A 55495-nucleotide genomic window follows, 5' to 3' on the forward strand; every position below is an offset into this window, starting at 1 on the left:
AGCTCCGCACCCTCGCCGAGCGGCTGCCCGGCCTGCGGATCCTCGTGCTCAACCCCGGCTACCGCCGCCTGCGCGCGCTGGCCGAGCTGATGGCCGAGGCGCCGGGCGTCTGGGTGGAGACCGGCACGGTGAACACCCAGGGCGGCGTGGAGTGGCTGGCCGAGCGGTTCGGCGCGGAGCGCCTGGTGTTCGGCACCGGCGCCCCCGTGGCCGACGACTGCGGCCCGCGCTTCCTCCTCGACCACCTCGGCCTGACCCCGCGCGAGACCGGCCTGATCGCGGCGGGCTCCCTGGAAAGGCTGCTCGGAGGCCGCCCATGATCCTCGACGCGCACGGCCACGTCGGCACCTGGCCCGACTTCCTCATCCCCGACCCCACCGCCGGCGGCCTGGTCGCCGCCATGGACCGGATCGGCGTCACCGCCATGGGCATCAGCCACCTGCTCGCCGTCGGCCCCGACGCCGGGCGCGGCAACCGGCTGGCCCGCGAGATCGCCGAACGGCACCCCGGCCGGTTCGGCGTCTGGCAGGTCTACAACCCGCACCACCGCACCCCGCTGTCGCTCGACGGCGTGTGGGGCGTCAAGCTGCACCCGGACGTCCACCAGTGCCGCCTCGACGACCCTCGGTACGACCCGGTCTGGGAGCTCGGCCTGCCGGTGCTCTCCCACGGGCAGACGGACTCTCCGTGGAGCGACCCTGAACAGTTCGCCACTGTCGCCGCCCGGCATCCGGACGTGCCGATCCTCATGGGCCACACCGGCCTGTGGCCGTCCGGGTTCGCCCGCGCCGCCCGCCTCGTGGCCGGCCATCCGAACGTGTTCCTGGAGGTGTGCGGCTCCAAGTCGACCGGCCGCTGGATCGCCCGCCTGGCCTCGCTGGCGGGGGCGGAACGGGTGGTCTTCGGCTCGGACGCCTGCTTCCTCGACCTCAGGATCGGCTACGGCCGCGTCGCCCTGGCTCCCCTCGCCCCCGCCGACCGCGCCCTCATCCAGGGCGGCAACCTGGCCCGCATCCTGGGCCCGCGCCTCCCCTGACCCCCGCCGCACCCCGAGAGCGCGGAGGACCGGCGGGAGACGCCAGGCCGCCCCGCGCTCGCCCACGCCGGAACCCCCGCCCGTACCGAAACCCGCGCCGAAGAAGGGACCTCCCGTGACGCTCGCGATCCACGGCGGCTCGCCGGTCCGCACCGACCCCTGGCCCGCGTGGCCGCCGCCGCTCGACCCCCGTCAGCGCGAGCTCGTCATGGACGTGCTGGAGAGCGGGCGGTGGGGCGCCACCCAGGGCGGCTCCGCGGTCACGGACCTGGTCGCCGCGTTCGCCCGCGCCGCCCGCGTCCCGTACGGGGTCGCCGCGGGCAACGCCACGCTGGGCCTGTTCGCCGCGCTCAAGGGCCTGGGCGTGGGCCGCGGCGACGAGGTGATCGTGCCCGCCTACACCTTCGTCGCCTCGGCCACGGCCGTGCTGCTCACGGGCGCGGTCCCGGTGATCGCGGACGTGGACCCGGCCCACCTCCACCTGTCACCGGATGCCGTACGAGAGGCGCTCACCCCCAGGACGGCCGCCGTCATGCCCGTCCACCTGGCCGGCAGCCCTGCCGACATGGACCCGATCACCGACCTCGCCGCCCGGCACGGCCTCACGGTGGTCGAGGACGCCGCCCAGGCACACGGCGCCGCCTACAAGGACCGGCCGGTGGGCGGGCTGGGCGACGCGGGCGTGTTCAGCTTCCAGTCCAGCAAGGCCATGACGGCGGGGGAGGGCGGGCTCGTCGTCTGCCGGGACGAGTCCGCGTACGAGGCGATCTGGTCGGTGTGCAACGTCGGCCGCCGCCCCGGCGGCCAGTGGTACGGCCACCCCTCGGTCGGCTGGAACCTGCGCCTCACGGAGATCCAGGCCGCGCTCCTGCTGCCGTGGCTGGACCGGCTGGACGACGAGCTCGCCCGCCGCGCCGCCTTCTGCGCCGCGCTCGAACGCGAGCTGGCCGGCCTGCCGGTGACGATGCTGGGGCCGCCGCCGGGCACGACGCGGGACTCGCGGCACCTGGCCATGCTGCGGATCGGCGTGCCCGTCGAGCGCGGTTTCCTGCTGTCCGCCATGGCCGCCGAAGGGGTGCCGCTGGACGCGGGATACCCGCCGCTCGGCACCATGGCCGCGCTCGTCGCGGAGGGCGCCAGGACCGGGCCGTGCCCCGCCGCCGACGAGGCGGCCGCCGGCGTGGTGTGGGTGCGGCAGGCGATGCTCATGGACGACCCGGCCCGCGCCGCCGACATCGCGGAGGCCCTGGCCAAGGTGCTGAAATCCTGAGCGCCGCGCCGCGTCCCGGGCGCGAATCTACTTTGTAAAGGCGTCGGCAGGCGATGCGTCGCCTATAGGACCGTCGTCAACCCGGCGCGTCACCCATGGGGCCACCGCCGGGAGGCGCCGTGGAGACGATCAGGTCGGCGCGGGCGCGCGTGCCGTCGGCGGCGAACCAGGCGCGTTCGGCCTCGAACCACACCCGCCACCGCTCTTCCAGCCCCGGCCCGTCGCGCTCCAGCACCCGCCGGAGCCGGATGTCGTCGGGCGCCTCCAGCCAGATGCCGTAGGCGAGCAGATCGGCGGCGGACTTCCTGGCCGTGCCCACGCCTTCGATGATCAGCACCGGCGCGACGGGAACTGCCACCGGCTCGGCGTAGGCGCCGCGAACCCAGTCATAGCGTCGGAAACCGCCGGGCCGTCCCTGCCGGAGCGGTTCGAGAACCTGGTCGAAGAGGGCGGCGAACCAGGTGGCGGGGCCTTCGTGCCAGGGTACGGGGAAGTCGTCGGCGTGCACGGCCTGGCAGCCGAGCGTGGCCGCGAGCGCGTTGGCGTACGTGGTCTTGCCGGACCCCGCGGGGCCGTCGACGGCGACCAGCCGAACCGTGCCGCATGACGGGGGGAGCGCCCGGATGCGGCGGGCCAGGGATTCCACGGGCCCAGGGTAGATGACTGGGGTGGTGGGGCTGAGACAATGTGCTCCCGCTCCGACCCGCACGCAGGAGGTTGACGTTGCCCGGACCCCTCGGTGACATCGTGGTGCTCGATCTGTCGCGGGCTCTGGCGGGCCCTCATGCCGCGCAGATGCTGGGTGATCTGGGCGCGCGGGTGATCAAGGTGGAGCATCCGGAGGGCGGGGACGAGTCGCGCGGCTGGGGCCCGCCCTTCGTAGGTCCGGGTCACGAAATATCGACATACTTCCTGGCGGCGAACCGCAACAAGCAGTCCATCGCCGTCGACCTGAAGACCCCGGAGGGCAAGGACCTGGTCGAGCGCCTGGTCCGGCAGTGCGACGTGCTGGTGGAGAACTTCCGCACCGGCGTGCTCGACCGCCTGGGCTTCACGGCCGACCGGCTGCACGAGCTGAACCCGCGCCTGGTGATCCTGTCGATCACCGGGTTCGGCCACGACGGGCCGGAGGGCGGCCGCCCCGGCTACGACCAGATCGCCCAGGGCGAGGCCGGGCTGATGTCGCTGACCGGCCCGTCGCCTGACGAGCCCTACCGCGTCGGCGCCTCGATCGCCGACCTGCTGGCGGGCATCCACGGCGCGTACGGGGTGGTGGCCGCGCTGTACGAGCGGGAGCGTACGGGCGAGGGGAGAGTGGTGCGCACGTCGCTGCTGGCGGCGGTCACCGGCGTGCACTCCTACCACGGCACGGCCTGGACCGTCGGCGGGAAGGTGCCGGGGGCCAACGGCAACCACCACGCCTCGATCGCCCCCTACGGCGCCTTCCGGTGCGCCGACGGGATGCTGCAGATCGCGGCGGCGAACGACGGCCAGTGGAGAAAGGTGGCCGAGCTACTCGACATCGATCCTGATATGGCGAAATATGCCAGCAATAGGGACAGATTCGCGCACCGGGATGAGCTGATCGCCGACATGGAGAAGGTCCTGGGCGCCCACGACCGCGCCCACTGGCTGGCCAGGCTGGGCGAGGCCGGGGTGCCGGCGGGGGCCATCCGCTCGATCGACGAGGTCTACGCGTGGGACCAGACCCGCTCCCAGGGCCTGCTGGTCGAGGTGGACCACCCGGTGCTGGGCAGGATCGAGCTGCCGGGGCCGCCGCTGCGCTTCGACGGGCTGACGGGGATGCGCCACACCGCGCCGCCGATGCTCGGCCAGGACGAGGAGGCCGTGCTGAACTGGCTCCAAGAGCGTGAGCGATGATCAGGTTCCGCCCGCGGGCCGACACGAAGGAGCGATGGTGAGCCGTCCGGACGCGCGCACGATGATCGAGACGGTCCTCGACAGAGGGTCGTGGCGGTCATGGGACGCGCCGCCCGCCGAGCCGGCCGAGCCGGGCTCCTCCTACGCCGAGGAACTGGCCGCGGCGCGGGCCAAGTCCGGCTACGACGAGGCTGTGGTGACGGGGGAGGGGCTGCTGGGCGGCCGCCGGGTGGCGGTGGTGGCGTGCGAGTTCTCGTTCATGGCCGGGTCGATCGGGGTGGCGGCGGCCGAGCGGCTGGTCACGGCGGTCGAGCGGGCCACCAGGGAGCGGCTGCCGCTGCTGGCCGCCCCGGCGTCGGGCGGCACCCGGATGCAGGAGGGCGCGCTGGCCTTCGCGCAGATGATCAAGATTACGGTGGCCGTGCAGGAGCACCGGGCGGCCTGCCTGCCGTTCGTGGTCTACCTGCGGCATCCGACGACCGGCGGGGTGTTCGCCTCGTGGGGCTCGCTCGGTCACGTCACGGCGGCGGAGCCGGGCGCGCTCATCGGGTTCCTCGGGCCGCGCGTGTTCGAGTCCCTGTACGGCTACTCGTTCCCGTCGGGCGTGCAGGTGGCGGAGAACCTGTACGAGAACGGCCTGATCGACGCGGTGGTGCCGGCCGAGGACGTGCGCGAGGTGGCGATCCGGGCGCTCGGCGTGCTGACGGCCGGCGGCGAGCGGGTCCCGGCCGGCGAGGAGCCGGAGGAGGACCTGCGGCCGGTCGAGGCGTGGGAGGCGATCACCCGGTCGCGCCGCGACGACCGGCCGGGCGTGCGCGAGCTGCTGAAGCTGGCCGCCACCGAGGTGACCCCGCTCAGCGGCAGCGGCGCGGGCGAGAACGAACCGGGGCTGGTGCTGGCGCTGGCGAGGTTCGGCGCGGCCCCGGCCGTGGTGCTGGGGCAGGACCGGCGGGGCCAGCGGGCCCGCTCGCCGCTCGGCCCCGGCGGGCTCCGGGTGGCCAGGCGCGGCATGCGGCTGGCCGAGGAGCTGCGGCTGCCGCTGGTGACGGTGATCGACACCGCCGGCGCGGCGCTGTCGAAGGCGGCCGAGGAGGGCGGCCTGTCCGGCGAGATCGCACGCTGTCTCGCCGAGCTGGTCATGCTGGACGCGCCGACGGTCTGCCTGCTGCTGGGCGAGGGCGCGGGCGGCGCGGCGCTGGCGCTGCTGCCGGCCGACCGGGTGCTGAGCGCCCAGCACGCGTGGCTGTCGCCGCTGCCGCCCGAGGGCGCCTCGACGATCCTCTACCGCAGCGTCGACTTCGCCCCCGAGATCGCCCAGGCCCAGCGCGTGCGCGCCACCGACCTGCGCCGCGACGGCATCGTGGACCGGGTGATCCCGGAACGCCCGGACGCCGCGTACGAGCACCACGCCTTCAGCGAGCGGGTGGGGCGGGCTCTGGAGTACGAGATCGCCATGCTGCTGCGGCGGAGCCCGGCGGACCGCAAGGCCGTCCGGCTGGAGCGCTACCGCAACCTGGGCGGCTAGTTGGCAGACATTGCCAGTGAAAGACCGTTTCCTGCGTCATTAGTGTGAACCCCGGGTATGCCGTTCGACGCGGTTGCACTGGTGAGAAGGGGCGCGGGATGCCGGATCCGATTGACGTGCGCAAGGTGCCGATCGAGAGCGTCACGGACGCCTCGGGGCTGGAGCGGCTCATCGACGACGGGGTGATCGAGGCGCGGCGGGTGCTCGCGGTGATCGGGAAGACCGAGGGCAACGGCGGCGTGAACGACTACACCCGCATCCTGGCCGATCGGGCGTTCCGCGACGTGCTGTCCGCCAAGGGTCATCCGGCGCCGGAGAGCGTGCCGCTGGTCTGGTCGGGCGGCACCGACGGGGTGCTCAGCCCGCACGCGACGATCTTCGCGAGCGTGGACCCGGCGTCGGCGCCGCCGTCGGACGAGCCGCGGCTGTCGGTCGGCGTGGCGATGAGCGAGGTGATCCTGCCGGAGGACATCGGCAGGCCGGCCATGGTGGAGAAGGTCGCGGCGGGCGTGCGCGAGGCCATGAAGATCGCCGGCATCGACGACCCGCGCGACGTCCACTACGTGCAGACCAAGACGCCGCTGCTGACGCTGGCCACGATCACCGACGCCAAGAGCCGCGGCGAGGACACCGCGATCGAGGAGACGGGCCCGTCGATGGACCTGTCGAACTCGACCACCGCGCTGGGCATCGCGGTCGCGCTCGGCGAGATCGACATGCCGCGCGCCGACCAGATCCACAAGGACCTCTCGCTGTATTCGTCGGTGGCGTCCTGCTCGTCCGGCGTCGAGCTGGACCGGGCGCAGATCGTGCTGGTGGGCAACGTGCGCGGCATCGGCGGCCGCTACCGCATCGGCCACAGCGTCATGCGCGACGCGCTCGACGCCGACGGCATCTGGGAGGCGATCCGCGACGCGGGCCTGCCGCTGCCGGACCGTCCCCACCACTCCGACCTCGGCGGGCGGCTGGTCAACGTGTTCATGAAGTGTGAGGCCGACCCGTCGGGCCGGGTGCGCGGGCGGCGCAACATCATGCTCGACGACTCCGACGTGCACTGGCACCGCCAGATCAAGGCGACGGTCGGCGGCGTGGCCGCGGCGGTCACCGGCGACCCGGCGGTGTTCGTGTCGGTGGCCGCCGTGCACCAGGGCCCGTCGGGCGGCGGCCCGGTCGCGGCCATCGCCGACCTGGGCGCCGACCTGGGCGCCGACCTGGGCGCCGACCTGGGCGCCGACCTGGGCGCCGACCTGGGCGCCGACTAGCCCGAGAGCCGCTTGAGCCGGGTCACCGCCTCGTCGATGACCTCGTCCTTCTTGCAGAAGGCGAACCTGACGAAGGGGCGGCCCCGCTCGGCGTGCTCGTAGAACACCTGGGTGGGGATGGCGACGACGCCGGCCAGCTCGGGCAGCCGGCGGGTGAGCGCGACCCCGTCGTCGAACCCGAGCGGCCGGATGTCGGTCTGCACGAAGTAGGTGCCGGCCGGGCGGAACACCTCGAACCCGGCCGCCGCCAGCCCCTCCATGAGGCGGTCGCGCTTGTCCTGCAGCGAGGCGCGCAGCGCCGCCACCCACTCGCGCTCGTGCCGCAGCCCGTAGGCCACCGCGGCCTGCCAGGGCGCGCTCGCGGTGAAGGTGAGGAACTGCTTGACCGTCTGCACGGCGCCCACGAGCGGGGCCGGGGCGCAGATCCAGCCGGTCTTCCAGCCGGTGACGGAGAACGTCTTGCCCGCCGAGGAGATCATCACGGTGCGCTCGCGCATGCCCGGCAGCGTGGCCAGCGGGACGTGCTCCACGCCGTCGAACGTCAGGTGCTCGTACACCTCGTCGGTGACGGCGATCAGGTCGTGCTCGCGGCACAGCTCCGCGACGAGCGTCAGCTCCTCGCGGGTGAAGACGGTGCCGGTCGGGTTGTGCGGCGAGTTGACCAGGATCACCCGGGTGCGCGGGGTGATCGCCGCGCGCAGCTCGCCGGGGTCGAACGCGAACCGCCCGCCGTCCGGGCGGAGCGTCACGCCGACCAGCCGCGCCTGGGCGAGCGCGATCGAGGCCGCGTACGAGTCGTAGTAGGGCTCGAAGGCGATCACCTCGTCGCCCGGCTCGCACAGCGCCAGGATCGCGGCCGCGATGGCCTCGGTGGCGCCGACGGTGACCAGGATCTCGCCGTCGGGGTCGTAGGAGAGGCCGTAGTGCTCCTCGCGGTGCTCGGAGACCGCCTGCCGGAGCTCCGTGACGCCGGGGCCCGGAGGATACTGGTTGGCGCCGGAGCGGATCGCGTGCACGGCGTGGTCGAGCATGGCGGCAGGGCCGTCGGTGTCGGGGAAGCCCTGGCCCAGGTTGATCGCTCCGGTCCGCACGGCTAGCGCGCTCATCTCGGCGAAGATGGTGGTGCCGAAGGAGCGCATCCTGGAGACAAGTGGTTCCGTCACATGTTCACAGTAAGGTGTCGGCCGGGCGGGCCGACGCGCGCGGGCCGGGTCACGGAGTTCCCTCAGTAGGGTGGTTCACCTGAGTTCCCCATCGCGTATTCGTGAGCTGGACGCTCTCCGCGGTTTCGCGGTGGGCGGCATCATGCTGGTCAACACGTGGCAGCACGCCGCCAAGGAGACCTACACCGGGATCGACTGGACGGTCGAGTCCTTCTTCCAGAGCCGGTTCTACCCGATCTTCTCGCTGCTGTTCGGCATCAGCTTCGTGCTCTACCTGCAGCGGGCCGGGCGGTGGTCGCTGCTGTCGCGCCTGCTCTGGCTGATGGTCTTCGGGCTGGTCCAGCACATCTGGTACCCGGGCGAGGTGCTCACCGACTACGCCTTCTACGGGCTGATCGTGCTGCTGCCCGCCTCGTTCCTGTGGCGCGGGGTGCCGGTGCTGCTGCTCGGGCTGGGCGTGACCGCGTGGGGGGTGATGGCGGGCGGCGGGGTGCTGCTCATCCCGGGGATGTTCCTCGTCGGCATGGCGCTGATGCAGCTGCGGCCGCCGCGGGAGCTGCTGCTGCCCGCCTTCGGGGTGAGCGCGGTGTGCGGCGTGCTGCTCTCCGCGGCGGCGTCGTTGTCCGGCGACTGGACGCTCTACACCCTCGGCGCGCTGGCCGGCGCGGCCGCCTACTCGACCGGGCTGGTCCTGGTGCTGCGGCCGTGGCTGTCGGCGGTGCTGGAACCGCTGGGCAGGATGGCGCTGACCAACTACGTGACGGGCACGCTCGTCATCTTCTTCGCCGGCGGGCTGGTGGACGCCGATCCCACCCGCTGGTCCGTGCTCGCCGTGGCGGGCGTCACCGTGGCCGTGCAGGCGGTGTTCAGCCGGTGGTGGCTGCGCCGGTTCCGTTACGGGCCGCTGGAATGGATCTGGCGCATGCTCACCCGGTTCCGCCGCGTGCCCAACCGGCTAGAGTCGGGCCGTGACGAGAATCGCCCTCTGCCAGGTCCCGGTGTCACCTGACCCTTCGGTCAACCTCACACGGGTGCGTGAGGCGCTCGCCCGGGCCGAGGGCGCCGACCTCGCGATCTTCCCGGAGGCGACGCTCACGCGTTACGGCAAACGCATCACCGACCTGGCCGAGCCGCTCGACGGGCCGTTCGTCACCGGCGTGGCCGAGGCCGCCAGGCGGCACGGCGTGGCGGTGATCGCGGGCGTCTTCGAGCCCGGCCAGGGCCTGGTCCACAACACCGCCGTCGCGCTGGACGCCTCCGGCGAGCTCAGGGGCGCCTACCGCAAGATCCACCTGTTCGACTCGTTCGGCGCCAAGGAGTCGGGGCTGGTCGCGCCCGGCGCCGAGCCGGTCGTGGTCGAGCTGGCGGGTCTGCGGGTGGGGCTGGTCACCTGCTACGACATCCGCTTCCCCGAGCTGACCAGGGCGCTGGTCGACCAGGGCGCCGACATGTTCGCGGTGATCGCCGCCTGGGGCTCGGGGCCGCTGAAGGAGGACCACTGGGTGACGCTGGTGCGCGCCCGCGCCCTGGAGAACACCATGTGGACCGCCGCCGTCGGCCAGGCGCCCAACCCGGCCGAGTCGTCCGACGGTTACGGGGTGGGGCGGAGCATGCTGGTCGACCCGCTGGGCGTGGTCAGGGCCGACCTCGGCTCCTCCGCCGGGGTGCAGGTGGTGGAGCTCGACCCGGAGGTCACCGTCCGGGCCAGGTCCGCCCTGCCCTGCCTCGAACATCGCGTTCTCGGGGTCAACAGATCGTAAAGTGGTCATCGTGAGCGGAACGCAGATGCAGAAGGTGGTCCCGCCGCGTCTGCTCGTCCCCTACCTGTCGGGCAAGCGCACGGTCATCTCCGGTTACGTCTACCGCGTGCAGGACTGCGCGCGACTGACCACCCCACGCGACTTCTACCATGGCCTCGACCTGTCGTTCGACGGTTCGGAGCTGACCTCCGACGTGCCGGAGCTCTACGTGTTGCGCTGGCACGCCCGCGACGTCGACACCTACTCCGTCCCGTACGGCCCGCACATGGGCGGCGACTGGAGCGACGCGCCGCCGTTCGCCGGCAACGGGTTCACCACCTCGCGCGAGCACGTGGTGCCGCAGTTCCACACCGTCCCGATGCCGATCCCGGCCGGCGCGCGGATCATGCATGTCACCGGCTCGGGCGAGCGGCCGTTCGCCGAGTACGACGGGCTGACGTGGCGGCCTTCGGCATGAGCGAGGAGATCACGCCGGTCGCGTCCGGCTTCGTCGCCCGGTTCGGAGAGCTGACGCTGCCCGCGGCGCTCGGGCCCGACGACCGGGTCGTGCTGCTGAGCGAGGAGGAGCTCGACGGGTTCGAGTCCGCCTCCGGCTACTGGCGGCGCACAGTCGCCCGTTCCGAGCTGGAGTGGCTGGTGCTCATCCGCACGGTCGGCACGTTCGGCGGGGAGCCCTGCATCGTGCTCGACGAGGACGACGACGGCCTCCACATCGCCTACACCGGCCACAGCGGGATGAAGGCCGAGGCGCTCGGCTACTGGATGGTCGATCATGGCGCCTACGAGGTCGTGGTGCCGCGCGAGGAGGTCTTCTCCATCCGCGTCGAGCGCATCCCGGTGCCGTAGGGTCCCTGATGTGATACGTGAAGCCCACGTCAACGGGATCCGGCTGGTCTACCGGGAAGAGGGCGATCCGGCGGCGCCCGCGCTGGTGCTGCTGCACGGCCGGACCGCCGACCACAACGACTGGAACGGCTTCACCCGCCACTTCGCCGGCCGCTACCACGTGCTCGTCCCCGACCTGCGCGGCCACGGCGCCAGCGACTTCCCCGGCACCTACCCCATCCCGGAGATGGCCGAGGACGTCGCCGCCCTGCTCGACCTGCACGACGCCGCGACCGCCACGGTGATCGGCCACTCGCTCGGCGGCATGGTCGCCTACCACCTGGCCATGCGCCACCCCGAGCGGGTGACGCGGCTGGTGGTGGAGGACTCGGCGCTGCCCGTGCCGATGCGCGACCGGCCGGTCCTGGTCGAGGACGACTCCACCGGCTTCGACTGGCGCATGATGCACGACACCGAGCGGCAGTTCCTGCACCCCGACCCGGCCTGGCTCGACGGGCTGGCCCGGATCACCGCGCCGACCCTGGTGATCTCGGGCGGGCAGGCCAGCCCGTTCCGCGCCGACCTGCTGGCGGCGCGCATCCCCGGCGCCCGCCTGGTCACCATCGAGGCCGGTCACCTGGTGCACACCACCGAGCGCGTGGCCTTCCGGCAGGTGGTCGACGACTTCCTGGACGGTTAGTCCAGGCACGCACGGAACACGGCGGTCAGCCGCGTCACCAGCTCGTCGCGCCGCACCGGCGTGACCGGGCCCATGAGCTGACGGAACTGCCCGATGCCCATGATGAGCGCGGTGGCGATGGCGGCGCGCAGCTCGGCCTGCCCGCCGTCCAGCCGGGCGGTCAGCGGCTCCAGCAGGGCGGTGCGCACCCGGTCGGCGGCGAGCGTGCCGATCTCGGCGCTGGAGGCCGATCGGGTCAGCGTCGCCAGCACCGGGTTGTCGGAGTCGGAGCCGAGCCGGTCGGCGACGTACTCGGCCAGCCGCACCGCCAGGTCGCCGCCGCCGTCGCCGAGGACGCCGGGGAAGCGCCCCTGCTCGGCCAGCACCTCCGCGAACAGCTTCCGCTTGGAGCCGAAGTAGCGGTTGATCAGCGCCACGTTCGCGTGTGCCTCGGCGGCGAGCATGCGCATCGTCACCTGGTCGTAGCCGTTCTCGGCGAACAGGTGGCGGGCCGCGTCGAGGATGCGCCGCCGGGTCCCCTCCCGGCTCCTCGGTCTCATGCTCACGACAATAGCCATGCGCATCCTGGGCCGATATCGGCCACTATGGCCGAGGTGACCGGAATGTCATTATGATCGGCAAGGATGACAAGGGTGGGAACGAAGCTCGGCGATCACATGCGGGGCCGGGTGGGGACGTTCGGGCTGATGGCCCCCGCCATCGCGCAGAGCTCCGTGGGCGCGGGCGTGGCGTGGCTCGTCGCCACCCAGTTGCTCGGCCACGTCCGGCCGTTCTTCGCGCCCATCGCGGTGCTCATCAGCGTCGGCATCGGGCTCGGCCAGCGGCTGCGCCGGGTGGCCGAGCTGGTGGTGGGCGTCAGCCTCGGCGTCGGCGTGGGGGACCTGCTGGTGGCCTGGATCGGGTCCGGGCCGTGGCAGATCGCGCTCGTGGTGGCGCTGGCCATGACGACCGCGGTGCTGCTCGACAGCGGGGCGCTGTTCGTGGCGCAGGTCGCCTCCTCCGCCGTGCTCGTCGCGGCCGTGCTGCCCGGCGACGACATGGGCGGCCTGGACCGGATGGTGGACGCGCTCGTCGGCGGCGCCGTGGGCCTGGCCGCGGTCGCGCTGATGCCGGCCAGCCCGCTCGCCCTCGCGGCCAAGCACGCCTCCGGGGTGCTGGACGCGCTGTCCACCGCGCTGGAGCAGGCGGCCGAGGCGATCGAGAAACGCGACGCCGACCTGGCCGCCGAGGCGCTGGAGGAAGCGCGCGGCACGCAGGCGGTGGTGGCGGAGTTCGAGCAGGCGCTGGAGACCAGCAAGGAGATCATCCTGATCTCGCCGATGCACTGGCACCGGCGGGCCATCCTGGCGCGGTACGAGACCGCCGCCGAGCCGGTCGACCACGCGCTCAGGAACGCCAGGGTGCTGGCCCGGCGCACGATCGCCGCCCTCGGCGAGCCGCAGCCGCCGCCGGCGTCGCTGGCCGAGTCCATGCGCGAGGTGTCGGAGGCGGCGCTGCTCCTCCAGCTGGAGCTGGGGGCGGGCCGCGAGCCCGTGCTCGCCCGGCAGGCCCTGCTGGCGGTGGCCACCCGGCAGCGGCCCGACGACGGCGTCGGCTTCTCCTCCGCGGTGATCGTGGCGCAGCTGCGGTCGATCGTCGTCGACCTGCTGCGGGCGACCGGATCCGACCAGGAGGAGAGCTCCGCGGCACTGCCGCCGGTGGCCGGCTGACGGCCGCGTGCGGGTTCCCTCGTCCCCCGACGGGTAGAAGAGCGCAGTCAACGGCTCTGACCAGGGAGGACGACCGATGAGCACGCCCGACGAGAACGCCCCGAAGACCGACGCCGAGCCGCTGCTGGAGCCGGCGGAGGACGACCGCGAGCCGGTGGAGGAGCCCGGCAGGGAGCCCAGGACCCAGGGCAGGGCGGCGATGGAGCGGGCCATGCGCGAGTCGGGCAAGGGCCTCGACGACCTGACATGAGCCTTGTGCCGCCGAGCGGCTGCTGGATCTCAAGGACGGGATGCGGGAGAAGGTGGCGGCGCACGACCCGCTCATCCCGTGGGCCGGGCGGCCGCCCGCGCGCTCCAGTCTTCCGGCGAGGAACGCCGCACGCTCCGGGGACGAGGGCGGGGCAGCGTCCGGATAGGGTCGGAGGCGTGCTGACCATTCCCGATCCCCTCGACGCCGGCGACGACGGCAGCACGCCGCCGCTGGTGAGCGCCGCGCTGGCCGCCTACCAGGCCGGCGCCGCGGGGCCCGAGCGGGTGCTCAACGCGCTCGGCGAGAGCCGGCTGCTGGTGCCCGTCGTCGCCCTGCTGACCTCGTCCGAGATCGGGGCGCACGGCGTGCGGCAGGAGAAGGAGAGCGAGATGGCGCTCCCCAAGCTGGTCGGCAAGGACGGGCGCGAGGCGGTGCTGGCCTTCACCGGCACCGAGCCGCTGCGCCTGTGGCGGCCCGACGCCCGGCCCATCCAGGCCACGACGCTTCAGGTCTGCCGCGCCGCCGCCGCCGAGGGCGCCGCCGCCGTGGTCGTCGACGTGGCCGGGCCGGTCCAGTTCGTGATCGAGGGCGAGGTGCTCCGCGCCCTGGCCGCGATCGAGTCCGGCACCCTCGACGGCCTCACCGTGGCCAGACCCGAGCCGGCCAGGAAGCGCGGCTGGTTCGCCAGAAAGGTCGCCCGCGGGCGCTAGCGACCAGCACGCGGTCCCAGGTTCCCGACCGGCGGTCCCGGCGCCTGGAAGGCGACAGCTGACAGCAGCCGGTCTCGACTGCACTGTGGCCGGTGGTGGTCAGGTGCCCGATCCCGGCCCCTGGAAAGCGAGAGCTGGCAGCGGGCGGTCTCGGCTTCGCCGCGGCCGGTGGTGGCCAGGTGTCCGGTCCCGGCTTTTCCGGCGGGGCGGGCCGTCGCGCATTAGAGTGCGGCGCGTGCTCGTACACCCGGTGGTGGAGGCCCTCTCGCCGGACGCCCTCGTGCTCGCCGGACCGTCCTGGCTCGCGCTCGCCGCCCTCGTACTGCTGGGGGTCGTGGCGGGGCGTTATGTGCGGACGCTCGCCGGGGCGTTCGAGCAGGAACCGGCCGACGCGCGCGCCGAGGGGCGCGGGGCGCTCCTGGCCACTCTGCGCACGGTGCCCGTCCCCGCCTGGCCGCCCACGTACGAGCTGATCACCGCCGTCGTGCTGACGCTGGTGGTGTGGCGGGCCGGATGGCCGTACGCGTACGCGGCCGTCGCCGGGACGGCGCTGGCCGCGGTCGACTGGCGCACCACCCGGCTGCCCGACGTGATCACGCTGCCCTCGTACCCGATCCTCGCGCTCACCCTGCTGCCCACCGGCGAGCCGGCCAGGGCGCTGCTCGGCGGGCTCGCGCTGGCCGCCTGCTACGGGCTGCTCTGGCTGATCAGGCCCGCCGACCTGGGCCTCGGCGACGTCAAGCTGGCCGGGCTGATCGGCATGGCGTGCGCCGCGGCCGGTTGGCAGGCGTGGGTCGTCGCCGCCGTCGGCGGGCAGCTGCTCGGCGCGCTCTACGCGATCCTGCTGCTGGTCACCCGGCGCGGCGACCGGCGCACCGAGTTCCCGTTCGGTCCTTTCATGCTGCTCGGGGCGTTCGCCGCGCTCTGTCTCCAGCCCTGAACGTCTCCGTCGATGAAAGTCTCGATCCCGGAACGTCTCGGCAGGTGAACGCGCGGACGTCGCACCCGGCCGCGCATGGAAGACTTGGACTCATGTTGCGCTGGTTGACCGCCGGAGAGTCCCACGGCCCTGAGCTCGTCGCCATCCTGGAGGGCCTGCCCGCAGGCGTCGAGGTGACCACGGCCGCCATCGACGAGGCCCTGCGCCGCCGCCGTCTCGGCTACGGCCGCGGCGCCCGGATGAAGTTCGAGCAGGACGAGGTGACGATCGTCGGCGGAGTCCGCCACGGCCGCACCATCGGCAGCCCCGTGGCCATCCGCATCGGCAACACCGAGTGGCCCAAGTGGGAGAAGGTCATGGCCGCCGACCCGGTCGATCCGGCCGAGCTGGAGGGCCTGGCCCGCAACGCGCCGCGCTCCCGGCCCCGCCCCGGCCACGCCGACCTGGCCGGCATGCAGAAGTACGGCTTCGACGACGCCCGCCCCGTCCTCGACCGGGCCAGCGCCCGCGAGACCGCCGCCCGCGTCGCGCTCGGCGAGGTCGCCAGGCGCTTCCTGAAGCAGGCGCTCGGCGTCGACCTCCTCAGCCACGTGACCTCCATCGGCGGCGTCCAGAGCCCCGCCACCACTCTGCCCGGCCCCGGCGAACTGGCCCGCATCGACGCCGACCCGGTCCGCTGCGCCGACCCGGACGGGAGCGCCGCCATCGTCGAGCGCATCGACCGGGCCCACAAGGACGGCGACACCCTCGGCGGCGTCGTCGAGGTCCTCGCCTACAACCTGCCGCCCGGCCTCGGCAGCTACACCCACTGGGACCGCCGGCTCGACTCCCGCCTCGCCGCCGCCCTCATGGGCATCCAGGCGATCAAGGGCGTGGCGGTCGGCGACGGCTTCGAGACCGCGCGCAGGCCCGGCTCCGAGGCCCACGACGAGATCGAATACACCTCCGAAGACGGCGTGCGGCGCCTCACCAACCGCGCCGGCGGCGTCGAGGGCGGCATGACCAACGGCGAGATCCTGCGCGTCAGCGCCGCCATGAAGCCCATCTCCACCGTCCCCAGGGCGCTGGCCACCATCGACGTCAAGACCGGCGAGGCGGCCAAGGCCCACCACGAGCGCTCCGACGTGTGCGCCGTGCCGGCCGCCGGCGTCGTGGCCGAGGCGATGGTCGCGCTGGTGCTGGCCGACGCGGCGGTGGAGAAGTTCGGCGGCGACTCCGTCGAGGAAGTCGCCCGCAACCTGTCCGGCTACCTCTCATCCATGGTGATCAAATGATCAAGGCCGTGCTGATCGGCCCGCCCGGGTCCGGCAAGACGACCGTGGGCCGCCTGCTCGCCGAGCGCCTCGGCGTCACCTTCCGCGACACCGACGCCGACGTGGAGGCCGTCGCGGGCAAGCCCGTCAGCGACATCTTCATCGAGGACGGCGAGGAACACTTCCGCGAGCTGGAGCTGGAGGCGGTGCGCAGGGCGCTGGCCGAGCACGACGGCGTCCTGTCCCTCGGCGGCGGCGCAGTGCTGCGCGAGGAGACCCAGGCCATGCTCGACGGCCGCCCCGTCGTCTACCTCCAGGTCGGCCTGGCCGACGCGGTCCAGCGCGTCGGCCTCGGCTCGGCCAGGCCGCTGCTCGTGCTCAACCCGCGCAGCCGGCTGAAGAAGCTCATGGAGGAGCGGCGGCCCGTCTACGAGCGGCTCGCCGTGCTCACCGTGGCGACCGACAAGCGCGAGCCCGCCGAGCTCGCCGACGAGATCGTGGAAGGGCTGGGCCGATGACCGCGGCTACCCGCATCACCGTGAAGGGCGAGAGCCCGTACGACGTCGTGGTCGGCACCGGGGTCCACGGCGAGCTGCCCGGCCTGCTCAGGCCCGGCGTCTCCACCGTCGCGGTGATCCACCCCGAGAGCCTGCCGGAGCTGGCCCGCCCCGTCACCGCCGTCCTGGCCGGCGCCGGTTACGACGTGGTGGCGCTGCCGGTGCCCGACGGCGAGGCGTGCAAGACCGCGGAGGTGGCCGCCGGCCTCTGGTCGGCGTTCGGCCGCCACGGCATGACCCGGTCCGACGCGGTCGTCGGCGTCGGCGGCGGGGCGACCACCGACCTGGCCGGGTTCGTGGCCGCCACCTGGCTGCGCGGCGTCCAGGTGGTGCTGGTGCCCACGACGCTGCTCGCCATGGTCGACGCCGCGGTCGGCGGCAAGAACGGCATCGACACCCCCGAGGGCAAGAACCTCGTCGGCACCTTCCTGCCGCCTGCCGGGGTGCTGTGCGAGCTGTCGGTGCTCGACGGCATGCCCCGCGCCGATTACGTGGCCGGCCTGGCCGAGATCATCAAGGGCGGGTTCATCGCCGACCCCGTCATCCTCGACCTGGTCGAGGCCGACCCCGAGGCCGCCGCCCGGTCCGGCGGGCCCCACACCCGCGAGCTGATCGAGCGCAAGATCCGGGTCAAGGCCGAGGTCGTCGGCGCCGACCTGCGTGAGTCGGGCCTGCGCGAGATCCTCAACTACGGCCACACGCTCGCCCACGCCATCGAGCGGGCCGAGCACTACCGGATGCGCCACGGCGAGGCCGTCGCCATCGGCATGATGTACGCGGCCGAGCTGTCCAGGCTCGACGGCCGCGCCGACCTCGTCGAGCGCACCCGGGCCATCCTCACCTCGGTCGGCCTGCCCACCGGCTACCACGCCGACGCCTGGCCCCGGCTGCGCGACCACATGCGCCTCGACAAGAAGAACCGCGGGGCCAAGCAGCGCTTCGTCGTCCTCGACGAGCTGGCCATGCCCGCCCGGCTGGAAGGCCCGCCCGAGGAGCTCCTGGAGGACGCGTACAAGGTCATCGGGCGGTCATGAAACGGGCGCGCGCCGGGGTGGCGGCGCGCGCGGGCGCGGCCGAGCCACTACAGTCGTGGGGCCCACGCCGCAGCACGAGAAACGCGGAGATGAACATCAGGTCATGAGGCATTACGGCTCCTTCGTCGCTCTCGGTGACAGCTTCACCGAAGGCCTGAACGACCCCGGCAGCAACGGCCACTTCCGCGGCTGGGCCGATCGCGTCGCCGAACGGCTCGCCCTGGACGATTCGTCCTTCCGCTACGCCAACCTGGCGGTGCGCGGCAGGCTGCTCGACCAGATCGTCGCCGACCAGGTGCCGCAGGCGGTCGAGATGTCGCCCGACCTGGTCAGCCTCTGCGCCGGCGGCAACGACCTCCTGCGTCCCGGCAGCGACCCGGACGTGATGGCCAAGAAGCTCTCCGGCGCGGTCCGCGCGCTGCGCGCCACCGGCGCGGACGTGCTGCTGTTCACCGGGGTCGACCCGCGTGACACGCCGCTGATGCGCCGCCTGCGCGGCCGCTTCGCCATCTTCTACCTGCACATCCGCTCGATCGCCGACCTCTACGGGTGCCGGCTGGTCGACCAGTGGTCGATGCAGGGGCTGCGCGACTGGCGGGCGTGGAGCCCGGACCGCCTCCACATGAACGCCGACGGTCACCGCCTGGTGGCGGCCCGCGTCCTCGACGTCCTCGGCGTGCCGTTCGACGAGTGGCACAAGGTGTGGCCGGAGCGCGTCGTCGACCCCCGCGCCCGCCGCCGCGAGGACGCCCAGTGGATCCGCGAGTATCTCGTCCCGTGGGTGTCGCGCCGCGTCCGCGGCGTCTCCTCCGGCGACGGGGTGTCTCCCAAGCGTCCGGAGCTGTCTCACTGGACGGTGTAGAACCCCGCTCACATCCCGGAGGATTTCTGCCCGGCGGCCCGCTCAGCTGTTGAGTCTGGCCGCCTGCATGGCGCTCAGCCGCCGCACGAACCGAGCGGTGACGATCGCCGTCGGCACGACCGCCATGTGCAGGGCCAGGCTGGCCCAGCCGGCCGGCGTGAACTCGTATATCCGGTAGAGGTCGTTGTCCTCCCTGCGTTCGTACTGGGTGGCGAGGAGTGTCGTCCAGTCGATCCAGAAGAGGGGCCAGGTCAGGAACGTGACCAGCCACATGGCCCACCACGTGTGCAGGAGACCGGCCGGGGCTGTCGTGCGGCCGCGTCCGGGCGGGCTGGAGGCGTGCCAGACGTCGTCGGCGATCTGCTTGGGAAGCCACAGGCCGGCGATGGGGATGAACCAGGCGTATACCGCCATGGAGGGGCGGTAGCGCAGCCGGCCAGGCGCGAACTGTTCGGCGACGACTCGTACCCGGAAGAACCAGAGCACCCAGCACGCCGTCAGCGCCAGGCCGGAGACGATCTGGGCCACCCACGTGATCGTGCTGATCAGCTCGTCGGACTCGTGAAGGTCGCCGTAGGTCTCCACCGAGCGCCACCGCCCCGCGTCGTCGGCGATGTCGAACTGGTGAACCACCGTGCTCACGGAGACCACGGCGAAGAGGGTAAGGAGCACATAGACGGCGATCTGGTAGGCGGCGGCATGGGACCCCGGGTCGCGGCCGCGCATGAGGCGGCGTTCGTGGACCAGCAAGGGCTGGGGTGCCCGCGGCTGATCCGCGTGCACGGGTGGTGGTGGCGCCGTCGTCCGGGGGTGGCCACCGCCGGTCCCGGTGGCCGGGTCATGGAGGGCGGTCAGTGCCAGGGTCCGCCGCTCGGCGATGACCTGGGTGAGCGCCTCAGGCAGCCACCGGCCCTGGCCGGGCGAGGCGAGCGCGGTGAGCCGGGCCAGCACGTGCTCCAGGCCGGGCCGGGCGGCGGGGTCCTTGGCCAGGCAGGCCGCCACCAGAGCGGCGAGCGGGGCGGGCACGCCGCGCAGGTCGGGGTCGCCGTGCACGACCCGGAAGACGACCGCGTGGACGGGCCCCGTCCCGAAAGGGCTGCGGCCGGTCGCGGCGAAGGCGAGCACGCAGCCGAGCGAGAACACGTCCGAGGGCGGCCCGACCTTCTGGGCCATGGCCTGTTCGGGGGACATGAACGCGGCGGTGCCCAGCACGGTGGAGGTCTGGGTGTGGCTCGTGGCGTCCAGGGCGCGGGCGATGCCGAAGTCGATCAGGCGGGGCCCGTCCTCGGCGAGGATGACGTTGGCGGGTTTGAGGTCGCGGTGCACCATCTCGCAGGCGTGCACGGCGGCGAGTCCTTCGGCCAGCCCGGCTCCCAGCACCGCGGCCGACTCCAGGGGGAGCGGCCCGTGCTCTTCGACGGCCTGGTGCAGGGAAGGACCCGGGATGTAGGCGGTGGCCAGCCACGGCCGGGCGGCCTCGGTGTCGGCGTCCACGACCTGGGCGGTGTAGAACCCGCCGACCTTGCGGGCGGCCTCCACCTCGGAAGCGAAGCGGCGCCGGAAGTCCGCGTTGTCGGCCAGTTCGGGGCGCACCACCTTGACGGCCACCAGGCGCCCGCCCGGGGAACGGCCTAGGAACACCTGCCCCATCCCGCCCCCGCCGAGCCGTGCGTGCAGCCGATACGGGCCGATCTGGGTCGGGTCGCCGTCGCGTAGGGGGTTGGCCATGGCACCGCTTTCCGCGTTGAGATCTTGACAGTCGGTGTTGATGATCCCAAAAAGGCGCGTGTCCTGGAGGGGACTTTGACCCCCGGCGTCCCCGAAGACCGCCTCTACACCGACCGCGGCCGGCTACGACGGGAGGTTCGACGCTCTTCGCCGGAGTGACGGCGGGGAAGGCGGGCCGAAGGCTCGCTATCGGCGCTCAGCCCGAGGGGGTTCCCGAAAAGATCTTGACTGTAAACCTGAGGTTCAGTCGCCGGACGAGAGCCGGCGCAGGGCGGCGCGGGGAACCCCCGGGTCGGTGGTGCGCCAGAACGGCGGCAGCGAGCCCAGCAGGAAGCCGCTGTAGCGCGCCGTGGCGAGGCGCGGGTCCAGCACGGCGATCACGCCCCTGTCGTCCTGGGAGCGCAGCAGGCGCCCCGTGCCCTGGGCGAGGAGGAGCGCCGCGTGGGTGGCCGCGACCGTCATGAAGCCGTTGCCGCCCTTGGCGGCGACGTGTCGCTGCCTGGCCGAGGTGAGCGGGTCGTCGGGGCGCGGGAACGGGACGCGGTCGATGATGACCAGGCGCAGCGACGGCCCCGGCACGTCGACGCCCTGCCACAGCGACAGCGTGCCGAACAGGCAGGTCGGCTCGTCTTCCGCGAACTGCTTGACGAGCAGCATCGTCGAGTCGTCGCCCTGGCACAGCAGCGGCACGTCGAGGCGGTCGCGGAGGGCCTCGGTGGCGGCCTTGGCGGCGCGCATCGAGGAGAACAGGCCGAGCGTGCGCCCGCCGGCCGCCTCGATCAGCTCGGCGATCTCGTCGAGGTAGGCCTGCGGCAGGCCGTCGCGGCCCGGCTGCGGCAGGTGCTTGGCGACGTAGAGGATGCCCGCGCGGGGGTGGTCGAACGGGGAGCCGACGTCGATGCCCTGCCAGTCGTCGTCGGCGAGCCCCCACTGCCGGGCCATGCCGTCGAAGCTGCCGCCGAGCGCCAGCGTGGCGGAGGTGAGCACGACGGTGCGGTCGCCGAAGAGCTTGTCGCGGAGCATGCCGCCGACGTTGAGCGGGGCGACGCGGAGGGTCGGCGGGCGGCGGTCGGTGCCGCCGTCGAGCCACACCACCTCGGCGCGGTCGGACTCCGAGGCGTGCCCGTAGGCCTCCAGCATGCGCACGGCCGTGTCGTGCACCTCGTCCAGCGCGGTGAACGCGGCCTTGCGCTGGCCCGCCCTGTCGGGGTCGTCCTTGTCGCCGCCGCGCGGCCCGAGCGCGGTGAGGCAGCGGGCCGCGCTGTCGCGGACGAGCGCGAGCGTCAGCCCGAGCACCTCGGGCAGCTCGTCGACGCGGCCCGGCGGTGCGGCGGCCAGCAGTGCCTTGAGGTCTTCGCTCGCCTCCATCAGCTGGTCGGCGACCGGCTGGTCGATCAGGCGGCCCACCCGGCGCACCGCGAGGGCGACGGTGGTCTCCGACAGCTCGCCGGTGACCACCGAGGTGACCCGGTCGACCAGCTCGTGGGCCTCGTCGACGACGACCAGCCGATGCTCGGGCAGCACCGGCAGGTCGCCCATCGCGTCGATGGCGAGCAGCGCGTGGTTGGTGACGACCACGTCGACCTCGCCCGCGCGCGCCTTGGCCAGCTCGGCGAAGCACTCGGCGCCGCTGGGGCACCGGCTGGCGCCCAGGCACTCCTGGGCGCTGACGGAGAACTGCCGCCAGGCCTGCTCGCTGACCCCGGGCACCAGCTCGTCGCGGTCGCCGGTCTCGGTCTCCTCGGCCCACTCCTGGATGCGCTGCACCATCCGGCCGGTCGCGCTCACGTCGCGGGCGTCGAACAGCTGGTCCTGCTCGTCCTCTTCGGGCCAGGCGGCGGTCAGCTTGTAGCGGCACAGGTAGTTGCGGCGGCCCTTGAGTATGGCGAACGTCGGCTCGTGCGGCAGCTCCTTGCCGAGCGCCTCGGCGAGCCGGGGCAGGTCGCGGTCGACGAGCTGGCGCTGCAGCGCGATCGTGGCCGTGGAGACCACCACGGGTTTGTCGGCGTCCATCGCGTGGCGGATCGACGGCACCAGGTAGGCCAGCGACTTGCCGGTGCCGGTGCCGGCCTGGACGGCCAGGTGGTCGCCGTCGTCGATGGCCTGCTGCACGGCCTTCACCATCGTGATCTGGCCTTGCCGCTCGGTCCCCCCGAGCGCGTCGACCGCGACGCTGAGCAGGGAGTCGGCTGACGGGAGATGGGAGTCCGGCACGGCAGTAAACGCTACCCGCATTCCGGCGCCCGTAGCGCCGGACGTGAGGTGATCGGCCATGCGCATCCCGGAATTCGCGGACCTCTCCGCCGCGTCCCGTGGCACACTGGCGGTGGAACTCCACCTGGGGACCATGGGAAAAAGTGGGTTCAAGGTGGGGATGGGAAGTCCGTTTTGGTAGGGTTTTCCGGGGTTGAGTGGACGGATAAAGGCTGGTACTAGCAGTATGTCTGCCATGTCGGAAGTTGTCCCGTTGCCGTCGTTCGGCGAAGTCTTCTTCGATGCCCGAGGCCAGGAGCGGTGCCTCAGGGTCACCTGGCACGAAGGCACCCTGGTGCTCAGCCTGTGGCGGGGAGAGATGTGCACCGCGAGCTTCCGCATGCCGCTCGACGACGTCGGCAGGCTGCTCGACACCCTTGACGAGGGATACGCCGAGGCCACCGGCGAGCACGAGCCCGACGGTCACGCGGCCGACGTGCCCGCCGCCGACCCCGCCGCCGAGGTCATCCCCGGCACGGGCACCTACCACCGGCCCGCCCCGCCGCCCCTCCACGACGAGCGGCCCGCCGCGCCGCTCGGCCCCAACGACGTGCTCGTCGCCCGCGGCAACCCCAACCACCAGGACAAGCTGGTCGCCTCGCGCGCCGAGACCACGCCGCCGCACGCCCAGCCCTTCGCCGGCCCGCAGTACGCCGAGCAGGCGAACGACCCGTTCACCGGCCCCCAGTACGTCGTCGACGCCGGCTACCGCGACCCCTACTCGGGCCCGCAGTACGTGCAGCACGACGCGCAGCCGTTCGCCGGCCCGCAGTACGCCGACGAGCCGGCCTACCAGCTGCCCGGCGGCCAGCCCCCGCACACCGACCCGCTCGGCTTCCCGTCGCAGGCCCGCCCCGCCGAGCCCGCCTACGAGCAGCGCGGCGACTCCTACGGCGGCGGCCAGTACCAGCAGCAGGCCGCACCACCCGCGCAGCCGCGCACCTCGCCCAGCGGCGGCGCCGGCCTGGGCACGCCCATGCACGGCATCCCGGGCGCCGGCCGCCGCCAGGACCCGTTCCGCGCCCAGGAGCCCACGTACGGCCAGGAGCCCGGCTACGGCCAGGACCCCTCCTACGGGCAGGACCCGGGCTACGGCCACGGCCAGGACCCCGGTTACGCCAAGGACCAGGGCTACGCCAAGGACCCGGGTTACGGCCAGGATCCCCATTACCGGCAGGATCCCTCGTACGGCCAGGACCCGGGCTACGGGCACGACTCCTCGTACGGGCAGGACCCCGGCTACGGCCAGAACGCCGCCTACGGGCAGGAGCGCTACGGCGGCGGCGTCCCCAACCCGGTAGACCCGCTGCTGTCGATGGGCCAGCAGGAGCCCGACAGGACTCGCCCGTACCTGGGCGAGCCGCTGTTCTCGACCGGCGAGCGCCTGCGCCCGGACCAGCAGTACGACGACCCGCGCGACCGCCGCGAGTGGTGACCGCCCGGCGTCAGCCCATCTGGCTGTCGGCGTAGCACCAGCGCCAGGTCTCACCCCGCTCGAACGACTGCACCACCGGGTGACCGGTGCCGTGGAAGTGGGCGGTGGCGTGCTTGGCCGGGGACGAGTCGCAGCAGCCGATGTGGCCGCAGTCGAGGCAGCGGCGCAGGTGCACCCACCGGCCGCCCTCGGCCAGACATTCCTCGCATCCCTCGGGCGTGCGCGCCTCGGGATCGTCCGCCTGAATCAGATGTTCGCACATAGCCATGTCTGCGATCCTAAACACAGGTTGGCAGCGATTTCGGCCGCGCCTCTTGCTGCGTGTCGGGTGAACGTGGACCCTGTGCTCATCGGGGAGTGATCTGGACCACAATCCCGGGAGCCGCGGTGCTCGAAATCCGCAATCTCGAGGTCGTCTACGACGACGTCATGCTGGTGCTGCGCGGCGTGAGCCTCGCCGTCCCGCCCGGCTCCATCGTGGCGCTCCTCGGCGCGAACGGCGCGGGCAAGACCACGCTGCTGCGCGCCCTGTCGGGGCTGCTCGACGTGCACGACGGCGAGGTCACCAAGGGGGCGATCACCCTTGAGGGCGAGCCGATCCACCACCTGAGGCCCGCCCAGATCGTCCGGCGCGGCATCAGCCAGGTCATGGAGGGCCGGCGCATCCTGGCCGAGCTGACCGTCGAGGAGAACCTCAGGGTCGGCGGCCACACCGCGGGGCGGTCGCACCTGGACCGGGTCTACGGCCTGTTCCCGGTGCTGCGCGAGCGGCGCGGCAGCGTGGCCGGCTACCTGTCCGGCGGCGAGCAGCAGATGCTGGCCGTCGGCCGCGCCCTCATGGCCGGCCCCCGCTACCTGCTGCTGGACGAGCCCAGCCTGGGCCTGGCCCCGTCGCTGGTCGCCCAGGTGCGCGACCTCGTGGTGGAGATCAACAGGCAGGGCACCACGGTGCTGCTCGTCGAGCAGAACGCCGCCATGGCCCTGTCCATCGCCAGCCACGGCTACGTGATGGAGACCGGGAAGATCGTCATGGACAAGCCGTCCGCCGAGCTGCTCGCCGACGAGGACATCAAGGAGTTCTACCTCGGCGCGGTCCGCTCCTTCCGCGAGGTCAAGCACTACAAGCGCAGGAAGCGGTGGCTGTCGTGAGCATCCTGCGGGTCGAGGACGTGCACCTCGGCTTCGCCGGGGTCAAGGCCATCGACGGCGTCTCGTTCGAGGTCAGGCCGGCCGAGCTGCTGGCCGTCATCGGGCCCAACGGCGCCGGCAAGACCTCGGTGTTCAACGTGCTGTCCGGCGTCTACCGGCCGCAGTCCGGGCGGGTCACCTTCCTCGGCGAGGACCTGCTGGCCCGCCGCCCGCACGAGATCGCCGCCATGGGGCTGGCCAGGACGTTCCAGAACGTCGAGCTCTTCCACAACCTGACCGTGCTGGACAACCTCATGCTCGGCCGCCACCACCACTTCCGCTACGGCGCGCTGTCCGCCCTGTGGTGGCTCGGCCGGGCCCGCCGGGCGGAGCTGGCCGCCCGCGCCCAGATCGAGGACATCATCGACTTCCTGGAGCTGGAGGCGTGGCGCCGCCATCCCGTGCGGCTGCTCCCGTACGGCGTGCAGAAGCGGGTCGAGCTGGGCCGGGCGCTGGCCATGGAGCCGAAGCTGCTGCTGCTCGACGAGCCGGTCGCCGGGATGAACCTGGAGGAGACCGAGGACATGGCCAGGTTCGTCCTCGACATCCGCGACGAGCTCGGCATCCCGATCGTGCTCGTCGACCACGACATGGGGCTCGTGATGGACCTGGCCGACCGGGTGCTGGTGCTGGACTTCGGCCGCCCGGTCGCGCTCGGCTCCCCGGCCGAGGTGCAGCAGGACCCGCGGGTCATCGAGGCCTACCTGGGAGGGACCGCATGACCGCCACCCCCGTCGCCGCCACGCTCACCAGCCTCGTCACCAGGGTCCGCGACCGGGCCGCCGCGACGCCGGACGCGGTCGCCATGCGGCACAAGGACTTCGGCATCTGGAAGGAGGTGACCTGGGCCGATTACTGGTCGCGGGTGGAGCTGGTCGGGCACGCGCTGCTCGCGCTCGGCGTCGAGCCCGGCGACCGGGTCGCCATCCACGCCGAGAACCGTCCCGAATGGCTCTACGGCGATCTCGGCACGGTCGCGGCCCGCGGCGTCACCGTCGGCCTCTACCCGACGAACCCGCCCGCCGAGGTCGCGTACCTGCTGGCCGACTCCGGCGCGAAGATCCTCATCGCGGAGGACCAGGAGCAGGTCGACAAGGCGCTGGCGGTCATCGGCGAGTGCCCCGAGCTGCGGCACGTCGTCTACATCGAGCCGCGCGGCATCCGCGGCCGCTACACCGACCCGCGGCTGATGCCGTGGGAGGAGCTGCTCGCGCTCGGCGCCCGGCACCGCGAGGCGCACCCCGGCGCGCTCGACGGCCGGACGGCCGGCGCGCGCCCCGACGACGTGGCCACCCTCATCTACACCTCGGGCACCACCGGCCCGCCCAAGGGCGTCATGCTCACCGTCGGCAACATCGAGTTCGGCGTCGAGACGCTCGTGCTGGGCGGCGGCTTCGCCGACCCGCCGCCCTCGCCGCGCGACCTGACGCTGTCGTACCTGCCGCTGTGCCACGTCGCCGAGCGGGCCTTCACCGTCTGGTTCAACGCCGGCGCCGGCATCCAGGTGAACTTCGCCGAGTCCATCGACACCGTCCAGGCCAACCTGCGCGAGGTGCAGCCGACGATCCTGTTCGGGGTGCCGCGCATCTGGGAGAAGGTGCTCGCCCAGGTCGACATCCGGCTCGGCTCCGCCTCGCCGGTCAAGCGGGCGACCGGCCGGTTCTGGCTGCGGGTCGCCGACCGCATCGGCGACACGCTGGTGCGGACCGGGGGCACGCACACCGCCGCCACCCGGCTGCTGTACGCGGTCGGGTGGGTGTTCTGCTACCGGGCGCTGCGCGAGCGGCTGGGCATGCGCCGCGTCCGCTACGCCGCCTCCGGCGCCGCCCCGATCGCGCCGGACGTGCTCAAGTTCTACATGGGCATCGGCATCCCGATGCACGAGGTGTACGGGATGAGCGAGAACACCGCCGTCGCCACCGCCAACCGGCCCGGCCGGGTCCGCCTCGGCACCGTCGGCGAGCCGCACCCCGGCGTCGAGCTGAGGATCGACGAGGCCACCGGCGAGATCATGACCAGGCACCGGGGCACGTTCGCCGGATACTGGGGCAAGCCGGGCGCCACCGCCGACGTGCTCGACCCGGACGGCTGGCTGCACACCGGTGACGTCGGCGAATGGGTCGACGGCACCCACGTGCGGATCACCGACCGGATGAAGGACATCATCATCACCGCCGGCGGCAAGAACGTCGCCCCCAGCGAGATCGAGAACGCGCTCAAGGCGTCCCCGTACGTCAAGGAGGCCGTCGTCATCGGCGACCAGCGCCCCCACCTCGTCGCGCTCATCGGCATCGAGCTGGACACGGTGGGGGAGTGGGCCAGGCGGCGGCGCATCCCGTACACCACCTACCGCGACCTGTCCGGGAAGCCCGAGACGCGGGCGCTGGTGCAGGGCGTCGTCGACGAGGTCAACGCCCGGTTCGCGCGGGCCGAGCAGGTCAAGCGCTTCGCGTTCCTGCCCAAGGAGCTCGACCACGAGGACGGCGAGCTGACCGCCACCCAGAAGGTCAAGCGGAGCGCCGTCGCCAAGCTCTTCGAGGACCTGGTCGAAGGGATGTACGCGCGGTGACCGGCACGCTGGAGACGATCATCAGAGGGCTGGGCAACGGGTCGGTGTACGCGCTGCTCGCCCTCGGCTTCGTGATCATCTACAAGGCCACCCGGGTGATCAGCTTCGCCCAGCCCGCGCTCATGCTGGCCGGTGCGGTCGCGGTCAGCTACCTCGCCCCCGTCACCGGGTTCTACCTCGGGGCGCTGCTGGGGGCGCTGCTCATCGCCGCCGTCGCGCTCGGCATCGAGCGGGCGGCGATCCGGCCGATGGTGGGCCGGCCGGTGTTCGTGGTGGCGATCATCACGCTGGGCGTCGACGTGGTGGTGCGGGTGGTGGTCAACGGCCTCATCGGCAGGGACGTGCGCCAGGTGGGCGACCCGTGGGGGTTCGACCTGGTCTCGCTCGGGCCGCTCGTGGTGCAGCAGCGCTGGCTGGCCATGATGGCCGCCGCCGCGGTGCTGGTCACGCTGCTGTTCGCGTTCTTCCGGTACAGCAGGTACGGGCTCGCCATGCGGGCCGCCGCCTACGACCAGGAGACCGCGCTGGCCCAGGGCGTCTCCGTCGGGGCGGTGTTCGCGCTGTCGTGGGCGCTGGCCGGGTTCCTGGCCGCGGTCGCCGGCATGTTCGTCGGCACCGGGCAGGGCATCGAGCAGACCACCTGGATCGTCGCGCTCAAGGCGCTGCCCGCGATCATCGTGGGCGGGCTCGACTCGCTCGGCGGCGCCGTGGCGGGCGGGCTGGTGATCGGGGTGGTCGAGTCGCTGTTCCAGTCCTACCAGGGCGCCTACCTGCCGTGGCTGGGGCAGAACTTCGCGGTCGTCTCCCCGTACGTGGTCATGCTCGTCGTCCTGCTGGTCAGGCCGTACGGGCTGTTCGGCACACGGGAGGTCGAGCGGGTATGACCGGAACGCGAACCGGAGACCCGGCCCTACCGACCGGCCGGTCCCGGAGGGTGCGCGGTCGGCCGCTGCTCTACACCTCCTACGCCCAGGACATGGCGCTGCTCGACTCCCGGGCCAAGCGGGTCTCGGCGGGCGCGCTCGTCCTGCTGGCGCTCGCGCTGTCGGCGGTGCTCGCCGACCCGGCGCTGGAGGTGCTCGCCGTCGCGTACGTGCTCGCCATCGGGGCGATCGGGCTCAACATCGTCACCGGGTACGCGGGCCAGGTCTCGCTCGGGCACGCGTTCTTCGTCGCCATCGGCGCCTACACCGCCGCCGCCCTGTCCGGGCCGCCCGGCGGCGACACCATCGGGTACGGGATCTCGGAGATCTGGATCTGGCTGCCCGCGGCCGGGCTCGTCGCCGCCGCGGCCGGGGTGCTCGTCGCGCCGCTGGCCACCCGGCTGCGCGGGCTCTACCTGGCCATCGTCACGCTCGGGCTGGTCTTCCTCGGCGAGCACGTCTTCAAGGAGTGGCAGGAGCTGACCGGAGGGGTCGGCGTCGGCAGGGAGGCGGCCGTGCCCGCGTTCCTCGGCGTCAGGCTCGACCAGGACGGCGCGCTCGGCACCCGGGAGCAGCAGCTCTACCTGCTCATGCTCGTCCTGCTCGTGGTCTTCGCGGTCGCCGCGCGCAACCTGGCCCGCTCCCGCGTCGGCCGGGCCTTCGCGGCCATCCGCGACCGCGACATCGCCGCCGCCGTCATCGGGGTGCCGCTCACCCGCTACAAGGTCCTCGCGTTCGGCGTCTCGTCCTTCTACGCGGGCTGCGCGGGCGGGCTGCTCTTCACCGTGTCCGGGTACGTCGAGCCGGGCTCGTTCAGCCTGCTGCTGTCGGTGCAGTTCATCGCGATGGTCCTGATCGGCGGCGTGGCCACCGTGTCGGGGGCGATCGCGGGCGCCCTGTTCATCTCGCTGCTGCAGCCGCTGACCCGTACGCTGCCCGCCCTGGTGCCGGTGATCAGCGGCGACACCACGCAGACGCCCAACGTGTTCCAGGTCGAGACCGTGCTCTACGGCCTGCTGATCGTGCTGTTCCTCATCTTCGAACCGCGGGGCCTGTTCGGCCTCTGGATCCGCGTACGGAATTACTGGAAAGCCTGGCCTTTCTCCTACTAGAAAGGGTCATTTCATGAAGAGTCGCTATGTGGTGGCCATCACTGCAGCAGTGGCCCTTCTGTCCGCGTGCGGCGTCTTCCGGGGGGACGACGAGGGCGGACAGAGCGCCCAGACGACAGGAGTCACCAGTGAGCCCTGTCCCTCCGCTGTCGACAGCGCCAAGGGATGCATCTACCTCGGCTCCATCTCCGACCTGACGGCCGGGCCGTTCGCGGCGCTGGCCGTGCCGATCACCGAGGCGCAGAAGGCGTTCTGGGCCCGGGTCAACAAGGCCGGCGGCATCGGCGGCAAGTACGAGGTCGACGTCACCCGCTACGTCCGCGACAACAAGTACAACCCGGAGGTCCACCGGCAGGTCTACAACGAGATCAAGGACCAGGTGCTCGGCCTCGCCCAGACGCTCGGCTCGCCCACCACCGCCGCCATCATCGGCGACCTCAAGGCCAGCAGCGTCGTCTCCGCCCCGGCATCCTGGACCTCCGCCTGGGAGTTCGAGGACGTGGTGATCGAGACCGGCGCCAACTACTGCGTCGAGGCGATGAACTCCGTCGACTACGCCATGGAGGCGTACCAGCCCAAGTCCGTGATGGCCGTCCACCTGGCCGGCGACTACGGCGCGGACGCCGCGGCCGGCGCCAAGATCGCGGCCGAGGCGCACGGGCTGGAGTTCACCGGCGTCGAGACCCCGCCGGGCGCCACCGAGCAGGGCCGCGCCATCACCGAGATCACCCGCGTCAAGCCGGACCTGGTGATCCTCACCACCGGCCCGGCCGACGCCGCCACCATCGTCGGCCAGAGCGCCGCGGCCGGATTCAAGGGCCGCTTCATCGGCACCGGCCCGACCTGGAACCCCGCCCTGCTCCAGTCGCCCGCCGCCGAGGCGCTCAAGGCCCTGTACGAGCAGTCGGCCCCCGGCAAGCCGTGGAACGCCGACACGCCCGGCCACCAGGCCATGCGGGAGGCGCTGCCCGGCGTCACCCCCAACGACGGCTACACCTCCGGCTGGGCGTGGGCGTACCCGATGAAGGCGGCGCTGGAGAAGATGGTCGCCGGCGGCGACGTGAGCCGCGCCGGCCTGCTCGCGGCCGTCAAGTCGCTCAAGACGGTCGACTACGAGGGCATGCTGCCTCCCGAGGCCGGCAACTACGCCGACGACCCCAACACCGCCACCTTCCGCCAGACGCTCATCAACAAACTCGACGAGAAGGCGCCGACCGGCGTCACCGAGGTGCGGGACTTCTTCACCGGCCCCACCGCCGAGTCCTACACCTTCGACGGTCCCTGTTTCGCCAAGCTGTGATCACGCGGGGGACGCGGTCGGTTGGGTAGGGTCGGGACATGTCTCGCCGCTACCGCCGGTTCGCGTCCCTCGCCGTCATCCCCGCGTTCGCGTTCGCCGCGGCCGGCTGCGCCGAGGTCAACACCACGATCGACAGAGCCCAGGCCTGCCTGGAGGCCCCAAAGATCGTCGGTGAGCTGACGTCGCAGCTGACCCAGCTGGCCAACGACCCGCAGGCCATGGAGAAGGCGCTCGACGACACGGCCGCCAAGCTCAACGACCTCGCCGACTCGGCCGCCAACACCACCATCAAGGAAGCGTCCGACAAGCTCGCCGGCACCCTGTCCGGCCTCAACGTGCAAACCGTCAACGACGCCGTCGACGCCGCCCAGAAGGTCGGCAGCGACACGGCCGCCTATGTCAAGCAGGTCGCCGAGGCCTGCTCCGGAGGCTGAACCCCGCTTTCTCTAGGGAGAATGGTCGCGAAATAGCGTGGGGCTCATGGAGCCTGACCCGCGTTTCACCCTGGCCAACGAGCGAACCTTTCTCACCTGGCTGAGCACCGCCCTGGCGCTCAGCGCCGCCGGGGTGGCCATGGCGGCGGTGCCCTCCACGGACTTCGTCCCATGGCTGCGCACCACCCTGGCCGTCATCCTGGTCACGCTGTCGGCGCTGGCCGCCGGCATGGCCTATCCGCGCTGGCGCAACATCCAGCGCGCGCTGCGTGCCCAGGCGCCGCTCCCGCCGCCCGCGCTGGCGTCCGTGTTCGGGTACGGGGTCGCGACCGTGGCGGTGCTGGCCCTGGTGATGATCCTGCTGGCGGCCTGACCGGTGGGCGATCCGCACGAGATCTGGGACCAGGGGCTGCAGAGCGAGCGCACCCGCCTGGCCTGGGTCCGCACCGCCGTCATGCTGGCCACCGGCGGCCTCGGCGCGGCCGGGCTGTCGGCGCGCGCCGGGCTGCCGCTCGCGGCGGCGGCCGCGTTCGCGCTGGCGGCGCTCTGCGGCGCCGTCCTGCTCATCCGCACCGGCACCCGCTTCCTCCGGGTGCAGGAGGCGCTGCACGGCGGCCGGCCGCTGGACCACCGGGCCGACGCGGTCTTCGCCTGGCTCGGCACGCTCGCCCTGGTCGCCGGGGCAGTGGTGTTCGTGCTGTCCATGCGCTGAGGGCGGGTTGCGGGGCCGCGGGAGGAAGGCGGACACTCGAAGAGAGGGAGGTGACCTCATGAGAGAAGAACTGCGGAAGGTCCCCTTCGAATGCCGCGCCTGCTGGCACGTGTGGGAAGAGGAATACACCATCAGGTTCGGCGACCGGGGTGAGGTCTGGCTGCGCGGAAACGTCCCTGTGCCGCCCCCGACGCCGGCCGAGAAGTGCCCGAGGTGCGGCTGCTACCAGGCGGTCCAGTTCCCCGAGGGCTACCTGGCCCACCACCCGGAGCTGATCAGGGCCACGCGGCCCGCCGGCTCCGACGCCACCCCGCTCATCAGCCCGGTGCGGAAACGCCCGCGTTGGCTTGAGACGTAACAGATGGTCATATTTGACTAACAGAGAGTGTTATAAGGGCCATCTTGCCGTGTCAATAGGCAGGGCGGACACTCGGTGCGGATGACGGTCCCTGACCCGGGGGGTGGTCCTGGTGCACGAAGGAACCGGTGGGCGCCGGTTGTGGCCGCTGGAGTGCCTGCGCTGCTGGCACGTCTGGGAGGAGGCCTACACCGTCAGGCTCGGTGACCGGGGCGAGATCTGGCTGATGGGCGGCGTGGTGGTGCAGCCGCCCTGGTCGGGCGCCTGCTGCCCGGCCTGCGGCGGGTTCGCGGTGACGTCGTTCCCCGACGGCTACCTCGCCCGCCACCCCGAGCTGCTGTCCTCGCCCGAGCCCGAGCCGGAGCGGCCGCGGGTGCCCGACCCCGATCCCGTACCGGTGGCGGCGGGCCGGACGCCGCGCCACCACCGGCTGCTGGTCGTGCTCGGGGTGCCGGCGGTGCTGGTGGCCGCGTACGAGGTGTACCGCGTCATGGCGGCCGCCGGGCCGCACTAGTCAGGGCGGCCTGGCGGGCCGCACTAGGAGAGGCTCTCCAGCCAGGCGCGGTGCAGGCCCGCGAAGCGGCCGTCGGCGGCCACCAGCCGGTCCGGCGGCCCGTCCTCGACGATCTCGCCGCGCTCCATGACGAGCACCCGGTCGGCGATCTCCACCGTCGACAGCCGGTGGGCGATGATCAGCGCCGTGCGGTCGGCCAGGATCGTGCGCAGCGCGCGCTGCACCAGCCGCTCGCTCGGCACGTCCAGGCTGGAGGTCGCCTCGTCCAGGATGAGCACCGCCGGGTCGGCCAGGAACGCCCGCGCGAACGCCACCAGCTGCCGCTGGCCGGCCGACATGCGCCCGCCCTGCTTGCCCACGTCCGTGTGGTAGCCGTCGGGCAGCGACGCGATGAAGTCGTGCGCGCCGATCGCCTGCGCCGCCTCGCGCACCTGCCGCTCGGTCGCGCCCGGCCGGCCGAACATGATGTTGTCCAGGACGGTCCCGTTGAACAGGAAGTTCTCCTGCGTCACCATGACCACCGCCCGGCGCAGCGTGGGCTCGTCCAGCTCCCGCAGGTCGGCCCCGTCCAGCAGCACCCGCCCGGCCGTCGGGTCGTAGAAGCGGGAGATCAGCTTGGCCAGCGTGGTCTTGCCCGCCCCCGTCGAGCCGACCAGCGCCACGCTCTGCCCCGCCGGGATCGCCAGGTCCAGGCCGGGCAGGATCGGCATCGACTCCACGTACGCGAACCGTACGTCCTCGAAGCGCACCTCGCCGCGCGCCTGCGGCAGCGGGCGCGGCGCGCGCGGCTCCGGCACCGCCGGCTCCTCCTCCAGTACGCCCGACAGCTTCTCCAGCGCCGCACTGGCCGACTGCAGCGTGTTGTAGAACTGGCTGATCTCCTGCATCGGCTCGTAGAAGCCGCGCAGGTAGAGCAGGAACGCGGTGAGCACGCCCACCGTGACCTCCCCGTGGAAGGCCAGCCAGCCGCCGTAGAACAGCACGGCCGCCACCGTCAGGTTGCCGATCAGCTTGATGCCCGGCATGAACACCGCGATCAGCCTCATGCTGCGCGCGTTGGCCTGGCGGTAGTCGTCGTTCAGCCGCTCGAAGATCTCCTGGTTGCGCGGCTCGCGGCGGAACGCCTGCACCGCCCGCATGCCGGTCATCGACTCGACGAAGTGCACGATGACCAGCGCCACCGTCTCCCTGGTGCGCCGGTAGACGATCGCGGACTGCCGGCGGAACCACCGGGTGAACAGCAGCAGGATCGGCAGCGGCACCAGCGCCACCAGCCCCAGCTCCACGTCCAGCACGAGCAGCAGCACGGCGGTGCCGGCCATCGTCAGCACCGCCGTGACCAGCCCGTCGAAACCGGCCTGCAGCAGCTCGGCGATCGCCTCGATGTCCGAGGTGAGCCGCGAGATGACCCGGCCGGAGGTGTACTTCTCGTGGAAGCTCAGCGACAGCCGCTGGAAGTGGTCGAACACCCGCCTGCGCAGCTCCAGCAGGATCTGGTGACCGATCCGGCCGGACATCTTGAGGAACGCCTGCCGGGTGAGCGCCTGCGCGGCGGCCGCCGCCAGGATCACGCCCACCACCGTCAGCAGCGTGCCCGTGCCCTCGCCGCGCAGCATCGGCGGGATGCCCGCGTCGATGCCCACCTTCACCAGGTAGGGGATGGCCAGCCCGGCCCCGCTGGAGGCGATGATGACCGCGGTGAGCACCATGATGCCCTTGCGGTGCGGGGCCAGCAGGTCGCCCAGCAGCCTGCGCGAACGGGCCCGCAGCAGGCCGCTCACCTTGTCCGGCAGCTCGTCCTGGTCCTCGGAGGCGACCCCGCGCCAGCCGGTCGTGGCGGATGTCAACGCAAGGCTCCTTCCGACGGGTCCAGATCGGCGTCCTGGGCCAGGAGCTGCCGGTATTCGGGCACCTCGGCCAGCAGGTCGTGGTGGCGGCCGACGTGCGTGATCGTGCCGCCCGCGAGCAGCGCCACCTTGTCCGCCAGCAGCACGGTGGAGGCCCGGTGTGCCACCACGATGCCGGTCGCCTCGCGCAGCACCTCCCGCAGCGCCGCCTCCACCAGCGCCTCGGTCTCCACGTCCAGCGCCGAGAGGGTGTCGTCGAGCACCAGGATCCTCGGTCTGCTTAGCACCGCCCTGGCCAGGGCCAGCCGCTGCCGCTGGCCGCCGGACAACGACATGCCCTGCTCGCCGATCCGGGTGTCCAGACCCCACGGCAGGTCGTACACGAACATCGCCTGCGCGGTGCGGATCGCGTCGTCGACCTCCTCCTCGGTCGCGTCCAGGCGGCCCATCGTCAGGTTCTCGCGCACGCTCATGGAGAACAGCGTCGGCTCCTCGAACGCGGTCGCCACGATGGAGCGCAACTCGGGTAGCTCCAGGTCGCGCACGTCGTGACCGTCGATCGTGACCCGGCCCCCGGTGACGTCGAGGAGCCGCGGGACCAGCGCGGTCAGCGTGGTCTTGCCCGAGCCGGTGGCGCCCACCACCGCGACCGTCTCACCCGGCCGCACCTCCAGCCACAGGTCGTGCAGGACCGGCCGGTCGGCGCCGGGGAAGCGGAACTCCACCCCCTCGAACCGCAGGTGACCGCGGGGCCGCTCGATCCGCTCCCGGCCGCCGGTGATCTCCGGGACCGTGTCCAGGACCTCCAGGACCCGGTCGGCGGCGGTCATCGCCTCCTGCGCCATGGCCAGGATGTAGCCGAGGCTGGCGATCGGCCACACCAGCTGCAGCACCAGCGTGGTGAACGCGAACAACGCGCCCAGCGTCAGCGAGCCCTGCCCCACGGCCAGCGCGCCGAGCAGCAGCACCATCGCCAGCGTCACGTTCGGGATCACCTCCAGGAAGGTGAAGAACCGCGCCGACAGCCGCACCTTCTCCATCGACGTCCCGTACAGCCTGCGCGCCGCCTCGTCGTAGCGCTCGAAGACGTGGTGACGGCGGCCGAACGCCTTGATCGTACGGATGCCGATGGCCGACTCCTCGACCAGCGTCGCCAGGTCGCCCTGCTCGTCCTGAACCTGCCGGGAGATGCGGATGTAGCGCTTCTCGAACCGCATCGACAGCAGGACGATCGGCACCGCAGAGACGGCCACCAGCACGCCCAGCGGCCAGTACATGTTGAGCAGCAGCACGGTCACCGTGATCAGCTGCAGGATGTTCATGACCAGGAAGAGCATGCCGAAGCCGAGGAACCTGCGGATCGTCGACAGGTCCGTGGTGGCCCGCGACAGCAGCTGGCCCGACTGCCACTCGCCGTGGAACCTCATCGGCAGCCGCTGCAGCTGTGCGTACAGGTCGTCGCGGATGCGCGTCTCCAGCCCCAGCACCGGGCCGATCTGCGCCCACCGGCGCAGGAAGATGAGAAGCGCTTCGAGGACGCCGAGACCGAGCGCCAGCGACCCGAGCAGCAGCAGCGCCCGGCTGTCGCCGTCGCGCACCGGCCCGTCGACGACCCGCTCGCCGACCAGGGGCAACGCGATGCTGGCACTGATGCCGACGATCGCGGCCAGCCAGATGAAGATGAGCTTTCCGACATACGGGCGGAGATAGCGCCGTAACCGCCATAGAGAGATGTTTTCGAGCAGGGGACGACGAGGAGCGCGCGTATCAGGAGGCATCCTTCTAAGGCTAGTACCGCCCCTCAACCCATTTTCGGACGTGGCATGGTGGATCTCATGAACGAGACAGACCTTCGTCACCTGCGCAGATGCGTCGAACTCGCCGCCGAGGCCCTCGCCTCCGGCGACGAGCCCTTCGGATCCGTGCTGGTGAGCGCGGACGGCACGGTCCTGGGCGAGGACCACAACCACGTGGTCGCGACCGGCGACCACACCCGCCACCCGGAGTTCGAACTCGCCCGCTGGGCCGCCGCCAACCTGAGCCCGGAGGAGCGGGCGGCGGCCACCATGTACACCTCGGGGGAGCACTGCCCGATGTGCGCGGCCGCCCACGGGTGGGTGGGGCTGGGCCGGATCGTGTACGCGGCGTCGTCGGAGCAGCTGTCGGGGTGGCTGGGGGAGCTGGGGGTGGCTCCGCCGCCGGTGCGGACGCTGGCGATCCGGGAGGTGGTGCCGGAAGCGGTGGTGGAGGGGCCGGCGCCCGAGCTCGCGGAAGAGGTCAGGGAGCTGCACCGCCGCTTTCACGAACGCCGTTAATACATTAATGGTGATTAAGTCCTGACATTTATGACCCGCCGACCAGCTCCTCCCAATAGCTCGATTTCTCGGTTAATATCTTGAATCACTCCGATATTTCCGGCGGGTGCGGGGTGTTCCAGGGTGACCTACCAGGTGGAAGACCCGAGGAGGGAGTGGCCCGGCACCCTCGACGTCGCCGAAATGCTGAGAAACGGGTGGCGTGCCCACCCCTTCCGGCAATTCCTGCTCAAGGCGCACAGCCGTTGCAACCTCGCCTGCGACTACTGCTACGTCTACACGCTCGCCGACCAGAGCTGGCGGTCCCGGCCGATGATCATGGCGCCGGAACTGGTGAGCGCCGTCGCCGGCCGGATCGCCGAGCACGCGGCGGCCCACCGGCTCGACTCCGTCCGGCTGATCCTGCACGGCGGCGAACCTCTGCTCGCGGGCGCCGACTACCTCGTACGGGCCGTCCGCCTCGTCCGTGACAGGGCCGGCCCGGACGTGCGCGTCGAGGCGGTCGTCCAGACCAACGGCGTGCTCCTGGACAAGGACGTGCTGCGCGCCTTCGCCGACGAGGGCGTGGACGTGGGGGTGAGCCTGGACGGCACGCCGCGCGGCAACGACAGGAACCGCCGCTACGCGGACGGGCGCAGCAGCTATCCGGCCGTCGCCGAAGCGCTCTCCCTCCTCATGGAGCCGGAGTTCCGGCACGTCTACAACGGCCTCCTGTGCACGGTGGATCTGGCGAACGACCCCGTCGAGACGTACGAGGCGCTGCTGCACTTCCAGCCGCCGGTGATCGACTTCCTCCTCCCGCACGGCACCTGGGACGCGCCGCCCCCGGGCCGAGTGCCGGATCCGGCCGCGACGCCGTACGCGGACTGGCTCGTGGCCGTCTTCGACCGCTGGTACGGCGCCAGCGGGGAGACCGTCGTCCGGCTCTTCCAGGAGATCATCCACCTGCTCCTCGGCCGCGCCTCCGCCAGTGAAGCGGTCGGGCTCACGCCGTCCACCCTGGTCGTGATCGAAACCGACGGGACGATGGAGCAGACGGACTCGCTGAAAGCGGTGCGGCACGGCGCGCCGGCGACCGGGCTGAACGTCGTCGACCATCCGTTCGACGACGCGCTCCTGCACCCCGGCGTGGTGGCCAGGCAACTGGCCTTCGAAGGGCTGAGCGACACGTGCAAGGCGTGCCCGTACAGCAGGGTCTGCGGGGCCGGCCTCTACACCCACCGCTACCGCCGCGGCACCGGCTTCCTGAACCCGTCCGTCTACTGCCCCGACCTCTACCGGCTGATCGGTCACATCCGCGACCGGCTCCTGGCCGATCTCCGCAGAGCCCGACTCCCGAAGGGACGCCCATGAGACCGCGGCCCCACCGGTTGCCCGATGAGATCCTCGCCCGGCTGGCGGCCGGTGGCGGCGGCGCGGAGGCCGCGCGCCATCTGGTGGCCGCCGAGCGCAGCAAGCATCGGCTCCTCGTGCTGGGCGTCGTCCGGCTCGCGGGCTCCCACCCGGCCGTGGGCCATGCCTACGACCTGCTCGCCTGGATCGAGAAGAAGGCGCCGGAGGCCGTGGAGACCGTGCTGGGCCATCCGGCGGTGGGCGCCTGGGCGGCGCACGTCATCCGGTCGCGGGGGACCGCCACCCAACTCGGCGCGCTGGCCGCGGCGGCGGCGATCCTGGCCCGGCTTCCGGCCCGGGTCGAGGCGCCCGCTCCGGACGGCCGGATCATGCTGCCCTCGCTCGGCCAGATCGTGACCGCCGACCCGGCCGACCTGGTGGACCTCCGCGTCCACCCCGACGGGACCCTGGAGGCGGGCGGACGCCGCGTACGCGCGGCGGAGCGGACGGCCGGACGGCGGGCGGAAGAGCGGGAGGAACCGGGCTGGCTTCCGCTGCGACGCATCACGGCGGACGGCTTCAGCCTGTGCGTGGACGACCTGGACCCGTTCCGCTGGTCTCCCGACGAGGCGCCGGACGGGCGGCTGCCCCCGGCCGAGCTGGACGTCTGGCGCGAGCACCTCCGGATTTCCTGGCAGGTCATGAAGGCCCGGCACTGGACGCTCGCCGGCGAGACCGCCTCGATCGTCTCCGTGCTCACGCCCATCACCGGCCCGGCCTACCGCATGAACAGCGCCACGGCCAGGGACAGGTTCGGCGCCATCGGGATCTCCACGCCGCGGGACTGGCGCTGGATGGCGTCCACGTTCGCGCACGAGGTCCAGCACGCCAAGCTCGGCGCGGTGCTGGACACGGTCGAACTGCTGGAGCCCGACGACGGCAGGTACTACGCGCCCTGGCGGCCCGACCCCCGCCCGCTGGCGGGGCTGCTGCAGGGCACGTACGCGCATCTCGGGGTCGCGGGCTTCTGGCGGCGTCAGCGTGCGGACGAGACCGGCCCGCAGCCGCACGTCGAGTTCGCGCACTGGCGGCAGGCCGCGTTCGAGGCGACGGGGACGCTCCTGGACAGCGGGCGGCTCACCTCGCCCGGCGAGCGGTTCGTGACGGCGATGCGGGGCACGCTGGCGGACTGGATGGCGGAGAGCGTCCCTCCCGCCGCGCTGGACGCCGCCGGGAGGGAGGCGGCCGCGCACCGGGAGGCGTGGCTCGCCCGTAACGGATGATCGGTCGTCAGAGGCTGATGGGGTCGAAGTCCCAGTTGAAGCGCTTCTTGCTCTCGGCGTGGATTCTCTCGGGGTGGCCCAGGTCGTACCTCGCGTAGCGTCGCATCGTGTCCGTATACAGGGTCTCCGCCTGTTCCGGTTTCCCCTCGGCCTGAAGGTCGAGCGCGAGGTTGACGGCGGCGGCCAGCGTGAGCAAGTTGTCGGGGCCGTAGAACGCGCGCATCTGGGCCAAGAGGTCCTCGCCCAGCTCGCGTGCGCCGGCGACGTCGTCCAGGGCGGCCAGATCACTGGCGAGGTTGAGGGTGGCGCCGAACACGTAGCCGTGATTGGGCCCCAGCCTGTCGAGCAAGCTCTCGTACGCCTGCCGGTCCATCTCCTTCGCCTGGATGACATCCCCGCGGAGCTGGTAGAGCAGCGCGAGATTCATCAGGCAGCCGTTGGTGAAGGGGTGCTGGTCGCCGTAGATCCTGCGATAGCGGGGGAGGGCCTGCCGGGCGAGCGCCATCGCCTCTTCGGAGCGTCCGGCCTGATGCAAGGCCCTGCTGAACGCGACCTGTGTGGCCATGGTTTCCGGGCTGTCCGGGCCGAAGAGCTTATCCATCCTGGTGAAGGTCTCCTCGACGAGCTCCAGAGCGCCTTCGACATCACCCATCCGGCGGCGGGCGATGGACAGGTCACGGGCGGTCATGAGAGTGAGTGGATGCTCGATGCCCAACTGGCTGATCCCATGGGCGTACGCTTCTTCTCCGACGTCGCAGGCCTGCGCATGGTCGCCGAGCAACCTGACCGTGCGCGCCAGTCCGTTCCAGGAACTCTGCAGTTCCCATATGCGGATCCCGTCCCTGGCGCTGCTCTGCTCGATGAAGACCAGTTGCGCGAGATCCAGGGCGGTGTCGAACCGGCTCAGCAGGACGTTGTCGAGTGCCAGGTTGTTCAGCACCCGCAAGGTGGCGGGGGCGACAGCGCCGAAGACCCGGGTGTGCAGGTCCAGCGATTCGGTGTCCTGTTCGAACGCCTCCCTGAACATCCCCTTGGCCCGGAGGTCCGCGGCCACGGTGAGCCGGATGCGCAGCGTCTCCTCGTTCTCCTCGCCGAAAACCTCGCGCATGCAGGGGAACGTTTCCTCGTTCAGCGCTCGCGACTCGGAGAACGCTCCCATCTGCCACAGGACATTGCCCAGATGCCGGCAGAGCCGCAGGACGTTCTCGTCCTTCTTCCCGTGGGCGGCCGTCCAGTGCGCGCGGAACTCCTCGGCGAAGTTCTTCGCCGAGGAGTAGTTCGCCACCCGGTGCAGGTAACGAATGACGTCGATAGCGAATCGCTGCACCTGGCGATCGGCGCATCGAGCAACGCCCGCCGGGCGTACATGAGGAACCAGATCGGCGAAGTCGGGCCAGTTGACGGTGTCCTCGGGGTCGGCAGGGGCGCCCCCCGCGAGCAGCAGATGAACCTCGTGCCGAATCTCCTCACGTTCCGGCTCCACCAGCGAGTCCCGCAGGAGGGCCTGGACGAGGCGGTGCACCTGAACGGTCCCCGCTTCTTGCTCGATCTTCACCAGGGCGAACCGGTTGAGCTCGCCGAACGCTTTCGCGGCCAGGACGGGATTCGCCAGTATGGGCGCCATGCGCTTGACGCCGCTCTTGCTTCCCCGGCGGAAGACGGCGCGCGGGATCGGATCCGGCCCGAAGAAGGCCAGGCAGCGCAGCACCATGGCTGCTTCGGGCAGCCGGTTCTCGATCTCGTTGACTGAGAGCTGCCAGGCGGCCGTCATCGACAGCGGGTATTCGGTCGACTTGCCGAGGTTCAGTAGTTCCCTCGTCTGCAGGGCGAGCTGCTCGATGTACTCCTCGGTGGACAACCCGGTCATTATTTGAAGGGCCGCGGCCTGCTCCAGGGCCAGAGGAAGGTCACCGAGCTCACTCGCCAGGTGCTCCGCCTCCTTCTGCGGAACGTCCTTCTGCAGCCGCTTGCGGAGGAACTCCACGCTCTCCTCGGTGGAGAAGACGTCCACGGGGACGGTTTCTGCCACACCGCTCCACCGGCTGTTCCGCGACGTGATCAGCACATGCCCGGGCCCGCCTTCGGGGATGAAGTCGCGGATCTCCTCCGGCTCGTCCGCGTTGTCGAATATGAGCAGCCACCGGTCGATCGGGTCGCCGCGCTGCAGCGCGTCACGGACGGACGCGGCGGCCTCTTCGATGCCGACGCTGTTGGCCGGGCGCAATCGGAGGTGGTCGGCGAGGGCCGCGATCGTGCTGGGGACGAGCATCGGCTGGTCCGCCGGCACCCACCAGACCAGGTCGTAGAAACTGCGGTAACGCCACACGTATTCGATCGCCAGTTGTGTCTTCCCGACGCCGCCCAGTCCTTGCAACGCCTGAGGCACGACTGCCGCCTTGGCGGTGGAGATGATGCTCGTGCGTAACTGGTCGAGGAGATTCTCCCGGCCGGTGAAGTGTTTGTTCCGGCCCGGAATCTTCTTCCCCCAGATCGCCGGTACCTGGTGTGACGCCTCTGGAGCCGTCTTCTGATCCATGAACCGACACCTCCTGTCAGCCCGATTTTCTCTCGGATGATTGCTTTTGGCGATGGGCGGTCACACACTCTAAGTGAGGTGCCATAGCCGGGACGACGGTTTTGGAAGTTAAGGGCAGCCGTAATCGGGCAAGAGGGGGCGGCATGGCTGACACGCACGGGACGGGCTTGATCGATGTCAGTGATATTGATCTGGAGGCGTTGAAAGGGCTCGACATACCGGCTCTGAACAGGGTTTTGGAGCGACTGGCCGATGAGGGTGTCATCGTGGCCAGCTTCCAATCATCGGTCTGATTCCTGCCGTCATCACCGAACTTTCCGTCCGGCGAGGTCGGCTGTTGCCTGCGATAACCAGTGCCGTGGGTGCCTGGATCATTTAAGAGGTCGTGCGAGAATGCGAGAACAAAAAGGTATGTAGTGTATCTCCCGCCGTTCGTCCGGCCCATTGCCTCTTTATCTGTAGATTTGGTTCGATCGATGCGGGGAGGGGCGGGCGCAGGTGGATGTGGCGGCGATGGCAAGTGCGGTGGCTCTGGTCGCGGGGACCGGGGCGGTCCAAGGGCTGGGAGAAAGCGCGGCACTGAGCCTGGTGGCGAAGATCCGGGAACGCATTCGCATCGTTTTCGGCGGGGACCCGCGGTCGGCGGACGCGCTGGAGCGCGCCGTGGCGACACCTGAGGACGAAAGCGCGCTTCATGAACTGGCCGAGGCATTGCGCTGGTATGCCGAGCGCGATCGGGCGTTCGCCGATGAAATGGCCGAATGGGCTCGGCAGACTGCTTCCTCCGGGAAGGTCGTGCAGAACGTGCGCGCCGGCCGGGACGCGTATACGGCAGGTCGGGACATGACCGTGCAGCAGCGTCCTGACGCGAAGCCGTCGCCAGATGACTGACGAGCCTTTCCCAGCAGATGAAACCAGAGTGCGGCAAGGTATCGCCGCACTGCGGGATGCGCTGAGTGCCGGCCGTGACCTGCACATCACGTACCGCTCCGCCGACGAGGGCACGCCGGTGGTCCCGGGTGGGCACGGAGTGCTGTGGCCTCCGCTGGGGCGCCTGCCGAAGCGTGTACGGGGTCGCGAACCTCTGCTGGAGCAGCTGAGGACGTTACTGGGGGCGCCGGACGGCCGGGTGCACGTGCTGGCGGGGCTGGGCGGCACGGGTAAATCCACTGTGGCCCTGCAATTGGCCGATATAGCGGTACAGGCCCGCCGGCCGGTCTGGTGGGCCTCGGCGGTGGACGCGGCGGCCCTGTCCGACTCGCTGCTGGTGCTGGCGCAGGCGCTGGGAGCCGACGACGCGCAGGTGGACGCGGCGCGTACCGGCCGCTTGGCCGCATGCGACGTGCTGTGGCAGGCGTTGGAACGCCATCGCGACTGGCTGCTCGTGATCGACGACGCCGACGACGTCGCGGAGCTGGAGACAGCCGGTCGCACGGTGCGCGACGGCAACGGGTGGGTGCGCGGGTCGAGGTCCGGGCTGGTGGTGGTCAGCACGCGCGACGGCGATCCGCGGCACTGGGGCCGTGGGGCCGAGCTCCATCCCGTGGGTTGGCTGAGCAAAGAGCAGGGCGGCCAGGTGCTGGTGGACCTGGTTCCCTGGGCCGGCGACATCACCGAGGCCGAAGCACTGGCAGAGCGGCTGGGCGGTCTCGCACTCGCGTTGCATCACGCCGGATCGCAGCTGGCGTCCCCGTTCGCCCAGCGGCAATCCTTCTCCGGCTACCAACAGGTCCTGGAGTCCAAGGGAACAGCCGTGCTGGGCGGCACGGCAGGCGACGTGGACGATCGTGCCGTGGTGGGCCGGACATGGGAACTGTCGCTGGCTCAGCTGGACGCCGCGGGCGTGGGGCAGGCACGAGGGCTGTTGCGGGTGCTGGCCTGGTTCGCGCCCGCCGTTCCCATCCCGGTCAGCGGTTTGGATCACGAGATACTCGGCCGGGCCTGTGACAGTCCTGATCCGGCCGGCGTGGTGGCAGGGCTGGAAGCCCTGCTCTCGGTGGGGCTGATCCAGACCTCGCTGCCCGCGGCAGAAGGCGCGACGGCGGAGGCGATCGCCGGGGTGATGGTGCATCCGCTGGTCGCCGAGACGGTCCGTGAGGATCTCGACCACGTGGAAACCGACCGTGCCGTATCCGCCGCCACCGAACTGCTGATACACGCGACCGCGGATTTACAGGTGGACAAGCCCGCGCATTGGCCGGCCTGGCAGAAATGGTGGGCCCATCTTGAAGAAATGCTGAACGCCGCCGGCCCACTGGTTCGTGAACCCGTCTTGGCGAACCTGGTCTGCACCGCATGCGTCACCGCGACGATGCTGCTGTGGGCCGGTTCGTACAACGCCTCTGTGAAGATTTCGGAGGCCGCGCTGAAACGCCTGACCCGTCTCGGTTCTGATCACCCTGTCACGCGGCCGTTGCGGCGCGTACAGGCAGGCGCGTACCAGTTCGTCAACAGATTGGCCGAGGCCGATCGCATCTATCGTGAGTTGTTGTCCACGGCGTCGGACGGCAACAGCATGGAATCACTGGAGATACGGGCTGATCTCGCGGTGGTGGTGGCGGAGCAGAAGAGGTTCGCCGAGGCCGAGAATCTTCTCCAGGAGCTGCTGCGGGACCAGGAGTCGGCGTTGGGCGCCGATGACGAGCGTACGCTGGCCACGCGGTACGAGATCGCACGGACCTTGGCGGGCCGGGGGGATTTCGCCGAGGCCGGGAATCGCTTCCGAGATCTGCTCCGGGACCAAGAGGCATGGCTGGAACCCCAGCATCCGGCGACATTGGCCACGCGTTATGAGATCGCCAGGGTGTTGGTGCAGCAGGGAGACCGGGCCGAAGCCGAACGCCTTTTCCGCCAACTGCTGAAGCAGCAACAGCAAGTCCTGGGCAGCGACCATCCCCACACCCGGCTCACGCTTCGGGCACTGTCCGGTTTGAATGAAGGCAACATTCCGTGATCACCTGTAAGGGGACTCCGAGGCCGCCGCGGGCCGGCGATCGAATGCGGCCTGAGTGCTCTTTCTGGTTGCGCGTTTCGCAACTCGCGTGCTCCGGCCAAGTATGGTTGAGTCACCGCAACTCCCTGCAACTCGGATGCGGGATCTTCGTCATGAGCGGTGATGACGAACGACGTACTGGTGCGATTACATCTGCGGGCGGGTGTGGCAATGCCTTCCAGCGGCAGCGGCTTCGAGCCGTACGTCGGCCTGAGTGCCTATCGCCGGGAGGACGCGACGAGATTCTTCGGCCGCGAGGCCGAGGCCGCCGCTCTCGCGCACCTGTGGCGGAATCACCGGGTGACGATCCTGCACGGCCCCTCGGGCGTGGGCAAGACGTCGCTGGTGACGGCCGGTGTGCTGCCTCTTCTCGCAGGTTCCGACGTACTGCCCTTGGGAAGTGTGCGGCGGCCCTCCGTCTTACCCGCTGCCGCCATCCTCGACGACAGCGACCCACACGCCTTCGCGCTGATGTCGTCATGGTCGCCGCACGAGCACCCTCTCCGGCTCTCCGGCCTCACGATCAGCACCTACCTGCGCTGGCATCACTGGAACCCGGACGGCGGAACGGTCATGGCCGTCTTCGACCACGCCGAGGAACTCTTCACCGCCCACCGCCGGCATCCTGACGGCCACATCCATCTCCTCGACCAGTTGAGCGACGCGCTCAGCGGCGATCCCCCGCTCCACCTCCTCATCGTCATCGCCGATGAGCACCTCGAGCCGCTGCAGCGCCATGAGGGGATGCGCACGCACATGACCTCTGAGTCGTTCATCCGGCTGGAGCCCTTCGCCGTGGACGCGGCGCTGGAGGCATGCCGACGACCACTTGTGAGCTGCGGCCGGGAACTCGCTCCAGGGGTGGCCGAGAAGCTCGTCGACGAGTTGCGGGCCGACCGCTCCACCACGGTGGAACCGGCTCACCTGCAACTGGTCTGCGAGGCACTCTGGAAGTCCACGAACGAGAAGGACACCCCCATCGGCGACGCCGACCTGGTGGACGTGGACAAGGTGCTGGCCGACCACTGCGACCGGACCATCCAGGAGGTGGCGCGGGACCTGCTGGACGGGGATGTGGACCAGCTGGTCGCCTTGCTGCGCCCGATCGTGACGAACGGGACGGATGGCGAGGACCTTCCTCCCCGGGTCGCGCAGGCGCTGACACGAGGCCGAATCCTGCGCCGCGGGGAGAAAGGGCGCTACGAGATGCCCGCACGCCTCGTAGGACCTTTCTTGAGCACCTCGTTCGGGCGGCAGCAGCCGGAACCGCCCAACCACGTTTCGACCATCGAAGCCGCGTTGCAGCGCGGCTGGTTCGAGTTCGCCGCGAAGCAGGCGGAGAGGGCTCTCCGGAACTCCGCCGATGGCAGATCACGGGCTCGTGCCGAGTCCTTGGCCGGAGATGCCGCCTACCTGCTGGATGACTTCGACGGGGCTATCGCGCACTATCGCGAGGCGGCGATGATGTACGCCACGATGCGCGGCACCGACCGTATCGTCGCCACCTTTCTGGCCGCCATCGGCCGGATCCTGGTCGATCAAGGCGCCTACCAGGAAGCGATCAGGGAACTGCGGGCGGCGGTGAAGCGGAGTCCGGAACCCGTGATCCTGACGGAGCTGGCTTGGGCGTTGTGGTACATCGGGCACGAAAGCGGCGCGGTCGACATGCTGGACGCGGCGCTCCGCTCCGGGAACAACCCGGCCGAGGCGCTGCGGGTCCGGGGGGAGATCCTCTCGGACATCGCGCCTCAGTCCGCGCTGCGCGATCTCGATCGGGTCCGGCCTCATGAGCTGGCCTCGACACGCGCCGCCTACGCGCTCGCCCTGGCGCTGAGCGGGGACGTGGTCGCGGCGGTCCGGGCGCTGCCACGACTGGACGCGGACAGCGACGCCACAACCCTGCTGCGGACCGCACGCGTCATGAAGAAAGCCGGGCAGGACTTGGAAGCGGCTCGTCTGGCCCGGCGCGCCCAGCAGAGTGCGAGCCGCAAGCCGCTCCCACCACGGTTGACCGCCCAGGCCGAACTCCTCATCGCTACCTGACTCCGGACAGGACCGACGCGGAGAGCACCTGGAGGGGTCAGCCGTCGGAGCCCATGGCGATGGTCTCCGTCACCTCGGCGTGCCGTTCGGCCTCCTCCTCGGCGAAACGGGCTTCGTCCAGTTTGTCGGCGATCTCCTCGTCCTGCTTCATCAGCGCCTCCAGTGACTGGCCGGCCATCTCCAGCACGCCCATGTCCGCGTACGCCTGCTGCAGCCGCGGGCTCCACAGCCCGATGTCCTTGACGCACGGCACGATGCGGCTGAACAGCAGGGACCGGAACAGCCGGAGGTACTCCGACTGGTCCACCGCGACCATGGCCTCGTCCACCTCGGCCCTGGTCAGGCCGAGGTTCTCCCAGGTCTCCCGGCCGCGCAGGCGGTCGCGCATGAGGTAGCAGCCCTCGATGACGAAGTCCTCGCGCTCGCGCAGCTCGGCCTCCGACAGCTGCCGGTAGTAGTCGCGCAGCGCCATCCGGCCGAAGGCGACGTGCCGGGCCTCGTCCTGCATGACGTAGGCGAGGATCTGCTTGGGCAGCGGCTTGGTGGTGATGTCGCGCATCACGCCGAAGGCCGCGAGGGCGAGACCTTCGATCAGCACCTGCATCCCCAGGTAGGGCATGTCCCAGCGGGAGTCGCTCAGCGTGGACTCCAGCAGGGACTTCAGGTACGGGTTGATCGGGTAGGCGAGGCCGACCTTCTCCTGGAGGAAGCGGGCGTAGGTCTCGGCGTGGCGGGCCTCGTCCATCGTCTGGGTGGCCGCGTAGAACTTGGAGTCGAGGTCCGGGACCGATTCCACGATCTTGGCCGAGCAGATCATCGCGCCCTGCTCACCGTGCAGGAACTGGGAGAACTGCCAGGACGCGTTGTGCAGCCGCACGTCCTTGCGCTGCTTGTCGTCCATCCGCTCCCACAGCGGGGTGCCGTAGATGGCGATGGTCTGGTCGGGGATGCCGAGGATGTCGTACGGATCGACTTCGAGGTCCCAGTCGATCCGCTTGGTGGAGTCCCACTGCTTGTCCTTGCCCTTCTGGTACAAGGCCAGCATGCGGTCCCTGCCGTCGTCGTACTCCCAGGTGAACTTCGTGGTTCCGGCCATTTCCACGTTCCACGTGGCCAGGCCTGCGGGGATGGTGTAGAGCTCGTGGGTCGACATCGGACCTCCGGAGGGGGGTGACGTACACCGTACGTTCCTTGGAGGCTTGCACGTACGCTGTACGCGCGTCAATAGAATGCAGTGTGACCACCCAGCCGCTGTCCAGGGCCCGGATCGTCGCCGCCGCGGTCGAGCTGATCGAGCGCGAGGGCGCCGACGCCGTCTCCATGCGGCGCATCGCCTCCGAGCTGGGGGTCGGCGTGATGTCGCTCTACAACCACGTGCCCAACAAGGGCGCCCTGCTCGACGGCGTGGCCGAGAGCGTGCTCAGCGAGATCGAGTTCACCGACGACCCGGAGGCCCACTGGGCCGACCGGGTGCGCATGCAGGCGCGCGCCTTCCGCCAGATCGCCCACCACTACCCGCGCTGCACCATGCTCGTCGTCAGCCGCCAGCTCCACAGCCACGCCGGGCTGCTGCCCGTCGAGCGGGCCCTGGCCACGCTGCGCAGCGCCGGGTTCGACGGCGCCGACGCGGTGCGGGTGCTGCGGCTGTTCATCGCGTTCATCGTCGGCTCGCTGCTGCGCGAGGTCGGCGTGACGCCCGCCTTCGCCCCCGGCCGCAGCTCGACGATCGACCCCGAGGAGGTGGATCCCGAGCTGTTCCCCGAGGTGAGCGCGCTGTCCGAGCTGCTGGGCTCCTGCGACCACGAGGCGGAGTTCGCGTTCGGGGTGGAGCTGTTCGTCCAGGCGATCGCGGTGCACCCGGCGAGGAGGGAGGGCACCCGGTGACCCGCGGATGCCCTCCGGCGTCCGGCTAGTACCAGTTGTGCGACCTGAAGTGCCCCCAGGCGCCGCACGGCTTGCCGTACCTCCCCTTGATGTAGGACAGCCCCCAGCGGATCTGGGTCCTCGGGTTGTGCCGCCAGTCCTTGCCCGCTCCCCGCATCTTGCCGCCGGGCAGCGCCTGCGGGATGCCGTAGGCGCCCGACGAACGGTTCACGGCGCGGTGGTTCCAGCCGCTCTCCCTGGTCCACAGGTTGTCCAGGCAGTGGAACTCGCGCAGGCCCCATGACCTGCGCACCACCTGGTCGAGGGCGAAACGCTTGCTGGTGCTTCTCGGACGGTGGGCAGGGACGCGCGGTTCCGCGCTGGTCCGCCACGTACGGACCACCATGGGCGCGTCGTCGGCGCCCTCCGTCTCGGCCGTGGCCGCGACCTCCATCCCGCCGAGTGCGGCGGTGAGCGCGGCCAGGGTCACGATCGTGCTGTGTAGCGTGCGCTTGCTGTTCAAGTCGATCCTCGCGGTCGGGTCGCGTGCGGACGGGCGCTCTCGCTTCCCCGGCGCCCCTGCCGGTCCGCGTCCGTGGCTCGGACGAGAAGGGTCCGCGCGGCCCTCCGGGATCCTTGATCCGCCCGGCTTCTCGCCGGACGGCCCGGAGGGCTCCACGACATGTCCTCTGAGCCGGTTTCTAGTACGCGCGACCGCGCAGGGTCAGAACCCGGGACACGCCAAGGACAGGTGTTTGCGGGATCGATGCGGATAAAGGGCGCTCTCGTTGGGCCCGGATTGATCGGCCCGGCGCCTCGATGGCCGGCGCTTTCCGCGAAACTCGCGCAAGCCTGAGGTTTGGATCAGTACCAGTGGTGGGATTGGAAGTGGCCCCAGGCGCGACACGGCGTGCCGTACCTCTTCTTGATGTAGCTCAGCCCCCAGGCGATCTGCGTCCTGGGGTTGGTGCGCCAGTCGCTCCCGTGCGAGGCCATCTTGCCGGCGGGCAGCGCCTGGGGGATGCCGTAGGCGCCGGAGTAGCGGTTGCCGGCCCGGTGGTTCCAGCCGCTCTCGCGTTCCCAGAGCTTGACCAGGCATCTGAACTGGGTGGCGGCCCAGCCGCGCTTGTTCACCATCTTCTTGGCCATGGACTTGTTCTTGCTGCTCGTGCTGGTCGCACTCGTCTGGGAGCTCTGCGCCTGTGCGGCCGTGGCGCCGCCCGCAACCATGAGCGAGGCGCTCATGAGCAGGACGCTGGTACGGCGGAGCATGGGCATTCGGGTTCCCTTTCGCAGGAATCGGGGACCGCGCCACCCTGCCGGACTTGTCACCTTTACTGCGAATTGACCATGGAAATGTAGATCGTCAGTAAAGATTTCGATATATGCCTGTTGCTGGGCCTTCGGGGGATAAATGTGGATTAGGTCACGTTTTGGGGCTGACAGGCATCTCGTAAGGTCGGACCATGAACGTTCGAGAGATCCCGGTCCGCACCCTGACGGACGAACCCACCACCCTCGCCGGCGTGGCCGGCGACAAGGCCCTGCTCATCGTCAACGTGGCCTCCAAGTGCGGGCTCACCCCGCAGTACACCGACCTCGTCAAGCTCCACCAGGAGTACGGCCCGCGCGGGTTCAGCGTGGTCGGCATGCCCTGCAACCAGTTCATGGGGCAGGAGCCGGGGAGCGCCGAGGAGATCCAGGAGTTCTGCTCCACCACCTACGGGGTCGACTTCCCGCTGCTGGCCAAGGCCGACGTGAACGGCCCCGACCGGCACGCCCTGTACGAGCGCCTCGTGCAGGCGCCGGACGCCGAGGGCGAGAGCGGCGACGTGCAGTGGAACTTCGAGAAGTTCCTCGTCGACCGCGACGGCCGGGTGGTGGCCCGCTTCCGCCCCCGCACCGTGCCGACGGACCCGGCGGTCCTGGCCGCCATCGAGAAGGTCCTCTGACCGCTCGGGAGCAGGCGCCCTAGGGAAATCCCTGGGGCGCCTCCTGACGCGGCCGCCGCCGTGCTCTGAGAGCTTGTCCCCTGTCGGGCAGGCGCGCGGACCGGGAGGCGGCATGGGGATCAGCGAGGGCGCGACCGGGCAGGCCAAGCGGCTGGCCGACGCCGTGGACCTGCGGGACTTCCTGGACACGGCGGGCACGCTCACGCTCGCCGACCGGCGCACGCTCGTGGAGCAGGCGCTGGTGCTGATCGAGCAGAACTACGCGCACCTCCCGCTGAAGATCGCGATGTACGCGGTCAACCCGGTGCAGCGGCTCCGGCTGCTGGCCCTGAGGCTCAGCCGCCAGACCGCCGCGACCGCCGACCCCGAGCCGAGCTTCCACGCGGAGCTGTCGGAGATCTTCCACTCGGTACGCGACCTGCACACGAACTACCTGCTTCCGCAGCCGTACGCGAGCAAGGTCGCCTACCTCCCGTTCCTGATCGAGGAGTGCCACGAGGACGGCAGACCCCGCTACCTGGTGACCAGGCTCGTGGAGGGGTTCTCGGCGCCGGGGCTGGAGCCGGGCGCCGAGGTCACCCACTGGAACGGGACCCCGATCGGCGCCGCGGTGGACGCCAACGCCGCACGGTACGCCGGCGGCAACCCCGCGGCGCGGCACTCGCGCGGGCTGCAGTCGCTGACCATCCGGCCGCTGGTGATCCACCTGCCGCCCGACGAGTCCTGGGTGACGCTCGGCTACCTGGACCGGGACGGGATAGCCCGCGAGCTGCAGGAGCCGTGGCGGGTGACGGACAACCCGCCGCCGTTCGTCGACGCCGGGGCGCTCACCGAGGCCGCCGTGTCGCAGGGGCTGGACCTGGGCACGGACGCGATCTCCCGCGCGCTCAGGATGCTGTACGTCCCCCGGACGCTCACGGCGGAGATCGTCGACGCCACCGGGACCGACGCCCCGGGAGCGGACCTCCCGACGTCCATGCCGGCGTTCTTCAAGGCGCGGGCCGTGGACACGCCGTCGGGGACCTTCGGCCACATCCGCGTGTTCACCTTCAACACCAACGACCCCGGCGCGTTCGTCGGCGAGTTCGTCCGGCTCGCCGGCCTGCTGCCGCGGAACGGGCTCGTGGTCGACGTGCGGGGCAACGGCGGCGGGCACATCCACGCCGCCGAGTTCCTGCTGCAGACGCTGACGCCGCACCGGATCACGCCCGAGCCGACCCAGTTCGTCACCACGCCGCTGAACGTGCGGATCTGCGCGCAGCACGAGGAGAACCCGACCGGGCAGATCGACCTCGGGCCGTGGTGCCCGTCCATGAACCAGGCCCTGGAGATCGGCGCCGTGCACTCGGCCGGCTTCGCCATCACCCCCGAGGCCGGGGCCAACGCCATCGGCCAGTGCTATCACGGCCCGGTCGTGCTGATCACCGACGCCCGCTGCTACTCGGCGACGGACATCTTCGCCGCCGGCTTCCAGGACCACGGGATCGGCCCCGTCCTCGGCGTGGACGACAACACCGGCGCGGGCGGCGCCAACGTCTGGACGCACGAGCTGCTCAAGCTCCTGCTCGAACTGCCCAGCCCGGCGCCCGGCTCGCCGTACCGGCCGCTGCCCGGCGGAGCGGGCATGCGCGTGTCGGTCCGCCGCACGCTGCGCGTCCACGAGCTGGCCGGTACGCCCGTCGAGGACCTCGGCGTACGGCCAGGCCACCGCCACCGCCTGACCCGCCGGGACATCCTGGCCGGCAACCAGGACCTGCTCGACCGCGCGGGCGAGCTCCTCGCGGCCCTTCCGGCCCGCCGCCTCGACGTGCGCGTCGCGGGGGCGGCGGACGAGCTGACCCTGCGGACCGGCCTCCTGGACCGGGCGGACGTCTACCTGGACGGCAGGCCGCGGCTCACCGTGGACCTGACCCAGGAGACGGTCACCGTGACCGTCCCCGGCCTCGCCGCCGCGCAGGTCGTCCGCGTGGAGGGCTTCCAGTCCGGGCGGCTCGTCGCCGCCCGCACCCTCAGGCCCTGACCCCGGCGCCGGGCCGGCCGGGGTACGGGCCGCAGCTGCCCCGGACGATCAGCTCCGTGGGCAGCACCACCGTGCGCGGGCGGCGGGCGCCCGTGCGCAGGACGAGCTCGGCCGCCCGGTAGCCGATGTCGCGCCCCGGCTGGGCGATCACCGTCAAGGGAGGCGAGCAGAGCTCCGCCCAGGGGACGTCGTCGTACATCACGAGCGACACGTCCCTCGGCACCCGCAGATCGAGCTCGCGGGCGGCGAGGACGGCGGCCTCGCCGAGCACGTTGCCCCCGGCCACCACCGCCGACAGGTCCGGACGGCTCTGGAACAGGCCGGAGGCGGCCGCGTAGGCGGAGTCGCGGCTCCCGGTGGCGAACACGATCAGCTCCTCGTCCGCCGACGCCCCCACCGCCTCGCGGAACGCCTCCGCCCGCCGGTCGTGCCCAGGACCGCCGAGATAGGCGATGCGCCGGTGGCCGAGCCCTCTCAGGTAGCGCACCGCCGTACGGATGCCCGACCGGTCGTCGGCGAGGACCGCGGGCACGTCCAGCGGGCGCGACGGCCGGGCCGGCGGCAGTCCGTCGAGGAGCATGAGGTCGCGGTCGGGGCCCTCGCCGGCCGGATCGGCGCCCTCGACCGGCAGGCGGTCGGCGAAGACCACCGTCATGCCCGCCCTGAGGGCCGGCTGCCAGGTCTCGGCGTCGCCGGACGGCACCGCGACCACCCGGTCCACGCTCTGCTCCAGCAGCATGCCGATCATCTCCGACTCCTGCTCCGGGTCGTCGCCGGTGGAGCCCAGCACGACCGGCTCGCCGGCCGAGCGCGCGTACGCGAGCGCCCCCTCGGCGAGCTGGCCGAAGAACGTGTCGGTCAGGTCGGGGACCAGCAGCCCGAGCCCGCCCGTGCGGCGCTGGCGCAGGTTGCGGCCGACGGCGCTGGGGCGGTAGTCGAGCTGGGCCGCGACCGCCAGCACCCGCTCCCTGGTCTGAGGGCTGGCCGAGCCGCCTGACAGCACCCGGGACACGGTGGCGATGCCCACTCCCGCGGCCTCGGCCACGTCCTTGATCGTCGCCCGCTTATCCATGGAAACGATTCCATCATGCTTTCCCGATTTCCGGAAGACCGCCGGTCCCGGGATGGCTGTTCATAGGGGGACCCTTGACAGGGATATCCGTTTCACGATGAGATGCTTGAAAACGTATCCACATACGCAACATCTATCGGGGCCATCGCCCTGCGCGAAGGACTGTCATGGCATCCATCGTTTTGACCAACGTCGACAAGATCTACGCCGGTGGCGTCAAGGCTGTGAACGGGCTCAACCTTGAGATCAAGGATGGCGAGTTCATGGTGCTGGTCGGCCCCTCCGGTTGCGGCAAGTCGACCGCCCTCCGGATGATCGCCGGCCTCGAGGACATCAGCGGCGGCGAGATCGCCATCGGCGACAAGGTGGTCAACCACCTGCCGCCGAAGGACCGCGACATCGCGATGGTCTTCCAGAACTACGCGCTCTACCCGCACATGACGGTCGAGGAGAACCTCGCCTTCGGCCTCAAGCTGCGCAAGATGCCCAAGGCCGAGATCCAGCAGCGGGTCCAGGACGCGGCCAAGATGCTCGGCCTCGAGACCTACCTCAAGCGCAAGCCGGCCGCCCTGTCCGGTGGTCAGCGCCAGCGTGTCGCCATGGGCCGCGCCATCGTCCGCGAGCCGCAGGCCTTCCTCATGGACGAGCCGCTGTCCAACCTCGACGCCAAGCTCCGCGTCTCCATGCGCGCCTCGCTCAACCAGATGCACGAGCGCCTCGGCGTCACCACCGTCTACGTCACCCACGACCAGGTCGAGGCCATGACCCTCGGCGACCGCGTCTGCGTGCTCCGCGACGGTCTGCTCCAGCAGGTCGACACCCCGCAGAACCTCTTCGACAAGCCGGTCAACCTGTTCGTCGCCGGATTCATGGGCTCGCCGTCGATGAACTTCGTCAACGCCGAGCTGGTCCGCGACGGCGGCGCCGCCGTGGCCTTCGCCGGCTACAAGCTGCCGATCCCCGAGTCCACGTTCACC

General features: G+C 71.3%; 54 protein-coding genes and 1 pseudogene (2 of these 55 cut by a window edge). 42 read left to right on the forward strand and 13 right to left on the reverse strand.

Annotation, left to right across the window (positions count from 1 at the left end):
* From ACZ6YG_RS03050 to ACZ6YG_RS03060, 3 genes are all read left to right on the forward strand, one after another.
* Positions 1 to 320, forward strand: partial view of an amidohydrolase family protein gene (locus ACZ6YG_RS03050; RefSeq protein WP_397197536.1) — the 3' end only. 409 nt of this gene lie to the left of the window's left edge; the window shows 320 of its 729 coding nt (coding positions 410-729); its start codon lies beyond the left edge, outside the window; it ends in the stop codon at positions 318 to 320.
* Positions 317 to 1036, forward strand: coding sequence for an amidohydrolase family protein (locus ACZ6YG_RS03055; protein ID WP_466017066.1), 720 nt, complete (start codon positions 317 to 319; stop codon positions 1034 to 1036). Before ACZ6YG_RS03050 ends, ACZ6YG_RS03055 begins: the two co-directional genes overlap by 4 nt.
* Before the next feature lie 115 nt (positions 1037 to 1151).
* Positions 1152 to 2306 (forward strand): DegT/DnrJ/EryC1/StrS family aminotransferase, encoded by a 1155-nt coding sequence (locus ACZ6YG_RS03060; RefSeq protein WP_466017067.1) that lies wholly within the window; start codon positions 1152 to 1154, stop codon positions 2304 to 2306.
* A gap of 76 nt (positions 2307 to 2382) precedes the next feature.
* On the opposite strand, the gene ACZ6YG_RS03065 is transcribed toward ACZ6YG_RS03060, so the two are convergent.
* A complete protein-coding gene (locus ACZ6YG_RS03065) occupies positions 2383 to 2952 on the reverse strand; it encodes a uridine kinase family protein (protein ID WP_148030469.1) in 570 nt (189 codons plus the stop codon).
* 77 nt (positions 2953 to 3029) lie between these two features.
* On the opposite strand from ACZ6YG_RS03065, the gene ACZ6YG_RS03070 reads away from it, so the two are divergent.
* The 3 genes from ACZ6YG_RS03070 (at position 3030) to bar (ending at position 6974) form a co-directional block, all read left to right on the forward strand.
* Complete coding sequence (locus ACZ6YG_RS03070) at positions 3030 to 4187, forward strand: CaiB/BaiF CoA transferase family protein (protein WP_466017068.1); 1158 nt, start codon at positions 3030 to 3032, stop codon at positions 4185 to 4187.
* Positions 4188 to 4221: 34 nt separating this feature from the next.
* Entirely contained in the window at positions 4222 to 5712 is a 1491-nt protein-coding gene (locus ACZ6YG_RS03075) for a carboxyl transferase domain-containing protein (protein ID WP_466017069.1), read from the forward strand.
* Between the two features lie 98 nt (positions 5713 to 5810).
* Positions 5811 to 6974 carry a barbiturase gene (gene bar, locus ACZ6YG_RS03080; RefSeq protein WP_466017070.1) on the forward strand — a complete coding sequence of 388 codons (1164 nt, stop codon included), beginning with the start codon at positions 5811 to 5813 and terminating at the stop codon, positions 6972 to 6974.
* Here the strand turns inward: bar and ACZ6YG_RS03085 are convergent.
* Positions 6971 to 8137 carry a pyridoxal phosphate-dependent aminotransferase gene (locus tag ACZ6YG_RS03085; RefSeq protein WP_271274921.1) on the reverse strand — a complete coding sequence of 389 codons (1167 nt, stop codon included), beginning with the start codon at positions 8135 to 8137 and terminating at the stop codon, positions 6971 to 6973. The two genes, bar and ACZ6YG_RS03085, sit on opposite strands and share 4 nt — an antisense overlap.
* A 142-nt stretch (positions 8138 to 8279) precedes the next feature.
* On the opposite strand from ACZ6YG_RS03085, the gene ACZ6YG_RS03090 reads away from it, so the two are divergent.
* Genes ACZ6YG_RS03090 through ACZ6YG_RS03110 form a run of 5 tightly spaced genes read left to right on the forward strand, consistent with a single transcriptional unit; the run spans position 8280 to position 11422 of the window.
* Positions 8280 to 9146: a DUF418 domain-containing protein gene (locus ACZ6YG_RS03090; RefSeq protein WP_271274920.1), complete on the forward strand. Its 867-nt coding sequence runs from the start codon at positions 8280 to 8282 to the stop codon at positions 9144 to 9146.
* 22 nt (positions 9147 to 9168) lie between these two features.
* A complete protein-coding gene (locus ACZ6YG_RS03095) occupies positions 9169 to 9897 on the forward strand; it encodes a carbon-nitrogen hydrolase family protein (RefSeq protein WP_466017071.1) in 729 nt (242 codons plus the stop codon).
* A 10-nt stretch (positions 9898 to 9907) separates the two neighbouring features.
* Positions 9908 to 10354, forward strand: a complete 447-nt coding sequence (locus ACZ6YG_RS03100; RefSeq protein ID WP_261808420.1) for a hypothetical protein — start codon at positions 9908 to 9910, stop codon at positions 10352 to 10354.
* Positions 10351 to 10743, forward strand: a complete 393-nt coding sequence (locus tag ACZ6YG_RS03105; protein WP_466017072.1) for a hypothetical protein — start codon at positions 10351 to 10353, stop codon at positions 10741 to 10743. Before ACZ6YG_RS03100 ends, ACZ6YG_RS03105 begins: the two co-directional genes overlap by 4 nt.
* A 10-nt stretch (positions 10744 to 10753) precedes the next feature.
* Positions 10754 to 11422: an alpha/beta fold hydrolase gene (locus ACZ6YG_RS03110; RefSeq protein WP_364229839.1), complete on the forward strand. Its 669-nt coding sequence runs from the start codon at positions 10754 to 10756 to the stop codon at positions 11420 to 11422.
* Here the strand turns inward: ACZ6YG_RS03110 and ACZ6YG_RS03115 are convergent.
* Positions 11419 to 11961, reverse strand: coding sequence for a TetR/AcrR family transcriptional regulator (locus ACZ6YG_RS03115; RefSeq protein WP_187281053.1), 543 nt, complete (start codon positions 11959 to 11961; stop codon positions 11419 to 11421). The two genes, ACZ6YG_RS03110 and ACZ6YG_RS03115, sit on opposite strands and share 4 nt — an antisense overlap.
* Positions 11962 to 12045: 84 nt before the next feature.
* Between ACZ6YG_RS03115 and ACZ6YG_RS03120 the strand changes: the two genes are divergently transcribed.
* The 8 genes from ACZ6YG_RS03120 (at position 12046) to ACZ6YG_RS03155 (ending at position 18737) form a co-directional block, all read left to right on the forward strand.
* Entirely contained in the window at positions 12046 to 13131 is a 1086-nt protein-coding gene (locus tag ACZ6YG_RS03120; RefSeq protein WP_187281054.1) for an FUSC family protein, read from the forward strand.
* 76 nt (positions 13132 to 13207) lie between these two features.
* The gene (locus tag ACZ6YG_RS03125; protein WP_187281055.1) at positions 13208 to 13381 is read left to right on the forward strand and encodes a hypothetical protein; all 174 of its coding nucleotides are present in this window, start codon (positions 13208 to 13210) and stop codon (positions 13379 to 13381) included.
* 176 nt (positions 13382 to 13557) lie between these two features.
* Positions 13558 to 14091, forward strand: a complete 534-nt coding sequence (locus ACZ6YG_RS03130; RefSeq protein ID WP_466017073.1) for an SseB family protein — start codon at positions 13558 to 13560, stop codon at positions 14089 to 14091.
* Between the two features lie 235 nt (positions 14092 to 14326).
* The gene (locus ACZ6YG_RS03135) at positions 14327 to 15031 is read left to right on the forward strand and encodes a prepilin peptidase (protein ID WP_466017074.1); all 705 of its coding nucleotides are present in this window, start codon (positions 14327 to 14329) and stop codon (positions 15029 to 15031) included.
* Between the two features lie 92 nt (positions 15032 to 15123).
* The gene (gene aroC, locus ACZ6YG_RS03140; RefSeq protein ID WP_148030480.1) at positions 15124 to 16305 is read left to right on the forward strand and encodes a chorismate synthase; all 1182 of its coding nucleotides are present in this window, start codon (positions 15124 to 15126) and stop codon (positions 16303 to 16305) included.
* Positions 16302 to 16802 (forward strand): shikimate kinase, encoded by a 501-nt coding sequence (locus ACZ6YG_RS03145; protein WP_271274913.1) that lies wholly within the window; start codon positions 16302 to 16304, stop codon positions 16800 to 16802. The genes aroC and ACZ6YG_RS03145 overlap by 4 nt, the downstream gene beginning before the upstream one ends.
* Positions 16799 to 17875 (forward strand): 3-dehydroquinate synthase, encoded by a 1077-nt coding sequence (gene aroB / locus ACZ6YG_RS03150; protein ID WP_466017075.1) that lies wholly within the window; start codon positions 16799 to 16801, stop codon positions 17873 to 17875. Before ACZ6YG_RS03145 ends, aroB begins: the two co-directional genes overlap by 4 nt.
* A gap of 103 nt (positions 17876 to 17978) precedes the next feature.
* Positions 17979 to 18737 carry an SGNH/GDSL hydrolase family protein gene (locus ACZ6YG_RS03155; protein WP_397197528.1) on the forward strand — a complete coding sequence of 253 codons (759 nt, stop codon included), beginning with the start codon at positions 17979 to 17981 and terminating at the stop codon, positions 18735 to 18737.
* A 42-nt stretch (positions 18738 to 18779) separates the two neighbouring features.
* On the opposite strand, the gene ACZ6YG_RS03160 is transcribed toward ACZ6YG_RS03155, so the two are convergent.
* Together ACZ6YG_RS03160 and ACZ6YG_RS03165 are read right to left on the reverse strand one after the other, a co-directional pair.
* Complete coding sequence (locus ACZ6YG_RS03160; protein WP_466017076.1) at positions 18780 to 20465, reverse strand: protein kinase domain-containing protein; 1686 nt, start codon at positions 20463 to 20465, stop codon at positions 18780 to 18782.
* 243 nt (positions 20466 to 20708) lie between these two features.
* Positions 20709 to 22700 carry an ATP-dependent DNA helicase gene (locus ACZ6YG_RS03165; protein ID WP_466017077.1) on the reverse strand — a complete coding sequence of 664 codons (1992 nt, stop codon included), beginning with the start codon at positions 22698 to 22700 and terminating at the stop codon, positions 20709 to 20711.
* 214 nt (positions 22701 to 22914) lie between these two features.
* Between ACZ6YG_RS03165 and ACZ6YG_RS03170 the strand changes: the two genes are divergently transcribed.
* Positions 22915 to 24153, forward strand: coding sequence for a hypothetical protein (locus ACZ6YG_RS03170; RefSeq protein WP_466017078.1), 1239 nt, complete (start codon positions 22915 to 22917; stop codon positions 24151 to 24153).
* A gap of 10 nt (positions 24154 to 24163) precedes the next feature.
* Here the strand turns inward: ACZ6YG_RS03170 and ACZ6YG_RS03175 are convergent, their stop codons facing one another.
* On the reverse strand, positions 24164 to 24421 hold the full coding sequence (locus ACZ6YG_RS03175; RefSeq protein ID WP_148030487.1) for a UBP-type zinc finger domain-containing protein: 258 nt from the start codon (positions 24419 to 24421) through the stop codon (positions 24164 to 24166).
* A gap of 89 nt (positions 24422 to 24510) precedes the next feature.
* On the opposite strand from ACZ6YG_RS03175, the gene ACZ6YG_RS03180 reads away from it, so the two are divergent.
* The 11 genes from ACZ6YG_RS03180 to ACZ6YG_RS03230 all read left to right on the forward strand — a co-directional run bounded on the left by ACZ6YG_RS03180 (position 24511) and on the right by ACZ6YG_RS03230 (position 33263).
* Entirely contained in the window at positions 24511 to 25302 is a 792-nt protein-coding gene (locus ACZ6YG_RS03180) for an ABC transporter ATP-binding protein (protein ID WP_261808422.1), read from the forward strand.
* Positions 25299 to 26063, forward strand: coding sequence for an ABC transporter ATP-binding protein (locus ACZ6YG_RS03185; protein WP_148030488.1), 765 nt, complete (start codon positions 25299 to 25301; stop codon positions 26061 to 26063). Before ACZ6YG_RS03180 ends, ACZ6YG_RS03185 begins: the two co-directional genes overlap by 4 nt.
* Entirely contained in the window at positions 26060 to 27910 is a 1851-nt protein-coding gene (locus ACZ6YG_RS03190) for an AMP-dependent synthetase/ligase (RefSeq protein ID WP_466017079.1), read from the forward strand. Before ACZ6YG_RS03185 ends, ACZ6YG_RS03190 begins: the two co-directional genes overlap by 4 nt.
* Positions 27907 to 28794: a branched-chain amino acid ABC transporter permease gene (locus tag ACZ6YG_RS03195; protein WP_148030490.1), complete on the forward strand. Its 888-nt coding sequence runs from the start codon at positions 27907 to 27909 to the stop codon at positions 28792 to 28794. Before ACZ6YG_RS03190 ends, ACZ6YG_RS03195 begins: the two co-directional genes overlap by 4 nt.
* Before the next feature lie 50 nt (positions 28795 to 28844).
* Complete coding sequence (locus tag ACZ6YG_RS03200; RefSeq protein ID WP_466017080.1) at positions 28845 to 29945, forward strand: branched-chain amino acid ABC transporter permease; 1101 nt, start codon at positions 28845 to 28847, stop codon at positions 29943 to 29945.
* A gap of 13 nt (positions 29946 to 29958) precedes the next feature.
* Positions 29959 to 31245: an ABC transporter substrate-binding protein gene (locus ACZ6YG_RS03205; protein WP_148030492.1), complete on the forward strand. Its 1287-nt coding sequence runs from the start codon at positions 29959 to 29961 to the stop codon at positions 31243 to 31245.
* A 38-nt stretch (positions 31246 to 31283) separates the two neighbouring features.
* On the forward strand, positions 31284 to 31679 hold the full coding sequence (locus ACZ6YG_RS03210) for a hypothetical protein (protein WP_148030493.1): 396 nt from the start codon (positions 31284 to 31286) through the stop codon (positions 31677 to 31679).
* Positions 31680 to 31725: 46 nt separating this feature from the next.
* Positions 31726 to 32052, forward strand: a complete 327-nt coding sequence (locus ACZ6YG_RS03215; RefSeq protein ID WP_148030494.1) for a YidH family protein — start codon at positions 31726 to 31728, stop codon at positions 32050 to 32052.
* Between the two features lie 3 nt (positions 32053 to 32055).
* The gene (locus ACZ6YG_RS03220; protein ID WP_148030495.1) at positions 32056 to 32391 is read left to right on the forward strand and encodes a DUF202 domain-containing protein; all 336 of its coding nucleotides are present in this window, start codon (positions 32056 to 32058) and stop codon (positions 32389 to 32391) included.
* A gap of 58 nt (positions 32392 to 32449) precedes the next feature.
* Positions 32450 to 32749 carry a hypothetical protein gene (locus ACZ6YG_RS03225; RefSeq protein ID WP_466017081.1) on the forward strand — a complete coding sequence of 100 codons (300 nt, stop codon included), beginning with the start codon at positions 32450 to 32452 and terminating at the stop codon, positions 32747 to 32749.
* A 112-nt stretch (positions 32750 to 32861) separates the two neighbouring features.
* A complete protein-coding gene (locus ACZ6YG_RS03230) occupies positions 32862 to 33263 on the forward strand; it encodes a hypothetical protein (protein ID WP_466017082.1) in 402 nt (133 codons plus the stop codon).
* 23 nt (positions 33264 to 33286) lie between these two features.
* Here ACZ6YG_RS03230 and ACZ6YG_RS03235 read toward each other — a convergent pair whose 3' ends face one another.
* Positions 33287 to 35110 (reverse strand): ABC transporter ATP-binding protein, encoded by a 1824-nt coding sequence (locus tag ACZ6YG_RS03235; RefSeq protein ID WP_187281057.1) that lies wholly within the window; start codon positions 35108 to 35110, stop codon positions 33287 to 33289.
* Entirely contained in the window at positions 35107 to 36888 is a 1782-nt protein-coding gene (locus ACZ6YG_RS03240; RefSeq protein WP_397197520.1) for an ABC transporter ATP-binding protein, read from the reverse strand. Before ACZ6YG_RS03240 ends, ACZ6YG_RS03235 begins: the two co-directional genes overlap by 4 nt.
* Positions 36889 to 36945: 57 nt before the next feature.
* Between ACZ6YG_RS03240 and ACZ6YG_RS03245 the strand changes: the two genes are divergently transcribed.
* From ACZ6YG_RS03245 to ACZ6YG_RS03255, 3 genes are all read left to right on the forward strand, one after another.
* A complete protein-coding gene (locus ACZ6YG_RS03245; protein ID WP_187281058.1) occupies positions 36946 to 37425 on the forward strand; it encodes a nucleoside deaminase in 480 nt (159 codons plus the stop codon).
* A 123-nt stretch (positions 37426 to 37548) separates the two neighbouring features.
* Positions 37549 to 38778: an FxsB family cyclophane-forming radical SAM/SPASM peptide maturase gene (locus ACZ6YG_RS03250; RefSeq protein ID WP_271274897.1), complete on the forward strand. Its 1230-nt coding sequence runs from the start codon at positions 37549 to 37551 to the stop codon at positions 38776 to 38778.
* Complete coding sequence (locus tag ACZ6YG_RS03255; protein ID WP_466017083.1) at positions 38775 to 40040, forward strand: HEXXH motif domain-containing protein; 1266 nt, start codon at positions 38775 to 38777, stop codon at positions 40038 to 40040. Before ACZ6YG_RS03250 ends, ACZ6YG_RS03255 begins: the two co-directional genes overlap by 4 nt.
* 7 nt (positions 40041 to 40047) lie before the next feature.
* On the opposite strand, the gene fxsT is transcribed toward ACZ6YG_RS03255, so the two are convergent.
* Positions 40048 to 42576 carry an FxSxx-COOH system tetratricopeptide repeat protein gene (fxsT, locus tag ACZ6YG_RS03260; RefSeq protein WP_466017084.1) on the reverse strand — a complete coding sequence of 843 codons (2529 nt, stop codon included), beginning with the start codon at positions 42574 to 42576 and terminating at the stop codon, positions 40048 to 40050.
* Positions 42577 to 42719: 143 nt separating this feature from the next.
* Between fxsT and fxsA the strand changes: the two genes are divergently transcribed.
* The 4 genes from fxsA (at position 42720) to ACZ6YG_RS03280 (ending at position 47611) form a co-directional block, all read left to right on the forward strand.
* On the forward strand, positions 42720 to 42869 hold the full coding sequence (gene fxsA, locus ACZ6YG_RS03265; protein ID WP_148030502.1) for an FxSxx-COOH cyclophane-containing RiPP peptide: 150 nt from the start codon (positions 42720 to 42722) through the stop codon (positions 42867 to 42869).
* Positions 42870 to 43074: 205 nt separating this feature from the next.
* The gene (locus tag ACZ6YG_RS03270; protein ID WP_148030503.1) at positions 43075 to 43467 is read left to right on the forward strand and encodes a hypothetical protein; all 393 of its coding nucleotides are present in this window, start codon (positions 43075 to 43077) and stop codon (positions 43465 to 43467) included.
* Positions 43460 to 45529 carry a tetratricopeptide repeat protein gene (locus ACZ6YG_RS03275; protein WP_397197515.1) on the forward strand — a complete coding sequence of 690 codons (2070 nt, stop codon included), beginning with the start codon at positions 43460 to 43462 and terminating at the stop codon, positions 45527 to 45529. Before ACZ6YG_RS03270 ends, ACZ6YG_RS03275 begins: the two co-directional genes overlap by 8 nt.
* A gap of 162 nt (positions 45530 to 45691) precedes the next feature.
* Complete coding sequence (locus ACZ6YG_RS03280; protein ID WP_148030505.1) at positions 45692 to 47611, forward strand: tetratricopeptide repeat protein; 1920 nt, start codon at positions 45692 to 45694, stop codon at positions 47609 to 47611.
* Between the two features lie 37 nt (positions 47612 to 47648).
* On the opposite strand, the gene ACZ6YG_RS03285 is transcribed toward ACZ6YG_RS03280, so the two are convergent.
* Positions 47649 to 48764, reverse strand: a complete 1116-nt coding sequence (locus tag ACZ6YG_RS03285) for a ferritin-like domain-containing protein (RefSeq protein ID WP_466017085.1) — start codon at positions 48762 to 48764, stop codon at positions 47649 to 47651.
* 83 nt (positions 48765 to 48847) lie between these two features.
* Between ACZ6YG_RS03285 and ACZ6YG_RS03290 the strand changes: the two genes are divergently transcribed.
* Positions 48848 to 49495, forward strand: a complete 648-nt coding sequence (locus ACZ6YG_RS03290; protein WP_148030507.1) for a TetR/AcrR family transcriptional regulator C-terminal domain-containing protein — start codon at positions 48848 to 48850, stop codon at positions 49493 to 49495.
* Positions 49496 to 49520: 25 nt separating this feature from the next.
* Here the strand turns inward: ACZ6YG_RS03290 and ACZ6YG_RS03295 are convergent, their stop codons facing one another.
* The gene (locus ACZ6YG_RS03295) at positions 49521 to 49997 is read right to left on the reverse strand and encodes an aggregation-promoting factor C-terminal-like domain-containing protein (protein WP_308248949.1); all 477 of its coding nucleotides are present in this window, start codon (positions 49995 to 49997) and stop codon (positions 49521 to 49523) included.
* A gap of 341 nt (positions 49998 to 50338) precedes the next feature.
* A pseudogene (locus tag ACZ6YG_RS03300) lies at positions 50339 to 50629 on the reverse strand (aggregation-promoting factor C-terminal-like domain-containing protein); the annotation flags it as partial.
* Between the two features lie 311 nt (positions 50630 to 50940).
* Between ACZ6YG_RS03300 and ACZ6YG_RS03305 the strand changes: the two are divergent.
* Positions 50941 to 51426: a glutathione peroxidase gene (locus tag ACZ6YG_RS03305; protein WP_219545355.1), complete on the forward strand. Its 486-nt coding sequence runs from the start codon at positions 50941 to 50943 to the stop codon at positions 51424 to 51426.
* Positions 51427 to 51538: 112 nt separating this feature from the next.
* Positions 51539 to 53446, forward strand: a complete 1908-nt coding sequence (locus ACZ6YG_RS03310; protein WP_466017086.1) for a S41 family peptidase — start codon at positions 51539 to 51541, stop codon at positions 53444 to 53446.
* Here the strand turns inward: ACZ6YG_RS03310 and ACZ6YG_RS03315 are convergent.
* On the reverse strand, positions 53436 to 54518 hold the full coding sequence (locus ACZ6YG_RS03315; RefSeq protein WP_466017087.1) for a LacI family DNA-binding transcriptional regulator: 1083 nt from the start codon (positions 54516 to 54518) through the stop codon (positions 53436 to 53438). The genes ACZ6YG_RS03310 and ACZ6YG_RS03315 overlap by 11 nt on opposite strands.
* 167 nt (positions 54519 to 54685) lie before the next feature.
* Here ACZ6YG_RS03315 and ACZ6YG_RS03320 point away from each other — a divergent pair, with 167 nt between their 5' ends.
* Positions 54686 to 55495, forward strand: partial view of an ABC transporter ATP-binding protein gene (locus ACZ6YG_RS03320; protein ID WP_148030511.1) — the 5' portion only. Its footprint extends 411 nt past the window's final position; only the first 810 of its 1221 coding nucleotides appear in the window; the start codon lies at positions 54686 to 54688; its stop codon lies beyond the right edge, outside the window.

The organism is Nonomuraea sp. NPDC054003 (assembly GCF_055585125.1).

Coding starts and splice junctions, on each gene's coding strand:
- ACZ6YG_RS03055 (WP_466017066.1), top strand. CDS start 317: ATGATCCTCGACGCGCACGGCCACGTCGGCACCTGGCCCGACTTCCTC.
- ACZ6YG_RS03075 (WP_466017069.1), top strand. CDS start 4,222: ATGGTGAGCCGTCCGGACGCGCGCACGATGATCGAGACGGTCCTCGAC.
- bar (WP_466017070.1), top strand. CDS start 5,811: ATGCCGGATCCGATTGACGTGCGCAAGGTGCCGATCGAGAGCGTCACG.
- ACZ6YG_RS03090 (WP_271274920.1), top strand. CDS start 8,280: ATGCTGGTCAACACGTGGCAGCACGCCGCCAAGGAGACCTACACCGGG.
- ACZ6YG_RS03105 (WP_466017072.1), top strand. CDS start 10,351: ATGAGCGAGGAGATCACGCCGGTCGCGTCCGGCTTCGTCGCCCGGTTC.
- ACZ6YG_RS03115 (WP_187281053.1), bottom strand. CDS start 11,961: ATGAGACCGAGGAGCCGGGAGGGGACCCGGCGGCGCATCCTCGACGCG.
- ACZ6YG_RS03120 (WP_187281054.1), top strand. CDS start 12,046: ATGACAAGGGTGGGAACGAAGCTCGGCGATCACATGCGGGGCCGGGTG.
- ACZ6YG_RS03125 (WP_187281055.1), top strand. CDS start 13,208: ATGAGCACGCCCGACGAGAACGCCCCGAAGACCGACGCCGAGCCGCTG.
- aroC (WP_148030480.1), top strand. CDS start 15,124: ATGTTGCGCTGGTTGACCGCCGGAGAGTCCCACGGCCCTGAGCTCGTC.
- ACZ6YG_RS03145 (WP_271274913.1), top strand. CDS start 16,302: ATGATCAAGGCCGTGCTGATCGGCCCGCCCGGGTCCGGCAAGACGACC.
- aroB (WP_466017075.1), top strand. CDS start 16,799: ATGACCGCGGCTACCCGCATCACCGTGAAGGGCGAGAGCCCGTACGAC.
- ACZ6YG_RS03155 (WP_397197528.1), top strand. CDS start 17,979: ATGAGGCATTACGGCTCCTTCGTCGCTCTCGGTGACAGCTTCACCGAA.
- ACZ6YG_RS03160 (WP_466017076.1), bottom strand. CDS start 20,465: ATGGCCAACCCCCTACGCGACGGCGACCCGACCCAGATCGGCCCGTAT.
- ACZ6YG_RS03165 (WP_466017077.1), bottom strand. CDS start 22,700: ATGCGGGTAGCGTTTACTGCCGTGCCGGACTCCCATCTCCCGTCAGCC.
- ACZ6YG_RS03170 (WP_466017078.1), top strand. CDS start 22,915: ATGTCGGAAGTTGTCCCGTTGCCGTCGTTCGGCGAAGTCTTCTTCGAT.
- ACZ6YG_RS03175 (WP_148030487.1), bottom strand. CDS start 24,421: ATGGCTATGTGCGAACATCTGATTCAGGCGGACGATCCCGAGGCGCGC.
- ACZ6YG_RS03190 (WP_466017079.1), top strand. CDS start 26,060: ATGACCGCCACCCCCGTCGCCGCCACGCTCACCAGCCTCGTCACCAGG.
- ACZ6YG_RS03205 (WP_148030492.1), top strand. CDS start 29,959: ATGAAGAGTCGCTATGTGGTGGCCATCACTGCAGCAGTGGCCCTTCTG.
- ACZ6YG_RS03210 (WP_148030493.1), top strand. CDS start 31,284: ATGTCTCGCCGCTACCGCCGGTTCGCGTCCCTCGCCGTCATCCCCGCG.
- ACZ6YG_RS03215 (WP_148030494.1), top strand. CDS start 31,726: ATGGAGCCTGACCCGCGTTTCACCCTGGCCAACGAGCGAACCTTTCTC.
- ACZ6YG_RS03225 (WP_466017081.1), top strand. CDS start 32,450: ATGAGAGAAGAACTGCGGAAGGTCCCCTTCGAATGCCGCGCCTGCTGG.
- ACZ6YG_RS03240 (WP_397197520.1), bottom strand. CDS start 36,888: ATGCCTCCTGATACGCGCGCTCCTCGTCGTCCCCTGCTCGAAAACATC.
- ACZ6YG_RS03245 (WP_187281058.1), top strand. CDS start 36,946: ATGAACGAGACAGACCTTCGTCACCTGCGCAGATGCGTCGAACTCGCC.
- ACZ6YG_RS03255 (WP_466017083.1), top strand. CDS start 38,775: ATGAGACCGCGGCCCCACCGGTTGCCCGATGAGATCCTCGCCCGGCTG.
- fxsT (WP_466017084.1), bottom strand. CDS start 42,576: ATGGATCAGAAGACGGCTCCAGAGGCGTCACACCAGGTACCGGCGATC.
- fxsA (WP_148030502.1), top strand. CDS start 42,720: ATGGCTGACACGCACGGGACGGGCTTGATCGATGTCAGTGATATTGAT.
- ACZ6YG_RS03275 (WP_397197515.1), top strand. CDS start 43,460: ATGACTGACGAGCCTTTCCCAGCAGATGAAACCAGAGTGCGGCAAGGT.
- ACZ6YG_RS03280 (WP_148030505.1), top strand. CDS start 45,692: ATGACGAACGACGTACTGGTGCGATTACATCTGCGGGCGGGTGTGGCA.
- ACZ6YG_RS03285 (WP_466017085.1), bottom strand. CDS start 48,764: ATGTCGACCCACGAGCTCTACACCATCCCCGCAGGCCTGGCCACGTGG.
- ACZ6YG_RS03305 (WP_219545355.1), top strand. CDS start 50,941: ATGAACGTTCGAGAGATCCCGGTCCGCACCCTGACGGACGAACCCACC.
- ACZ6YG_RS03310 (WP_466017086.1), top strand. CDS start 51,539: ATGGGGATCAGCGAGGGCGCGACCGGGCAGGCCAAGCGGCTGGCCGAC.
- ACZ6YG_RS03315 (WP_466017087.1), bottom strand. CDS start 54,518: ATGGATAAGCGGGCGACGATCAAGGACGTGGCCGAGGCCGCGGGAGTG.